61 protein-coding genes, 1 tRNA gene, 2 pseudogenes and 1 riboswitch (1 of these 65 cut by a window edge) are annotated in these 57671 nt (G+C 36.6%); of the genes and pseudogenes, 40 read left to right on the top strand and 24 right to left on the bottom strand.

What is annotated here, in order from left to right:
• Positions 1-28 (bottom strand): annotated as a pseudogene (locus RCG17_RS19530) (transposase); its annotated part reaches 415 nt to the left of the window's first position; the annotation flags it as partial.
• 445 nt (positions 29-473) lie between these two features.
• Between RCG17_RS19530 and RCG17_RS19535 the strand changes: the two are divergent.
• From RCG17_RS19535 to RCG17_RS19565, 7 genes are all read left to right on the top strand, one after another.
• Entirely contained in the window at positions 474-719 is a 246-nt protein-coding gene (locus RCG17_RS19535) for a hypothetical protein (RefSeq protein ID WP_308171752.1), read from the top strand.
• A gap of 82 nt (positions 720-801) precedes the next feature.
• Positions 802-1587, top strand: a complete 786-nt coding sequence (locus RCG17_RS19540) for a hypothetical protein (RefSeq protein WP_308171753.1) — start codon at positions 802-804, stop codon at positions 1585-1587.
• The gene (locus RCG17_RS19545; protein ID WP_308171754.1) at positions 1584-1859 is read left to right on the top strand and encodes a PqqD family protein; all 276 of its coding nucleotides are present in this window, start codon (positions 1584-1586) and stop codon (positions 1857-1859) included. Before RCG17_RS19540 ends, RCG17_RS19545 begins: the two co-directional genes overlap by 4 nt.
• On the top strand, positions 1849-2304 hold the full coding sequence (locus tag RCG17_RS19550; protein ID WP_308171755.1) for a signal peptidase I: 456 nt from the start codon (positions 1849-1851) through the stop codon (positions 2302-2304). The genes RCG17_RS19545 and RCG17_RS19550 overlap by 11 nt, the downstream gene beginning before the upstream one ends.
• A gap of 18 nt (positions 2305-2322) precedes the next feature.
• Positions 2323-4125 (top strand): ABC transporter ATP-binding protein, encoded by a 1803-nt coding sequence (locus RCG17_RS19555; protein ID WP_308171756.1) that lies wholly within the window; start codon positions 2323-2325, stop codon positions 4123-4125.
• Between the two features lie 18 nt (positions 4126-4143).
• Positions 4144-5154 carry a nucleotidyltransferase family protein gene (locus RCG17_RS19560; RefSeq protein ID WP_308171757.1) on the top strand — a complete coding sequence of 337 codons (1011 nt, stop codon included), beginning with the start codon at positions 4144-4146 and terminating at the stop codon, positions 5152-5154.
• Between the two features lie 165 nt (positions 5155-5319).
• Entirely contained in the window at positions 5320-5676 is a 357-nt protein-coding gene (locus tag RCG17_RS19565; RefSeq protein ID WP_308171758.1) for a DUF5658 family protein, read from the top strand.
• A 94-nt stretch (positions 5677-5770) separates the two neighbouring features.
• Here the strand turns inward: RCG17_RS19565 and RCG17_RS19570 are convergent, their stop codons facing one another.
• Entirely contained in the window at positions 5771-6064 is a 294-nt protein-coding gene (locus RCG17_RS19570; RefSeq protein WP_308171759.1) for a hypothetical protein, read from the bottom strand.
• A gap of 467 nt (positions 6065-6531) precedes the next feature.
• On the opposite strand from RCG17_RS19570, the gene RCG17_RS19575 reads away from it, so the two are divergent.
• Positions 6532-7224, top strand: a complete 693-nt coding sequence (locus RCG17_RS19575; protein WP_308171760.1) for an ATP-binding protein — start codon at positions 6532-6534, stop codon at positions 7222-7224.
• 303 nt (positions 7225-7527) lie between these two features.
• On the opposite strand, the gene RCG17_RS19580 is transcribed toward RCG17_RS19575, so the two are convergent.
• Together RCG17_RS19580 and RCG17_RS19585 are read right to left on the bottom strand one after the other, a co-directional pair.
• Entirely contained in the window at positions 7528-7638 is a 111-nt protein-coding gene (locus tag RCG17_RS19580; RefSeq protein WP_308171761.1) for an anti-repressor SinI family protein, read from the bottom strand.
• A gap of 238 nt (positions 7639-7876) precedes the next feature.
• Positions 7877-8653, bottom strand: coding sequence for a metallophosphoesterase (locus RCG17_RS19585; RefSeq protein WP_308171762.1), 777 nt, complete (start codon positions 8651-8653; stop codon positions 7877-7879).
• 269 nt (positions 8654-8922) lie between these two features.
• Positions 8923-9005, top strand: a riboswitch (cyclic di-GMP riboswitch).
• 28 nt (positions 9006-9033) lie between these two features.
• Between RCG17_RS19585 and RCG17_RS19590 the strand changes: the two genes are divergently transcribed.
• Positions 9034-9162 carry an anti-repressor SinI family protein gene (locus RCG17_RS19590; protein ID WP_308171763.1) on the top strand — a complete coding sequence of 43 codons (129 nt, stop codon included), beginning with the start codon at positions 9034-9036 and terminating at the stop codon, positions 9160-9162.
• Positions 9163-9829: 667 nt separating this feature from the next.
• Here the strand turns inward: RCG17_RS19590 and RCG17_RS19595 are convergent.
• The 4 genes from RCG17_RS19595 to RCG17_RS19610 form a co-directional block, all read right to left on the bottom strand.
• A complete protein-coding gene (locus RCG17_RS19595) occupies positions 9830-10012 on the bottom strand; it encodes an anti-repressor SinI family protein (RefSeq protein ID WP_308171764.1) in 183 nt (60 codons plus the stop codon).
• 329 nt (positions 10013-10341) lie between these two features.
• On the bottom strand, positions 10342-10977 hold the full coding sequence (locus RCG17_RS19600) for a response regulator transcription factor (protein WP_308171765.1): 636 nt from the start codon (positions 10975-10977) through the stop codon (positions 10342-10344).
• Positions 10977-12665 carry a sensor histidine kinase gene (locus RCG17_RS19605; RefSeq protein ID WP_308171766.1) on the bottom strand — a complete coding sequence of 563 codons (1689 nt, stop codon included), beginning with the start codon at positions 12663-12665 and terminating at the stop codon, positions 10977-10979. Before RCG17_RS19605 ends, RCG17_RS19600 begins: the two co-directional genes overlap by 1 nt.
• A gap of 205 nt (positions 12666-12870) precedes the next feature.
• On the bottom strand, positions 12871-13104 hold the full coding sequence (locus RCG17_RS19610; protein ID WP_308171767.1) for a hypothetical protein: 234 nt from the start codon (positions 13102-13104) through the stop codon (positions 12871-12873).
• A 208-nt stretch (positions 13105-13312) separates the two neighbouring features.
• On the opposite strand from RCG17_RS19610, the gene RCG17_RS19615 reads away from it, so the two are divergent.
• The 4 genes from RCG17_RS19615 (at position 13313) to RCG17_RS19630 (ending at position 17354) form a co-directional block, all read left to right on the top strand.
• Positions 13313-14245 (top strand): beta-ketoacyl-ACP synthase III, encoded by a 933-nt coding sequence (locus RCG17_RS19615; RefSeq protein ID WP_308171768.1) that lies wholly within the window; start codon positions 13313-13315, stop codon positions 14243-14245.
• Between the two features lie 88 nt (positions 14246-14333).
• Positions 14334-15572: a beta-ketoacyl-ACP synthase II gene (gene fabF, locus RCG17_RS19620; RefSeq protein WP_308171769.1), complete on the top strand. Its 1239-nt coding sequence runs from the start codon at positions 14334-14336 to the stop codon at positions 15570-15572.
• A 112-nt stretch (positions 15573-15684) separates the two neighbouring features.
• The gene (locus tag RCG17_RS19625) at positions 15685-16476 is read left to right on the top strand and encodes a DUF2268 domain-containing putative Zn-dependent protease (RefSeq protein WP_308171771.1); all 792 of its coding nucleotides are present in this window, start codon (positions 15685-15687) and stop codon (positions 16474-16476) included.
• 131 nt (positions 16477-16607) lie between these two features.
• Entirely contained in the window at positions 16608-17354 is a 747-nt protein-coding gene (locus RCG17_RS19630) for a YjbA family protein (RefSeq protein ID WP_308171772.1), read from the top strand.
• A gap of 72 nt (positions 17355-17426) precedes the next feature.
• On the opposite strand, the gene trpS is transcribed toward RCG17_RS19630, so the two are convergent.
• Both trpS and RCG17_RS19640 read right to left on the bottom strand, forming a co-directional pair.
• On the bottom strand, positions 17427-18416 hold the full coding sequence (gene trpS / locus RCG17_RS19635) for a tryptophan--tRNA ligase (protein ID WP_308171773.1): 990 nt from the start codon (positions 18414-18416) through the stop codon (positions 17427-17429).
• A 168-nt stretch (positions 18417-18584) separates the two neighbouring features.
• Entirely contained in the window at positions 18585-18938 is a 354-nt protein-coding gene (locus RCG17_RS19640; protein WP_308171774.1) for a DUF3899 domain-containing protein, read from the bottom strand.
• 208 nt (positions 18939-19146) lie between these two features.
• Here RCG17_RS19640 and RCG17_RS19645 point away from each other — a divergent pair, with 208 nt between their 5' ends.
• The 5 genes from RCG17_RS19645 to RCG17_RS19665 all read left to right on the top strand — a co-directional run bounded on the left by RCG17_RS19645 (position 19147) and on the right by RCG17_RS19665 (position 24933).
• Positions 19147-20835, top strand: coding sequence for a peptide ABC transporter substrate-binding protein (locus RCG17_RS19645; protein ID WP_308171775.1), 1689 nt, complete (start codon positions 19147-19149; stop codon positions 20833-20835).
• A 140-nt stretch (positions 20836-20975) separates the two neighbouring features.
• Positions 20976-21998: an oligopeptide ABC transporter permease gene (gene opp3b, locus RCG17_RS19650; RefSeq protein ID WP_308171776.1), complete on the top strand. Its 1023-nt coding sequence runs from the start codon at positions 20976-20978 to the stop codon at positions 21996-21998.
• Positions 21905-22933, top strand: a complete 1029-nt coding sequence (gene opp3C / locus RCG17_RS19655; RefSeq protein ID WP_308171777.1) for an oligopeptide ABC transporter permease — start codon at positions 21905-21907, stop codon at positions 22931-22933. Before opp3b ends, opp3C begins: the two co-directional genes overlap by 94 nt.
• Positions 22934-22950: 17 nt before the next feature.
• Positions 22951-23994 (top strand): ABC transporter ATP-binding protein, encoded by a 1044-nt coding sequence (locus tag RCG17_RS19660; RefSeq protein WP_308175890.1) that lies wholly within the window; start codon positions 22951-22953, stop codon positions 23992-23994.
• Positions 23995-24933: an ABC transporter ATP-binding protein gene (locus RCG17_RS19665; RefSeq protein ID WP_308171778.1), complete on the top strand. Its 939-nt coding sequence runs from the start codon at positions 23995-23997 to the stop codon at positions 24931-24933.
• 86 nt (positions 24934-25019) lie between these two features.
• Here the strand turns inward: RCG17_RS19665 and RCG17_RS19670 are convergent, their stop codons facing one another.
• Positions 25020-25205, bottom strand: a complete 186-nt coding sequence (locus tag RCG17_RS19670; RefSeq protein WP_308171779.1) for a hypothetical protein — start codon at positions 25203-25205, stop codon at positions 25020-25022.
• Positions 25206-25769: 564 nt separating this feature from the next.
• Here RCG17_RS19670 and spxA point away from each other — a divergent pair.
• The 5 genes from spxA to pepF all read left to right on the top strand — a co-directional run bounded on the left by spxA (position 25770) and on the right by pepF (position 31993).
• Positions 25770-26165 carry a transcriptional regulator SpxA gene (spxA, locus tag RCG17_RS19675; protein WP_308171780.1) on the top strand — a complete coding sequence of 132 codons (396 nt, stop codon included), beginning with the start codon at positions 25770-25772 and terminating at the stop codon, positions 26163-26165.
• A gap of 302 nt (positions 26166-26467) precedes the next feature.
• Positions 26468-27133, top strand: a complete 666-nt coding sequence (gene mecA / locus RCG17_RS19680) for an adaptor protein MecA (protein WP_308171781.1) — start codon at positions 26468-26470, stop codon at positions 27131-27133.
• A gap of 120 nt (positions 27134-27253) precedes the next feature.
• Complete coding sequence (cls, locus tag RCG17_RS19685) at positions 27254-28726, top strand: cardiolipin synthase (RefSeq protein WP_374120973.1); 1473 nt, start codon at positions 27254-27256, stop codon at positions 28724-28726.
• Positions 28727-28826: 100 nt separating this feature from the next.
• Entirely contained in the window at positions 28827-30023 is a 1197-nt protein-coding gene (locus tag RCG17_RS19690) for a competence protein CoiA (protein ID WP_308171782.1), read from the top strand.
• Positions 30024-30172: 149 nt separating this feature from the next.
• The gene (pepF, locus tag RCG17_RS19695; protein WP_308171783.1) at positions 30173-31993 is read left to right on the top strand and encodes an oligoendopeptidase F; all 1821 of its coding nucleotides are present in this window, start codon (positions 30173-30175) and stop codon (positions 31991-31993) included.
• 35 nt (positions 31994-32028) lie between these two features.
• Here pepF and RCG17_RS19700 read toward each other — a convergent pair whose 3' ends face one another.
• Positions 32029-32202, bottom strand: a complete 174-nt coding sequence (locus RCG17_RS19700; protein ID WP_308171784.1) for a hypothetical protein — start codon at positions 32200-32202, stop codon at positions 32029-32031.
• Positions 32203-32387: 185 nt separating this feature from the next.
• Between RCG17_RS19700 and RCG17_RS19705 the strand changes: the two genes are divergently transcribed.
• The gene (locus RCG17_RS19705) at positions 32388-33821 is read left to right on the top strand and encodes an RNA-guided endonuclease InsQ/TnpB family protein (protein ID WP_308171785.1); all 1434 of its coding nucleotides are present in this window, start codon (positions 32388-32390) and stop codon (positions 33819-33821) included.
• 269 nt (positions 33822-34090) lie between these two features.
• On the opposite strand, the gene RCG17_RS19710 is transcribed toward RCG17_RS19705, so the two are convergent.
• The 4 genes from RCG17_RS19710 to RCG17_RS19725 form a co-directional block, all read right to left on the bottom strand.
• Positions 34091-34951, bottom strand: coding sequence for a ClpXP adapter SpxH family protein (locus tag RCG17_RS19710; RefSeq protein WP_308171786.1), 861 nt, complete (start codon positions 34949-34951; stop codon positions 34091-34093).
• On the bottom strand, positions 34948-35355 hold the full coding sequence (locus tag RCG17_RS19715; RefSeq protein WP_308171787.1) for a globin domain-containing protein: 408 nt from the start codon (positions 35353-35355) through the stop codon (positions 34948-34950). Before RCG17_RS19715 ends, RCG17_RS19710 begins: the two co-directional genes overlap by 4 nt.
• Before the next feature lie 155 nt (positions 35356-35510).
• Entirely contained in the window at positions 35511-36113 is a 603-nt protein-coding gene (locus RCG17_RS19720) for a lytic transglycosylase domain-containing protein (RefSeq protein ID WP_308171788.1), read from the bottom strand.
• Positions 36114-36128: 15 nt separating this feature from the next.
• Complete coding sequence (locus RCG17_RS19725) at positions 36129-36710, bottom strand: CYTH domain-containing protein (RefSeq protein WP_308171789.1); 582 nt, start codon at positions 36708-36710, stop codon at positions 36129-36131.
• Positions 36711-36824: 114 nt separating this feature from the next.
• On the opposite strand from RCG17_RS19725, the gene RCG17_RS19730 reads away from it, so the two are divergent.
• From RCG17_RS19730 to RCG17_RS19745, 4 genes are read left to right on the top strand one after another with little or no spacing between them, the layout of a single operon-like run.
• Positions 36825-37184 (top strand): UPF0738 family protein, encoded by a 360-nt coding sequence (locus RCG17_RS19730; protein WP_308171790.1) that lies wholly within the window; start codon positions 36825-36827, stop codon positions 37182-37184.
• A 23-nt stretch (positions 37185-37207) separates the two neighbouring features.
• Positions 37208-37846, top strand: coding sequence for a GTP diphosphokinase (locus tag RCG17_RS19735; protein WP_308171791.1), 639 nt, complete (start codon positions 37208-37210; stop codon positions 37844-37846).
• A gap of 38 nt (positions 37847-37884) precedes the next feature.
• Positions 37885-38685, top strand: coding sequence for an NAD kinase (locus tag RCG17_RS19740; protein WP_308171792.1), 801 nt, complete (start codon positions 37885-37887; stop codon positions 38683-38685).
• A 20-nt stretch (positions 38686-38705) separates the two neighbouring features.
• Entirely contained in the window at positions 38706-39599 is an 894-nt protein-coding gene (locus RCG17_RS19745) for an RluA family pseudouridine synthase (RefSeq protein WP_308171793.1), read from the top strand.
• A gap of 225 nt (positions 39600-39824) precedes the next feature.
• Here RCG17_RS19745 and prpE read toward each other — a convergent pair.
• Positions 39825-40564 (bottom strand): annotated as a pseudogene (gene prpE, locus RCG17_RS19750) (bis(5'-nucleosyl)-tetraphosphatase PrpE).
• Between the two features lie 110 nt (positions 40565-40674).
• On the opposite strand from prpE, the gene RCG17_RS19755 reads away from it, so the two are divergent.
• The 8 genes from RCG17_RS19755 (at position 40675) to RCG17_RS19790 (ending at position 46487) form a co-directional block, all read left to right on the top strand.
• Positions 40675-42510: a monovalent cation:proton antiporter family protein gene (locus RCG17_RS19755; RefSeq protein WP_308175892.1), complete on the top strand. Its 1836-nt coding sequence runs from the start codon at positions 40675-40677 to the stop codon at positions 42508-42510.
• Between the two features lie 114 nt (positions 42511-42624).
• Positions 42625-43392: an enoyl-ACP reductase FabI gene (gene fabI / locus RCG17_RS19760; protein ID WP_308171794.1), complete on the top strand. Its 768-nt coding sequence runs from the start codon at positions 42625-42627 to the stop codon at positions 43390-43392.
• Between the two features lie 135 nt (positions 43393-43527).
• Positions 43528-43995 (top strand): sporulation protein, encoded by a 468-nt coding sequence (locus RCG17_RS19765; protein ID WP_374120974.1) that lies wholly within the window; start codon positions 43528-43530, stop codon positions 43993-43995.
• Between the two features lie 14 nt (positions 43996-44009).
• Positions 44010-44486, top strand: a complete 477-nt coding sequence (spoVAC, locus tag RCG17_RS19770) for a stage V sporulation protein AC (protein ID WP_308171796.1) — start codon at positions 44010-44012, stop codon at positions 44484-44486.
• A complete protein-coding gene (gene spoVAD / locus RCG17_RS19775; protein WP_308171797.1) occupies positions 44487-45512 on the top strand; it encodes a stage V sporulation protein AD in 1026 nt (341 codons plus the stop codon).
• Between the two features lie 4 nt (positions 45513-45516).
• Positions 45517-45873, top strand: a complete 357-nt coding sequence (gene spoVAE, locus RCG17_RS19780) for a stage V sporulation protein AE (protein ID WP_308171798.1) — start codon at positions 45517-45519, stop codon at positions 45871-45873.
• A gap of 105 nt (positions 45874-45978) precedes the next feature.
• Positions 45979-46107 (top strand): YjcZ family sporulation protein, encoded by a 129-nt coding sequence (locus tag RCG17_RS19785; RefSeq protein ID WP_308171799.1) that lies wholly within the window; start codon positions 45979-45981, stop codon positions 46105-46107.
• Between the two features lie 122 nt (positions 46108-46229).
• On the top strand, positions 46230-46487 hold the full coding sequence (locus RCG17_RS19790; RefSeq protein WP_308171800.1) for a sporulation-specific transcription regulator SpoVIF: 258 nt from the start codon (positions 46230-46232) through the stop codon (positions 46485-46487).
• A 109-nt stretch (positions 46488-46596) separates the two neighbouring features.
• On the opposite strand, the gene RCG17_RS19795 is transcribed toward RCG17_RS19790, so the two are convergent.
• Entirely contained in the window at positions 46597-48888 is a 2292-nt protein-coding gene (locus RCG17_RS19795) for a UvrD-helicase domain-containing protein (RefSeq protein ID WP_308171801.1), read from the bottom strand.
• A gap of 117 nt (positions 48889-49005) precedes the next feature.
• Between RCG17_RS19795 and RCG17_RS19800 the strand changes: the two genes are divergently transcribed.
• Positions 49006-49248, top strand: a complete 243-nt coding sequence (locus tag RCG17_RS19800) for a hypothetical protein (RefSeq protein WP_308171802.1) — start codon at positions 49006-49008, stop codon at positions 49246-49248.
• Positions 49249-49288: 40 nt separating this feature from the next.
• Here the strand turns inward: RCG17_RS19800 and RCG17_RS19805 are convergent, their stop codons facing one another.
• The 4 genes from RCG17_RS19805 to RCG17_RS19820 form a co-directional block, all read right to left on the bottom strand.
• Positions 49289-49747, bottom strand: coding sequence for a GNAT family N-acetyltransferase (locus RCG17_RS19805; RefSeq protein ID WP_308171803.1), 459 nt, complete (start codon positions 49745-49747; stop codon positions 49289-49291).
• Between the two features lie 4 nt (positions 49748-49751).
• Positions 49752-50267, bottom strand: coding sequence for a YjcG family protein (locus RCG17_RS19810; protein ID WP_308171804.1), 516 nt, complete (start codon positions 50265-50267; stop codon positions 49752-49754).
• Positions 50268-50398: 131 nt separating this feature from the next.
• Complete coding sequence (locus RCG17_RS19815; RefSeq protein ID WP_308171805.1) at positions 50399-51127, bottom strand: alpha/beta hydrolase; 729 nt, start codon at positions 51125-51127, stop codon at positions 50399-50401.
• A gap of 105 nt (positions 51128-51232) precedes the next feature.
• Positions 51233-51454: a WYL domain-containing protein gene (locus RCG17_RS19820; RefSeq protein WP_308171806.1), complete on the bottom strand. Its 222-nt coding sequence runs from the start codon at positions 51452-51454 to the stop codon at positions 51233-51235.
• 213 nt (positions 51455-51667) lie between these two features.
• Between RCG17_RS19820 and RCG17_RS19825 the strand changes: the two genes are divergently transcribed.
• Positions 51668-51740 (top strand) — tRNA-Val (locus tag RCG17_RS19825).
• A gap of 114 nt (positions 51741-51854) precedes the next feature.
• On the opposite strand, the gene RCG17_RS19830 is transcribed toward RCG17_RS19825, so the two are convergent.
• Complete coding sequence (locus RCG17_RS19830; protein WP_308171807.1) at positions 51855-52970, bottom strand: site-specific integrase; 1116 nt, start codon at positions 52968-52970, stop codon at positions 51855-51857.
• Between the two features lie 546 nt (positions 52971-53516).
• On the opposite strand from RCG17_RS19830, the gene RCG17_RS19835 reads away from it, so the two are divergent.
• Positions 53517-55223 carry a hypothetical protein gene (locus RCG17_RS19835; RefSeq protein WP_308171808.1) on the top strand — a complete coding sequence of 569 codons (1707 nt, stop codon included), beginning with the start codon at positions 53517-53519 and terminating at the stop codon, positions 55221-55223.
• 291 nt (positions 55224-55514) lie between these two features.
• Here the strand turns inward: RCG17_RS19835 and RCG17_RS19840 are convergent, their stop codons facing one another.
• Positions 55515-55982 carry a hypothetical protein gene (locus RCG17_RS19840; protein ID WP_308171809.1) on the bottom strand — a complete coding sequence of 156 codons (468 nt, stop codon included), beginning with the start codon at positions 55980-55982 and terminating at the stop codon, positions 55515-55517.
• A 305-nt stretch (positions 55983-56287) separates the two neighbouring features.
• Between RCG17_RS19840 and RCG17_RS19845 the strand changes: the two genes are divergently transcribed.
• Entirely contained in the window at positions 56288-56542 is a 255-nt protein-coding gene (locus RCG17_RS19845) for a hypothetical protein (protein WP_308171810.1), read from the top strand.
• Positions 56543-57671: the final 1129 nt, after the last annotated feature.

Consider the following 57671-nt stretch of genomic DNA (forward strand, 5'->3'; position numbering starts at 1 on the left):
AATAAGCCTTCTGTGAGGCTCGGTATTTCATCGATTCAAATTCATTGTCATTCGGCGATATTCGTAAATACCATCTACTTTCTCATTTAGGTTCTTTATCTCCACAAAGCATTTCCTCATTCCACTTTTCATTTTCGGAGGGAGTGCGATGAAGCCACTTATAATTGGAAGAACGTGCGATTCTAGCAAAGGAAAAGAGTTGGGAAATGACAAACCCCTACTTCCTTTAACACAGTCAGAATATCTAGTTCGATATAGTATATGTAATTGCCTGAAGAGCCTTGGAGATTCGTGTATTACCTTATGAAAAAGAGAATTTTGTCGAAGGATAGTTCTTTAAAAAGAACTATTTTTAAATTATAATTCTTAATAAAGAATAGGATGATAGGTATAAATTGGCTAAAATAAAAGTCATTTTTTTCACAAAATTTGTTCTTTATAGTGAACGTTTATTTTGAAAAGGAGGTGATAAGGTGATTACGGAAAAAGTGTACAGAAGACCAGTTGTCTTAAGCCATCAGCCGATCCGGTTTGAAACAGCTCATTGTTGGAATCCTGGATGTGGTACAGATGGAAAACAGAATGGGAATGATGGGAAGAATTTTCCGAATGGTAAGAATCCAAATCCAACCCCGGATGGAGCTGGAGCACCTGGAATAGGACAATGCCAAGACCATACAGGAAATGGAAAAGGAAAAGGAAAAGGAATAACTTTTTAAACAGGAATGGGAAGACCAATGAAACAAAATCATTGACTTCCCTCCAATCAATCAATCAATCAATTCATTTTAGGAGTCCATTATGATAGAAATAATCACTAAAATAGGCGACCATTTGATTCAAATAGATTGTAAGTCAAACGATCTAATAAACTTTTTTCAAAAAAACTTTCTTCCCTATACAGGTAAAGCAGAACAGAAACTTAATCTAATCATTAATATTGAAGATGGTTATGGTATTCCTTTCAAGGATTATGAAGTAGAAATCACAAAACAATCAGACAAGATTTGCTATCGCAGAGCAGACTATCTAATTGAAGTCGACCGAGAATTTAAATCAGCAACGGTGTCCGTTCATGATGCACTCGCCTTAAAGCACGCCTTAACCAATTTATACAGTTCCTTCATTGTCTATCACAATTGGGGATTGCTGATTCATTCATCTTGTGTCATTGAAAAAGGCAAAGCCCATATTTTTTCCGGACACTCTGGTGCGGGTAAATCAACAGCGGCCAAGATTTCGTATCCAAGAGAACTCCTTTCTGATGAGGCGACATTGGTAAAAATTACTCCAGAAGGGGTCACAATCTATAATTCTCCTTTCCGCAGTGAATTGGAAGCAGGACCATTCGATAAGGAAATCGAATTATCGAGCATTCAAATACTTTATCATGCATTACAAAACAAAAGAATCAAAATTACAAAATCCGATGCACTTGTTCATTTAATGGATAAAGTGTTTTTCTGGCCCCATAGTCAAGAAGAAACGAAAGAGATTTTAAGGCTAATAACCATGATGGTGAAACAGGTACCTGTTTATGAGCTCCATTTTCAAAAAAATAATACATTTTGGGAGTTAATATCATGATGAAACAATATATTCGAAAAGAAAATGTTGAGGCGACGGAACTGGATGGCGAATGGGTAATCTTTAATACGGAACAATATACGATTACGAAGGTAAACGATGTTGGTGGGCATTGCTGGTCATTACTTAACGAACCGCAAACAGCCGATACGCTTACCCAATTTTTGGTGGAGAAGTTTTCATCACCTGAAAGTAAGGAACTAATCGAAAAAGACATCGAAGAGTTTTTAGATAGTCTGGTCAATTGCGAGCTGATTCAATATGTTGATTGATGATTCAACGTTTACTCTGCTCAAGCAATCTATTAAGAATAATAAATGGCTTGAGCTGCCGGCATTTGGAAACAGCATGTTTCCGTTCATCAAACAGGGTGATCATTGTCGGTTTGTACCATTAGATTGTTCCTCATTAGCAAAAGGTGATATCCTTTTATACCTTCGAGAAGAAGGTCAGCTAATCGCCCATCGATTTATTGAGAACCAATGGAAAAATGGACAGAAGATGTTTCTTTTAAAAGGGGATACCAACCTTGGTTTCGATCAGCCAATTGCAGAAGAACGTATTCTTGGGAAATTAATCGTAGTGCAAAAAAAACGAGTAACGATTACCCCGGATCATTTTTTCGCAGCAGCCTGGGGGAAAATGATCCTTTCCTTCCCTATTATTTCAGAAATTCTAAGGAAATATTTAAATAGTAGATTCAACCTACAATATTAATATTTTGGAGAGTCAATTATGGAGCAGATTAAATCCCTATTAAAACAATATTTTTCGATGAACGATATACGCAGAACATTTTCAGTCGTTTTGCCATTTATACTGAGGCACTGGAAATCTTATGTGTTTATTCTCGTTTTATTAGGGGTGGATATCTATTTAACCATTGCTTTTGCTAAGTTCTACGGAGAGATTACCGATGCGGCTATACATGGCGGCTATCAGAGAATATTATCATTCGTTCCATATTGTGCATTTCTAATTGGAATGAGTATCCTTTCCAATGTTATGTATACTTTCTTTAATATCATTGCCACCAATGGCGTAAAAATGGATCTCAAAAACCACTTCTTTCACCATGTCCTTCGACTGCCGGCAAAATATACCTCCAATTATCGTTCTGGGGAATTAATGTCCCATTTTTCCAATGATATACATGGCATTGATGGAGTGATTGGCAGTAGCCTTATAAGTCTCGTTCGATTGCCAATTATCTACATTGTCGTCTTTATTTATTTGGTTCATGTCAATTTGACTCTTTGTCTGATAAGTTTGTTGATTGCACCGATTGCTGCCTTATCTGGGGTCCTATTCGGATTGCTCCTAAGAAAAAATGGCCGAAGGATTCATCATTTAATAGGCCAGATTAATAGTCTATTAAATGAGACTTTCCACGGTTTTACCGTGATTCGGTCTTTTACCCTTGAAAAACAGCAATATCGTAAATATGTCAAACAAAATAAGGAATTACTCGACTTGGAGCTGCAAAATGCCAAACTGCAAAGCTGGTATGGGGCGGGAGAATCGATTGTCGGTACGATTACTTTTATTCTGAACTTGACCATTGGTGCTCTATTTGTTTCAAAAGGGAATTTATCCGTCGGTGCTTTGTTAACATTTCTCAACCTGGTGAATCATTTGTTTTATCCGATCACTGGTATGGCAAATGTCTGGGCCGGATTTCAACGTTCCGTTGCTGCCCTTGAAAGAGTGATGGATGTTTTGGAAAAACAGGCTGATCACGAAGAGTTGCCAACTTTTACACCTCCATTACATAACACAGGGGAAATCGTGCTCCAAGATATTCATTTTAGCTATATAGAAGATCAGCCAGTGCTCGAAAACTTTAATTTACAAATTCCTGCCGGAAAGGTAACAGCCTTAGTTGGTCCAAGCGGAGCGGGAAAGAGCACCTTGTTTAATTTATTACAAGGCTTCTATCGGCCGCAATCAGGACAATTATGGATTGGCGGTAAGCCAATTCAGGAATATTCGGCTTCAGAATTGCGCAGCTCGATTGCCCATGTTCCACAGGAGACATTTCTATTCTCGGGAACGGTCCGCGAAAATCTATTGATTGCCCGTCCCAATATAACGGAAAAAGAAATGGTCGAAGCGGCCATCAGTGCAGAAATTCATGACTTCATCTTGTCACTTCCGAAAGGGTATGATACCGAAATCGGCGAAAACGGGATCAAGTTATCTGGCGGACAAAAACAACGTGTGGCGATTGCCCGAGCAATCTTAAAAGATGCCCCGATTCTTTTGCTGGACGAAGCGACCTCTGCTCTGGATGGGGAAACAGAATATTACGTAAAAGAAGCATTAGATGAATTGATGAGAGGGCGAACGACCATTGTCATTGCTCATCGATTATCGACCATCCAAAACGCTGACTTGATTATGGTGATGGATCACGGAAGAATTGTTCAACAGGGTACACATAAGGAATTAATCAAACAAAGAGGATTATATCAGAATCTTAATGCAACCTCTTTTACATCGAAAAAAAATAAGCATATGGCGGCAGTTTTAAAATAAAGAAGGAGAAGTGGAAAAATGAGTATTGATTTCGTACGTGCTATTTATAATTCAACGAAACCTTTGCCAAAGGATAAAGATTTCTATCACAAAGCCTTAAATGATATTTACCTTGATGGAATCGAATCACAAATATATTTTTTACTAAAGCAACAGGGAAGGCTGGAACAAACCCCATCCTTCTTTCAGGCTTGGCTAAAAGAAAGATACGAAAAAGGGCTCTATCAAAACTTATTTATTAAAAATCAAACGGATCAAATTTTAAGGGCTTTTGAGGATTTGGGGATAGATGTCATTCCATTGAAAGGAGTTTATTTTGCAAAGGAATTCTTTGGTGATATCGGGGCAAGAGTTACTTCGGATATTGATTTGCTGATTAGAAGTAGAGACCTTGAAAAAGTGATTCAACTGATTCATACGCTAGGCTTTACTGTCGAGGAAGAGCAAATTCCAGGACACTTCCATTGCAGTTTTAGTAAGCCAATACCCTATTCTCAGTTCCCATTAGTGGTGGAAATCCATTGGAGTATAGTGAGAGATAACACTTCCAAATTTAAAATTGATGACCTTTGGGCGCAAGCAAAATCCGTTGCTGGCTCTTCACATGTATTGGAGTTATCACCCAATCATACTTTTTATATGATCGTTCTGCATGGTTGGCGGCATAATTTAGATTCAATGAAGTATTTTATCGATATTATTCAAGTTCTACAAAAGTATAATCTTGAGATTGATTATCAAGAAATATTTACACTTGCTGTTTCTCATCAGACACGGAAAAGAATGGCTAGGACCTTATCAATTGTTTATCAAGAATTCCCGTTTTTAAATGATTTGAATAAACTTCCAATTAGAAAGAAAAAAAATTTATGGAAGTACCGCCCAGTAAAAGGATTAAAACTATATGCCGATTTTTTTGATTATCAATTTTTAAGCTTCGATTCAGTCCGTCATAGTTTAATAGAGATCACTCAATGGGGACATGAAATAACGACAAAGTTTACCTCTAAAAGAAGACTGCTAAAGTAAATTAGTTTTTAATTATTGCTTAATTTTTTTAGGTATCCACTAATCTTCTTTTACATTAATTTTGGCATGTAATAGAGAATAGAAGTTGCGATTTTTATTGTTCTTTATACGTATATCATTTACTTTAAAAAGAATCGTAAACAATATTAGTAAATAAAGGTTTGAATGAAGATTCGTGGCTCGAAATTCTTAAAGAAGGAAAATGAAGATAATATGAGAGGTTATTTCATTGTAATTGCGCTTCTAAATGTAATAGATGCACTAGCAACAGCAGGGGGAATTAAATTAAAAGCTATTGGAGAAGCAAATCCGATCATGAATTTTCTTTGGCAAGTAAATCCGCTTCTATTTATTGGAGTAAAGCTGCTTTTTAGTTTCTTACTTCTAATCATTGTAGTGTTTCTTAAGATACAACCCAAAAACATATTAAAATGGAGACTTTTCTTGGGATCTACTATTCTTATATATATGTGGTTAATGATTTTACATACGAGATGGATTGTTTCCTTAGTCAACGAGTAAAACACACTTACTAAGGAATTATTCAATTTTATATAAAAAAACAAAAAAAGGCGGCCAGTTGGCTTGCCTTAAAATTCGCTTTTATAGCAATCGTTTAATACCGACTTTTCATTTTTAAGTTAAAAAGTAATTTCTCAAACATCTGGACTCTTTCATTTAATGTTTTAATTTGGTCCTGCTGCTCTTTAATCATATCTTTTTGATCTTTAATTAATTGAATGTAAAAATTAGAAAGTATGTTTTTCTCTTTCAATAATCCTTTAGGATTATTTTCTGCTTCAATGGTTATCGGCCTTCCGTAATATTTTAAGGAACTGTACACCATATCAATTTTTTCTTCTGAATCATCATATTTTTTTATCTTAAACTTTATATTCTCTCCTCCCAAAAAATCACTTCCCACTTAATTGATACATAATTATTTCTATAAAAGAACAAAAAATCCTTTATAACGAACAATTATTTTTTTTAAGTGACATTTTTTTCTTAATAAACAAGATAAAAGAATTTTGTCGAATTATTGTTCTTTAAAAAGAATGTTATTTTGATTATAATTTTCCGTAAGGAAGTAAAATATACATTCATACCCGTTTAGTATATTGAACAGACAACTATTTTTGTTCTTTATAGTGAAGATATTTGACGAGAGGATGGGACGAAATACGTAAATAGTAGGATAATTATACTATTTTATATCGCTTTATTTTCAAATAGTTAAGTAATAGTTAAGAAAGCATAATCTTTTTAAAATTTTTCTGTTCTAGAAATTCAATATAGAAACGGCAGAAAATTCAATAAATTAGTCGAATATTGTTATAAGAAAAGTAAAAAATGCTTCCTTGGTGGTGAAAAAAGTTGAAAACAATCAATCAAAGAGTTTTGAATTTAGAAAAAATAGAAAGCATGCCATATATCAGCTCAGCCCTGGCACATGAAATTCGTAATCCAATGACGGCTGTAAAAGGTTTTTTGCAACTGATTACTTCCAGTGATTTTAACGAAGAAAAAAAGAAAGAGTATGCTTTAATCGCCATTTCTGAGATTGATCGTGCAGAAAGCATTCTTAGAGATTTCTTAACATGTTCCAAACCACATTTTAATAATTTAAAAAATATTGATTTATGTGAAGAAATAACAAAAGTGTTAAGTACTCTTCAACCACTCGCGAATCTTAGCATGGTTCAAATGTTTTTCAGTAGTTATACTGATCAATTTATACAAGGTGAAGGTTCCTTAGTTCAGCGATTTTTAATAAATTTATGCAAAAATGCGATTGAGGCTATGGAAAAAGGCGGAATTTTATCCATTCGTACCTGGGATGACAATGAGTATTTATATATGGAAATTAAAGATACAGGGGCCGGGATGAGTGAAGAAGAATTATTACAACTTGGGAAACCATTTTTCACGACCAAAGGGGAGAAAGGCACAGGGCTAGGTTTAATGTTAACCTTCAGTATTGTGAAAAATATGGAGGGTGTTATTGAAGTAACCAGTGAATTAGGGATTGGAACAACTTTCTTACTTACTTTCCCAGTTCAAAAATAAAATGATCGTTTTAAATCCATTTGAATTTTATTATCAAATAAAATAACAGGTCAGGAAAGGCATAAAAGCAAATAGACCTTACTTAGTTCAAGTTCTCATAGGTGGAATAATTTTTTTAGAGGATGGGCGGAGTCATTTGCCATACTATACATGAGCGGAGTTAATCTTCCATCCATATCTAACCGCTATTTACTTTGATAAAGCGAACGATCCTGACCTAAAAAGAATAATGTGAATGTATTCACAATATAGTTTATACTGATATAAAAAATATACAGGCTCAAGCCTAATAAAAAAGATAAACTATTGAGATTGTTTTAGAAAATTCCTAATCTCATCCACTGATAATCCTAAATTTAATGCTTCCAAAATTAGATCTACCCATTCCTGGTCTAATAATTCCTCATTATCCACGTCCTTGCCCTCCGCTTGTGTATGGTCTTAGCAGATTACCTATAGTAGTTTAGTTTTACTCATCCCAAACATTCTAAACTTTCAAATAATATTCTGCTAGGTTTATAGTACTATAAAGATTCCAAAAACTAAATAAATACAATTAGACAAATTTTTGCAAAAATAGATAAAAATTGTATTTATATTCTAGGTTTCCGCCAATCTACTTAAAATCTGCAATATGCTGAATATTTGAAAGTTAATTTGTTAAATGAAACACAGTTATTTCAGGTCGACAATAAAAGCGAAGAGGAAATTTTGTAGTGCCAATTCCCCTGTTTACATACAAAGGCATTCTTCTTTCACCAACATAATAGATACCGCTCACGTAGTTTTTTGCCCAATCTTGACGGATTACTGGACCAAAAAGAGGTATTCTTATCTGACCACCATGTGAGTGTCCAGAAAACTGTGCACTGATGGGAAATTTACTGCTTTCATCTGCGATGTCAGGTTCGTGGGCGAGTAATAAAACACAATCTTCCTCCAAAAGGCCCTCGACCGACTTTTTTAAACTTGGATTACCATACATAACATCATCAATTCCTGCTATATAAAGTCGCTGGTGGTTGGATTCAATAAAATCGTGATTATTAAGTAGGACAGTAAAATCTGCTGAATCTAAGACATTTATGATTTGATTCTTTGTATAGAAATCATGATTTCCAATTACTGCCCATTTTCCGCCACGGTGTCCTTTCAATTCCTGAAGCAATGGAATAGAGACCTCCGGATTGCTATTCCCAATTTGAATAAGGTCTCCAGTAAAGAAAATGATATCAGGATTTAAATTATTAATGATTTTTATAACAGATTTTAAATCCTCAATACCATAGTGAAAGCCTAAGTGAGTATCACTAAATTGAACTATTTTCCATCCATTAAAAACACTAGGCAGGTTATTAATTTTTAACTGAACTTCGTTTATTTGATACCAGAACCTTTCGATCCTATATGAATAGGTTCCGGTGAGCATGCAGGCTGCAGCAAAGCCTAAATACGTCTTGGCGGTATTCTTTAGAAAAGTGCGACGATTAATCTGTTTCTTATCAGTTTGGATAGTAATTACCTCTCTTTCGAATATTTTGATTATATACTATGTAATGTCTTAATATACACTAAAATACTTTCATCGAAGTACGACAAAATCTCTAATCTCGGTACATATTGTCGAAATTTTTGGAATTTATACACTTCAATTAATTAAAGGATTATAGTACTATTAAACTAGTATTTTTTACATTATTTAGAAAAGGGCAAACCATTTGAAAGATTGGGACGCAAAGCTACAGGTCTAAGGTTTTAACTATGATGGCTGAGTTGCCTAAAATAGTATCTATTTTAGGAGGCAGTACTGTGACTACAGATGTTAATGAAAAAGAACTAGACAAAGAATGGTTGGACCTCATGATAGAGGCTCGAAAATTAGGAATCTCAATTGATGAAATTAAAGAATTTTTAAATAAAAATTGTCAAAAGGCCTAGTTTTTATTTAATTAATATTTTGAAAGTTCATCTATTAATTGAGTATCTTTAGGACTTTTGTATTTGAACAAGATTATTCACATTAAATACTAAAAAGTATGAAAAAGACTTCAAAATGAAAATGTAAAAATAAGAAGGTATATTTATGGAACAGATCCCTTGCAATAGATGCAAAATGGTATTCGAGGATACAGATTATGTGGTGCTGGATTGGACGAACGCCTTGTTTCACTTAAGATGTTTTGAGCCTAGTTCAAACATAATGAAAGCAACTAACACTTATAAATTTATTAAACAAAAGTACTGGTTTTTTAATAAACAATTGACCACTTATAACCACCTTTAGAGATTCAACTTCTTAATATAGTCTGCAGCAATAATTACACCACGACAAAAGTAAGTCTCAATAATTCCATCTAAAAAACAAAAAAATCCTGCAAGTAATGTTAGGATTTTTAAAAATTATTATAATTTTTCTCCTCAAAAATTGCTTATTTAACAAAATGATGCTTTTATGGTATGTTCATAGGAACCAAGAGGCCTTTATATACCAAAAATTTGCTTTATATAAAGGCATATCTATTCTTCAAAGAATCTAAACTTTCAAAAAGTGATATTTATTTACCAAAACTACATTTACGAAAAGTCAAGTCTAAACTTGTCAGACCTATTTGTTTTTCCTTTTCTCTTTTTCATTTTCTAAAAAAATCTTAAAGTCTTCTTTAGTAATATTCGATTCCATTGCTTGCTTTACTAACTCTACCCATTCTTTAGGAAGATCTGTCTCTTTTTTTTCATACTTCCTCCCCATTAAAAACGATTTATCGTGAATACAGAATTCAAAATTCATGTAAGATTGAAACTACCCTAAACAATATTTTCGAAACATAATTGATGCCATTTAATTTAAAGGTAATTTAAAAATAAATGAAAATCAAGTGAAAAATAAAATAAATGAATAAAGGTTAATTTAATGTATCCATTTTTCAGATCCTACATAAGGGTTTTTTTAAAATAATGAATGACTCTTTCTTGATGGAATAAAAAGGTTAGAAAATGCATGATCGAAAGAAGTAATATTTAATGAATACATATTTAAATTCTATTGAACTGCAAAAAAAAAGTATAAAGGTGACCGCCTGCAAAGTAGAGAGCAGTCACATTTATACTTTTTTGTTTTCAAACCTTGAATGCAGCCAACCCCTTAACATTAGCAAACAAAGCCGCCTGCGTGCGATCCGATAGTTGAAGTTTATCGAGAACCTGACTAACATGCTTTTTAACCGTATTTTCCGAAATAAACAGCTTCGAAGCAATCTCTCGGTTCGATAGACCTGAACCCAGTTCCTTTAAAACCTCCATCTCTTTCGGAGTCAGACTACTGATAAAATCATCTTCGTCACTATCACCCAACACTAGCTCCATAATTCCAGGATCATAATATTTCCTTCCGCTGGATACGAGACGTATAGCAAATAACAACTCTTCAGGTAAAGCTTCTTTTAATATATATCCATGTGCCCCAACATCCTTTGCCTTTTGAAAATCTGCCAAATGGGCTGAGGATGTTAAGACAATGAATTTGCATTCGGCTACATTTTTAGAGGATACTTTTTTCACTAAATCAAACCCCGACTCATTCCCAAGTCTTAAATCAACGAGGACTATATCTGGTTTTTTTTCAATTATTTCTTTCAAAGCTTCCTCATTTGACGCTGCTTCACCTATAAAGCAAAGATCCTCTTCGAATGAAAACAAAGAAATCAAGCCCGTTCTAACAAGCGGGTGGTCATCAACAATGAATATCGACGTCATTAAGATACCTCCATAACATTTTCTTCTGATTGGTGGGACCAGTGGATGGTAATTTTTGTACCTTTACCCACTGCACTTTCCAACTGAATATGGCCATTCACATTGTTCACTAAATGCTTAATATTGCTTAAACCTAATCCAGGGTTTGTCTCTTCATCTGTTAAATCGAATCCAGTCCCATTGTCATGGACAATTAAATAAAATTGATTCTTTACGGTTTTAATTTTCACTTCAATTGTACTGGCATTTCCATGCCGCAAGGCGTTTCCAACGGATTCGGAAATAATTCTTAAAACCATTTGCTTTTTGCCAATTGATAGATTTTCTACTTCTTCCTCTGCATGAAGGCGAATATCTGCATTATTTAATTTTGAAATTTGCTCTAAGTACGTTTGTAGACTCATTGTGAACTGATTGGCTTTATTTTTCTTAGAGCTTAAGCGATAAATAACTTTTCTTAATTCTTGAGAAGCAGTTCTGGAACATTGTTCAATGAGATTAAGTTGCTCATTGAAATTTTCTGAGTCAGTATTTCGTTTCATCGCATGGATAGCATAGACGATACTAAAGAGTCTTTGCGAAACACTGTCATGGATTTCATTGGCAATCCGATTCTGCTCTTCAAAAAGCAGAAGTTTATCATTCAATTCTTCATAAAAAAATCGGTCTAAAAAAATAGAAAATAGATTTGACAAGAACTTCAATTGCGTTTTTAAGTCAAATCCAGTTGGGTTTTTTGCATTTTCCAGTTCAAAACCCATGACTCCATAATTGACGGTTGAAGAGGAAACTTGCACTACTAAATATTCTTTATCTACAATATTTATTTCATTTGGAGCGTCATTAAAATTAGAATTAAGCCAATGGAAATAGATTTGATTTTTTAGTAATTCTGGACAGTCTGTTTCATTTGCCTCTGACACTATAACGAGTGATTGCTTTTCACCCTTAAGCGGGGGCAACCAATAAAAAGCTGAGTTGCACTGGAATAACTGCCATAAAATTTCAGAAAAAGTTTTTATGACATTTTCGGGTTTTTCCTGGGATGTGATTGATTCAGTAACTTTGTATAACGAAACAAAATGATCAAGAAACTCTTCGTTTTTTTTGTTTGCCTCCACTAATTTACTGTTCATTACTTCAAGTTCAGCACTTTGTTTTTTTAGCAGCGTATTATTCTCTTTCAATTGCTTTGACACATAGGTTAACAGTTGAACAGCTAAAGTGATGAGAATAAAAAGCAAAAATATATGAGCATTATCCTCAAATGTTTCTGTTCCAATCGAAATTCCAGTAATCTGACTGAAAGCAATAATCGAAGTAAATGAATAGATGAGTAAAATAATCCAACCATAGTAAATGGGTAAAAAACTAGCTGCAATAATGACAGGATTAATTGCGTACCAAATAAATGGGCTGTTAAGAGTACCTGTGGGGATTAAGAGAAAGCATATCCCAACTGTTTCAAAGATTAGTAATAAAATGGTCATTAATTTGTGTGAATGGGCCAGCTTGTATAGCCAGATGATGATGATACCAGAAATAAGCAGCGCTATAATGACGGTTAAATGTAAATATTGTTTACAGAACGGGTCACCTAACAAATAAAAGAGAGAGGTAAAAAACCAGGAAAGAATTCTGTATATTGGTAAAATGTTCTCATATGTAATCATTTTTTTATTGAACAAAGGGTCACACCTCATAGTTCTTTATAACGGGTATATTTAAAGTGTATTATATTATAAATACTATATTCAAGGGGGTAACCTTATATAAATATCCACAATTAAGAACAAAAACCGCCTGAATTCTACCATTTTTGCAAAAAACTTCTCCGTTTTTTATTTAGAGGATAAAGGAATATTTAAAAGAGGATGATAAAAAACATCCTCTTCATTTCTTTTTCCATAATTGTTCGATCATAGGGTAAAATTTTTGGAAGTATGGTTTTAAACCTTTTGCAGATTCGACAAGTTGATCAATGCTGTTCATTAATTCTTCGTAATCATTAGATGAATTTTGATCGGGCTGATTCTCCTTGTTTGTATCCATAGCTTTTGATCCAAACATCATCCTCGTAAATGGATCTTCTGAAAAATGGTTCCCTCGTTTTTCATCTTCCTCCATTTGAAAGCTTTCCTCCTTTATTAATGTCTTCTTGTAGATAGAATATGTACAATTTTAGTAATCGTATAGTTAAATGCGGATATTAAAGAGGAATAATGGTTGCTTAAAAATAAAATCATTGATAAAATTAGTACCAAGTCATAATAATTGATAATAAACTAAATGAAATAGACCATTACTATTTTTTATATTTAAAGGAGATGGGTGTATGAACGCCGGTATCGTAGGAATTGGCAGATATGTACCAGAAAATGTTGTTACTAATGCTGATCTTGAAAAAAGAGTGGATACATCAGATGAATGGATTCGAACTCGTACTGGTATAGAGGAACGGCGAATTGCAGGAGACGATATAAATACCTCCGATATGGCTTTTGAAGCAGCTAAAAAAGCGATTAAAGATGCCAATATTGCACCAGAAGATATTGATTTAATCCTTGTTGCAACGGTAACACCTGACCGTCCATTTCCATCTGTTTCTTGTATGCTTCAAGAAAAACTTGGGGCGAAAAAAGCGGCTGCAATGGATATTAGTGCTGCGTGTGCCGGATTTATGTATGGAATTATTACTGCGAAACAGTTTATCGAAACAAATGCTTATAAATATGTGTTGGTAGTGGGTGTTGAAAAGCTTTCAAAGATTACGGATTGGAATGACCGTAATACTGCCGTTCTATTTGGTGATGGGGCAGGTGCTGCTATTATTGGACCGGTGTCTGGAAATAGAGGTATTCTTGCTTTTGATCTTGGAGCAGATGGAACAGGAGGAAAACACCTCTATCAGGATGAATATATTATTATGAATGGACGAGAAGTCTTTAAGTTCGCTGTCAGGCAAATGGGTGAAAGCTGTATCAATGTGCTGGAAAAATCAGGACTTTCTAAGGATGAAGTTGATTTCTTTATTCCACATCAAGCTAACATTCGTATTATGGAGGCATCAAGACAAAGACTTGAGGTACCAGAGGAAAAAATGTCCAAAACTGTTAATAAATATGGAAATACTTCCTCGGCATCGATTCCCATTTCCATTGTCGAAGAAATAGAGGCTGGAAAAATCAAAGATGATGATGTCATCGTCATGGTTGGATTTGGCGGCGGACTAACCTGGGGAGCTATTGCGATTCGCTGGGGAAAATAATAGAGCTTAACACGAAGGAAAAAGAATCAAAGTGCAAATCGAAGGTTATGAAAAAAACATAAATTTTGCAAATAAGGAGATGCACAAAATGGAAAAGCGCAGAGTAGTGGTGACGGGAGTAGGTGCTGTCACTCCGCTTGGAAATGATATTGAGACTACATGGAAGAATATTCTTGCTGGGAAATCTGGTATCGGACCATTAACAAGGGTAAATGCAGATGAATATCCCGCTAAAGTTTCAGCAGAAGCAACAGATTTTAATCCAGAAGACTACATGGAGCGAAAAGAAGCCAGAAAAATGGATCGCTTTACACAATTTGCTGTTGCAGCAGCACAAATGGCGGTAAAGGACGCCAACCTAACTATTAATGAAGAGAACTCCCATCGCGTAGGGGTTTGGATTGGTTCTGGAATTGGCGGAATGGAAACCTTTGAACAACAGTTTGAAATATTTCAAAACAGAGGATATAAAAGAGTAAGTCCGTTTTTCGTACCTATGTTAATTCCTGATATGGCAACTGGTCAGGTGTCGATCATGCTGGGTGCCAGAGGATTTAATTCATGTACGGTTACAGCTTGTGCAACTGGTACTAATTCGATTGGGGATGCATTTAAAGTGATCCAGCGCGGGGATGCAGATGCAATGATCACCGGCGGGGCAGAAGCGCCAATCACAAAAATGTCTGTTGCTGGATTCTGTGCAAATACTGCTCTTTCCAATAATCCTGACCCAGCTACAGCATGCCGTCCTTTCGATAAAAATCGTAATGGTTTTATTATTGGTGAAGGCTCGGGAATTGTCGTGCTTGAAGAGCTTGAGCATGCGTTAGCACGCGGTGCAAAAATCTATGGAGAAATCGTTGGCTACGGTGCAACGGGTGATGCTTATCATATTACCGCACCTGCTCCAGGTGGTGAAGGTGGAGCTAGGGCGATGAAGATGGCATTAAACGATGCTGGAATCGCTCCAGAAGGAATTGACTATATCAATGCCCATGGAACAAGTACAGAATACAATGATAAATTTGAAACGGCTGCTGTGAAAGAAGTTTTCGGAGATCATGCTTATAAATTAGCTATGAGCTCTACAAAATCAATGACCGGCCATCTGCTGGGAGCAGCTGGCGGAATCGAAGCTATTTTTTCAGTGCTTGCAATCCGTGACAGCATTCTTCCTCCAACAATTAATTATGAAACTCCAGATCCGGAATGTGATTTGGATTATGTACCAAATACTGCCCGACCACAAGCCATCAACACAGTGATGAGCAACTCGCTTGGTTTTGGCGGACATAACGCAACAATCGTATTGAAAAAATATCAATAATGTTTTCAAACTAAGCCTGGCTTGATAAGAGTCAGGTTTTTTTATCGTGTTAACCGAATCAATTTCCCATTCATAAACTATCCATAGAATATGGCACAAATGGAGTGGGAATATGGGGATCATTGCAACTGATCAGTGGATGCAGAAGGAGTTTGACCAGCCAAGAAAATTATGTGAACGGTTGACTCCCTATTTTAAGAAGCAAAACGGAAATGAGGTATATCGTGAGTTAATGCTATTTGGAATGTACAAACCTTCAATGGCCAGCTGGGTTGCCTTTAATCAAATGCTTGATGACCAAACATGGTCAAAGATGGATAAAATTTATCATTCATATAAAGCCAAATGGGAAGGCCCCGAAATCCCCGTCTTTTTATTTCCAATTGATCAGAGTGGGGGTTTGTTTAGAAAAGCGGATCGGTCTAAATCAGGGGTATCTTTTACTAATAAGATGTTTTTATTTTTATCATCTGAAGTGGACGAAAAGGAACTAGAAGCCCTTTTCGTTCATGAGTACCACCATGTATGCCGATTAAACCAATTAAAAGGAAATGTACAAGAATATTCACTATTAGATTCCATAATAATAGAAGGTCTGGCTGAATATGCAGTGTTAAAGAATTGCGGAAAAGACTATTTAGCAGATTGGTGTACGATGTACACAGGGAAACAAATAGACCAGATATGGGGAAGATTTTTAAAAGACCATCTTTCTATTAAGAAAAAGGAAAAACTTCATGATGATCTTTTATACGGGAATGGCCGTTTCCCCCATTTGGCAGGATATGCGGCTGGATTTTCAATCGTTCAAGATTATTATCAAAAACATTCCTATTCAACAAAAAAATCATTTTCACTTTCCGCAAGAAAACTGATTAACGAAACAAACTATAAAATGGAATAATATTAGAAAAAGAGCCGTTGGTATCCGCTAATACTAAATGGTTTTAACTATCTGTAAAGGAATAATTTAACTCAACTCTGCCCATACTGATTGACAAATACAAATAGTTTCTTGAAGTGAGGGATTGAGTAATGTTGTATCTTCATGATGTTTGGGTCAATTGGTTTGAAGGGGAAGAAAATGGTTACAATGTTTGCCACTTTCACGAATGGCGGAAAGATGACGGGGTTGAGCTGTTAGACCAAGTACCTCTTTTAAAAATTAGTCCGATTTTATTTCATTATATTGAAAATGATTTGTCAGAATTACCTCAGCAGCTTTTAAATGATGTTTTTCAAAAAGCGTACTTAAGGAAAAATCATGAGCGTGTTCAATTGGAATACTGTTTTGTTGTAACAGATGGAGTTGGAATTTTGGCAATTGATACGATCGGATATTCCATTCCAATTAGGAAAAGCAGGCTCATTCCAAGGCAGGAACAATTAGTCTATGAAATGATTGAAAACCATGAAATATCGGAATACAAATTTAATGAGAAGCAAATGCAAAAAGACTTTCATATCTTATCTCCTGAACCTAGTTTAATGAATGGTTTGACCAGAAAAGAGCGCCAGCTTAAGCAGTTATTGTTTATGGCACTTGATCAATTGCATACGACCAAAAATGAGGCAGAGGTTCGTTATTGGTACACGGAGTGGTGCCCTGAGCGTTATTCAGCAATTCAGGAATTACAATTTGAGGATGCGTGGGATTGTTTATTTAATGAAATTAAGTTTGGCTGGTCTTCTAAGCATGAAAACTTTTGTGAAGACATTATAAAAGGACAGCCGTTTTTCGAAAAATTATGGGAAATGGAACACGGTTCAAAAGTAAATTAACAAAAGCCTGACCGAAAATTAGCGGTCAGGCTTTGACTTTTAACTTTGTCTGTTGATTGGAACGAAAGGCGCTTATCTTCTTTTTCTTCCTAATCCCATTGCATTTTCCATCTTTTTAAGCATTTTGCCAGCTACTCTGTTTGCTTTTGCCGCACCTTCATCGAGAATGTCATCAAGTTCGCTAGAATCTATTAACAGAAAATATTTTTCTTGAATGGGAGCTAAAGCATTTACAACAACGCCAGCTAAATCTGCTTTAAATTCACCATAGCCTTTACCGTGATACATCTCTTCAAGTTCCGGAATGGATTTACCCTCCAAAATGGAGTAGATCGATAATAAATTTGATACGCCTGGTTTTTTATCTCTGTCAAATTTTACAATGCCATCAGAATCGGTAACAGCGCTTTTAATTTTCTTTTCAATTTGTTTCGCATCATCAAGCAGAGAGATATAACCTTTATTGTTTGTATCAGATTTACTCATCTTTTTGGTTGGTTCCTGCAGAGACATCACTCTTGCCCCAACCTTAGGAATCCTTGCTTCAGGGATTGTGAGGATATCATTATATTTTTTGTTAAACCTTTCAGCCAAGTCACGTGTTAATTCCATATGCTGCTTCTGGTCTTCGCCCACAGGCACAACGTTCGCACTGTATAATAAAATATCCGCTGCCATTAATGGCGGGTAGGTCAATAAACTTGCAAGAACAGACTCTTTACCGGCCGATTTATCTTTATATTGGGTCATTCGTTCAAGCTCCCCCATGTAAGCAACACATTGCATCATCCATCCCGCTTGGGCATGTGCAGGAACTTCGGATTGAATAAATAACGTTGCCTTTTCAGGGTCAATACCTACTGCCAGATATAAAGCTGCCAGGCTTTTAATATTTTTTCGAAGCTGTTTTGGGTCTTGCGGGACCGTGATGGCATGCTCATCGACGATGCAGAAAAAGCAGTTGTATTCATCCTGAAGTTCAACGAACTGTTTTAATGCACCGATATAATTTCCAAGCGTCAGCATTCCACTTGGCTGGATTCCAGAAAAAATCGTTTCCATTATATAACCTCCTAAGTCAAATAAAAAACCATCCATCCTTGTTATAGGGACGAATGGTCGTTGCGGTACCACCCTAAATTACTCGCCTTCGAGTCACTCTGTTCCATTATGTAGTAATGATTTAACTAGTTACTATTATAATGAAATGAATATTTGTAATCAAGCATGCTAAACATAATATAAAATCAGGGCAACAACCATACATATAAATAGGAGAAGCCCATGTATGAATAATGCTTTTTGACTGATAGCTACTAGTTTGGATAAAGGGGTGATTTCAGCTAATTTTATGTCCTCGTTGTTCCTTGAGAAAGCCTTTGTGAATCCTTTTGTAACAATATCAAAAAAACCAGCATGAATCACATAGATCAGCAAGGCACTTAAAAGGAATGCAGAAGCAAAGTAAAACGTTATATTGATATAATTCATCAAAGTTACTTTACTATTGTGAAGTAGTGATGTGATAAAGATCGAAAGTTGTATAATAAAAAAAATCCCAATTTTTTTCAAAGGCACTTTCATGGTGAAAACCTCCAATTCCGAGTGTATAAAACGGGATTTGAACAATGAAAATGGTATTTAAAATTATACCATAAAGGTTAAGAATGAAAATGTAAATATTGTTTCTAACATGTAAACTTTTTTTAAAAAACTAATGTACAAAGTTTTTCTAAAAATGTATAATTAGCATTGTAGAATTTTTCAGAAAAATAAAAGGAGGTCTACATAGTTGAAAAAGTCAAAATATTCACTACTTCTAGCATCGGGACTAGCTGCTAGCATGTTCTTAAGCGCTTGTTCGGGTGGATCAAGTACCAATAAAGACACAAGCAAGGACACTAGTAAGAGCACTACTGGGCAACTGGCAGACAAACAAGCTGTCAATGTTTTGGAAACTGCCGAAATTCCAACCATGGACAGTGTTATGAACCAAGACGTTCTTGGAAGCGAAATTCTTTCTCAGGTAACCTCAGGTTTATACCGCTTGGATCAGACAGGTACTAAGGCAATTCCAGATGATGCTGTAGGACAACCTAAATTTAATGCTGATAAGACAGTATTAACTATTAGTTTAAAGAAGAATGTCAAATGGTCTAACGGAGACCCTGTAACTGCAAAGGATTACGTCTATTCATGGCAGCGGGCAATTGATCCTAAAACTGCATCACCATATGGTCCATATATGATGACAGATAAAATCAAAAACGCAACTGCAATCAGTGAAGGTAAAGCACCGGTTTCCACTCTAGGCGTTAAAGCAATTGACGACTATACATTGGAAATCACGTTAGAAAGAGCCCTTCCATATATTGATTCATTATTAACATTTACAGCATTCTATCCGCAAAATCAAAAATATGTAGAATCACAAGGCGCAGACTATGCAAAAGATGCTGCCCACCTGCTTTACAGTGGTCCATTTAAATTGACTAAATGGGACGGCACATCTGCTGACCAATGGACATTAGAAAAGAATGCAGATTACTGGAATGCAAAAAATGTTACATTGCAAACAGCTAATTTTAACGTTGTAAAAGATCCACAAGCAGCTGTGAACGCATATGAAGCAAAACAAGCTGATATCACTGGAAGACTTGCTTCATCCGCGATCATTTCACAATATCAGGGTACAAAAGACTTAGTACAATATCTAGAGCCATCAATGTGGTGGTTAAAGATGAACGAGAATAATCCTGTATTGAAAAATGTCAATATTCGTAAAGCGATTGCTTTAGCAGTAGATAAGAAAGCATATACAAATAACGTTTTATCCAATGGTTCTATCCCTGCTAACTTCATTGTACCGAAGCAATTTGCGTTTAATAACGGCAAAGACTTCCGTGGCGCCGGCGCTAGTGATTATCTGAAAACAGATAAAACAAAAGCGAAAAAGCTTTGGGATCAAGGTTTGAAAGAATTAGGAAAAACATCTGTAACGTTCACTATGGTTGGGCAGGATACTGAAACAGCTAAGAAAGAGGATGCTTTCATTAAAGACCAATTGGAGAAGACTCTTCCTGGCTTAACGGTTAATATTCAAAGTGTACCGTTCAAAATCCGTATTGACCGTGAAGACAAACAAGATTATGATTTATTGCATGCCGGCTGGGGACCAGACTACGCTGACCCAATGACATTCATGGATCTATTCTTAACAGGTGGCGGTCAAAACCACATGAGCTACAGTGATCCAAAATATGATAAGCTGGTTAAAGATGCCCAAACTACTTTGGCAGCTAAATCGGATGAGCGTTGGAAAGCACTTCAACAGGCTGAGAAAATCTTGTTAGAAGATGATGCTGCATTAGCACCACTTTATCAACGTTCTGTGAACCTATTAGTAAATCCAAAAGTAAAAGGTCTGCAACATAATCCTTATTCTGATTATAGTTTCGAATATATCAAGGTCTACAAATAATAGACAATTTTTGTTAAAGTTTACACAAAAAAGTTATTTATAACAAAATAAAGAGAGAGTATATTAAGTTATACTCTCTTTTTACCTGTATCAGAATTGTCGAAAAGTGTCTAACATTTTGTGAATTAGGAGGTGTCGTCATGGTAAAATATATTCTACAACGGTTTGTCTATATGATTATTACATTATTCATAGTTGTATCTGTAACCTTTTTCCTCATGAAGTTAATTCCAGGAACCCCTTTTAACAGCTGGGAAAAACTTTCAGAGACCCAGCGCCACATATTGTTAGTTAAGTATGGATTCGATCAACCTGTTCCTGTTCAATATGCTCACTACATAATGAACATGTTTAAAGGCGATTTGGGTGTCTCCTTCCAGTTTAATAATACCCCGGTAACAGAACTTATTGCGCAACGGCTTGGTCCTTCGGCGATACTTGGCGCTCAGGCGATGATTATCGGTGCTGTGCTTGGGATTCTATTAGGTGTTGTTGCTGCATTAAAACAAAATACTTGGGTTGATTATTTCGCAACATTTATTGCAGTTATTGGAAAATCGGTTCCAAGCTTTGTATTTGCTGGTCTTTTACAATTTTATATTGCTGTTAAATTAGGTTGGCTCCCAGTTATGTTTTGGAATGGACCATCCTATACCATTCTGCCAACCATTGCATTAGCCATGTTCCCGATTTCGATTGCAGCTCGGTTTATGCGGACAGAAATGGTGGAAGTATTGGGGTCAGATTATATTACCCTTGCGAAAGCTAAAGGTGCAAGTTACTGGCAAATTAGTGTCAAACATGCTCTTAGAAATGCTTTAATTCCAGTTATTACTGTTATGGGACCGTTAGCAGTAAGTTTAATGACCGGATCGCTTGTTATTGAAAATATTTTTGGAATACCAGGTATTGGGAATCAATTCGTCCAATCCATCATGGTAAATGACTATCCCGTTATTATGGGAACTTCCATTTTATTTGCGGCATTATTTGTTTTCATAATTTTAGTTGTTGATATCCTTTATGGTATTATCGATCCACGTATTCGTATTCAGGGGGGAAAGGGTAAATGCTTAACAAAGAACAAGTCATCTCGAAGGATATGTTTGCACCCGCCCATATTGATCCATCCAAAAGTGAGGTCATTGCCAAGCCAAGTCTAAACTTTTGGCAGGATTCCTGGCTGCGCGTCCGTAAAAATAAAGGGGCAGTCATCAGCTTAGTTGCTATTGTCCTTTTGCTTATTCTAGCGTTTGTAGGACCATTAATGACACCGTACAAATTTGATTACCAGAATACTGATAATCATGATTTGCCGCCTCGAGTACAAGGCTTGGAGAACATTCATTGGCTTCCGTTTGACGGTACTTTAACGAATAAAGCGGGGATATCATATAACGCCTACGAGATTCGCCATGTAAAACAATATTATTGGTTCGGAACAGATGAATTGGGCCGAGATATTTTTGCCCGTACATGGAAAGGTACCCAAGTTTCACTGTTTATTGCCTTCATGGCTGCATTAGTCGATATGGTAATTGGTGTCGCTTATGGTGCCATATCCGGTTATGTCGGGGGCAAGGTAGACAGTATTATGCAGCGGATTATGGAAATTATTATTGGTATTCCTAACTTAATCGTAGTAGTCTTAATGATTCTCGTATTAAAACCAGGGATTATCCCAATTATTATTGCGATTACGTTAACCAGCTGGACAAGTATGGCCAGGGTAGTTCGGGCTCAAGTTTTAAAATATAAAAATCAAGAATTTGTTTTAGCGGCTAAAACATTGGGAGCAAGTAATGGCTCTATCATTTTTAAACATATGATTCCAAATATGTTTGGGATTATCATTATTAATACGATGTTTTCTATTCCAAACGCTATTTTCTTTGAAGCGTTTTTAAGTTTTATTGGACTTGGGCTGCAAGAACCAAATGCATCATTAGGAACTTTAGTGAATGAAGGATATAAATCAATGCGCGCTTATCCATATCAAATGATTACTCCATCAATTATGATTGCATTGATCATGATATGCTTCAATTTAGTGGCAGATGGATTACGGGACGCCCTTGATCCAAAAATGCGCGATTAGAAGGCAGGTGAATGGCAGTGGAGAAAATTTTACAAGTAAAAGATTTAAATATATCGTTTCATACCTTTGCGGGGGAAGTAAAAGCGATTCGAGGTATCAGCTTTGATTTATTTAAAGGTGAAACATTAGCAATCGTGGGAGAGTCTGGATCAGGTAAATCTGTTACAACCAAGTCGATTATGCGTTTACTTCCTGAACACAATTCAAAAATTAAAAGCGGAGAAATCTTATTTAATAATACAGATCTTACGAAGCTTTCTGATAAACAAATGCAAAAAATTCGTGGACATGATATTTCAATGATTTTCCAAGATCCAATGACATCGTTGAACCCAACGATGAAAATCGGGAATCAAATTATGGAGCCTTTGATCAAACATCAAAAAATGAGCAAGTCTGCGGCTAAAGAGAGAGCAGTAGAGTTACTAAAGCTTGTAGGAATTCCGAAGGCGGAATTACGTGTTGACCAATATCCGCATCAATTCTCCGGAGGAATGAGACAAAGGGTTGTTATTGCTATCGCTTTGGCATGTAATCCCCAGATTTTAATCGCAGATGAACCGACAACTGCATTGGATGTAACAATCCAGGCTCAGATCCTTGAATTAATGAAGGATTTACAAAAGAAAATTGATACATCGATCATTTTTATTACCCATGACCTTGGTGTTGTGGCTAATGTTGCTGATCGGGTTGCGGTTATGTATGGCGGGAAAATTGTTGAAATTGGCACAGCTGACGAAATTTTCTATAATCCAAAGCATCCATATACATGGGGGTTAATCAGCTCCATGCCTGATTTGGAAACAAATGACGAAGAATTATATTCTATTCCAGGTACACCGCCAGACCTTTTAGCACCGCCAAAAGGTGATGCCTTTGCCCCACGGAATCCATATGCAATGAAGATCGACCTGGAGCAGGAGCCTCCATTTTTTAAAGTATCTGAAACGCATTATGCTGCAACATGGCTGTTGCATCCGGATGCACCGAAGGTAGAACCACCTGAAGCGGTTAAGAGAAGACAAAGTCAATTCCCTGGTGGTAAGGAGGGAAAATAGATGGCAGAGAGAAAAAAACTGCTCGAAATTAAAAACTTAAAACAATATTTTAATGAAGGTAAAGCAAATGAAGTAAGAGCGGTTGATAATGTTTCATTTGATATTTACCAGGGCGAAGTAATGGGCCTCGTTGGTGAATCGGGCTGTGGTAAATCCACTACTGGACGAACCATTATTCGATTGTACGATGCGACTGGCGGAGAGGTATTATACGACGGAATAAATGTACATGGCAAGAAATCCAAAAACGAATTAAAAGCATTTAACCGTAAAATGCAAATGATTTTCCAGGACCCATATGCTTCCCTAAATCCAAGACTTAAAATTGCTGATGTCATTGCAGAGGGTATCGATATTCATGGATTAGCCAATTCCAAACAGGAGCGTATGGAAAGGGTGTACAGTCTATTAGAAACGGTTGGTTTGAATAAGGAGCATGCAAATCGCTACCCGCATGAATTTTCCGGAGGTCAGCGGCAGCGGATTGGCATTGCACGTGCCCTTGCTGTTGAACCTGAATTTATCATTGCGGATGAACCGATTTCTGCTCTTGACGTTTCTATTCAGGCACAGGTTGTCAATCTTATGAAACAGCTTCAAAAAGAAAAAGGTTTAACCTATCTTTTTATTGCCCATGATCTTTCGATGGTTAAATATATAAGTGATCGAATTGGAGTTATGTATTTTGGAAAAATGGTTGAGCTTGCTCCTGCGGACGAATTATATAGAAATCCGCTGCATCCTTATACACAATCCCTCTTATCTGCGATTCCATTACCCGATCCAATCTCGGAACGAAGCAGAGTTCGGAAAACATATGATCCAAGTATGCATCAATATGGTGAAAATGAAACAGTATCATTCCGAGAAGTTTCCCAAGGACATTTTGCCCTCTGTTCTGAAAAGGAATTTGATCAATATAAGGCACAGGTTAAATAATAAAAAACGATCTCGCAAGTGTGAGATCGTTTTTTTTAGATATATTCTTTTAATGAATCGAACTTTATTATAAATTAACCTGATGCTTATTTTTGCTTGCCGCCAACACTTTTCCAGCCAGCGATCACTCTATCAGCTTGATCGACAAATTCTGACTTATTCCGACCGCCGAAAATACTTTCTCCTACACCATTTAAAATTGAGCCCATTACTGCAGTAAGTCCAACTGTAAGGACTGTTACAATGGCTAAATCGATTATATACCCAGCCATAATAAAACCTCCCGTTTCTCAATAACAAAGATCGTTAAGCTATATGAGTATTTCTCTTCCTAACTTTATTTTAAAAGAACTTTAAACTGAAAGGAAGAGGTAAATCAAAAATATGCGAAATATATCAATAAATGATGAATGCGTTTTCACCGCAATGATTTTAATTGAGAATATGTTAAGGTAAAATTAAGATAGAATGTTTATTATTCAAATACGGGATCAGAATAGCTTATATTTATCTACCGATATGTTCCTTGTACCGACAAAAATAAAGTTGAATTCTCGTACTATTTTATAAGATATTTTTCTTTCAAGATATTTATGTAAAGTTAATTTGTATATTTTTAGGCGAAATTTCGACTAATTTCGCAAATGTGTATTTTTTTCTTTACAAATAAGTTTGTTTGAATAATATTTTTAAAAGGGATACCTTTTTTCAAAGTAGTGTTGTATAATTATAATATAAATTACTTAATTAAATTTATTTTAATCTAGTGAAAACTTTTAACTTAAACGATGTTCATATATAATTGGAACCCTTAAAATAAAGGAGTGTGGAGACCGATGGTAACATTATACACTTCACCTAGTTGTACATCATGTAGAAAAGCAAAATCCTGGCTCGAAGAACATGAAATTTCATATAAAGAAAGAAATATCTTTTCTGAACCATTATCAATTGCTGAGATTAAGGAAATCTTAAGAATGACTGAAGATGGAACAGATGAAATTATCTCAACTCGTTCAAAAACATTTCAAAAGTTAAACGTGAACTTGGAAAACTTGCCACTTCAGGATCTATATGAATTGATTAAAGCAAATCCTGGTTTGCTCCGCCGCCCAATTATTATTGATGAAAAAAGATTGCAGGTAGGATACAATGAGGATGAGATCCGCCGCTTTTTGCCAAGAAAAGTTCGTACATTCCAGCTTCGCGAAGCACAGCGAATGGTTAATTAAACAGTAAAGGCCTTCTTTTGGAGGCCTTTTTTATATAGGTTTATTTTTTAGTGCTTTCAATTTGTGATATATATCTATTTTTGTTATTATAAAAGGAATCCATTAGTGTCGAGAACTTAATAAATTTTCTTGATATTTTATTTCCCTTATTTCAGGTTTTGTCATAAAATATAAGTACAAGAATACATTCACTTTGCAATTAAAACTTGTTTAAACCTTTCATAAAAGGTAAATGATATCCAGTAACGTCTGCATGGGGGTATTTAGTCCCTTCAATCTGGGAACGGAAGGGAGAATGGTGGATGGATATAGAACGTATTAATGAAAACACTGTTAAGTTTTATATTTCATACATTGATATAGAGGAAAGAGGCTTCGATCGCGAGGAAATATGGTATAATCGCGAAAGAAGTGAAGAGCTTTTTTGGGAAATGATGGAGGAAGTTCATCAAGAGGAAGAGTTTCAAGTAGAGGGTCCACTTTGGATTCAAGTGCAAGCATTAGAAAAAGGCTTAGAAATTTTAGTAACAAGAGCCCAAATTTCTAAGGATGGACAAAAGTTTGAATTGCCTATTCCGACGGACAAGGACTTACCAGTAGATGAAAGAATTGAAGAACTTTTGGACCAGCACCTTAATCCTCGCAATTCTCTCGATGATGATCTGATTGATGAGGAAGAAGTCTTGGAGTTTTTACTTTCCTTCCAGGATTTTGAGGATGTTATCATGTTGTCAAAACGGTCTGACCTTGATGATTTACAAACGAAACTTTTTAGCTTCGAAGGGAAATATTACTTATATGTTGAATTTCCAGAGGATTTCATCGATGAAGACGAAATTGATGATATTTTAAGTATCCTTCTTGAATATGGTAATGAAACACCTATAACCATTCATCGGATTCAGGAATATGGAAAAGAACTGATTTCTGAGAATGTTTTTTCAGAGTTAAGAAAGCACTTTAACTAGTCTTAAAACCGATTTCTTTATTGAAATCGGTTTTTTTTACCATTATCTTAAAGATATAGAATGACAGGCAGGTGAGTAATTCTGAAAAACACAGTCAGGGTAGTATTATTTTTAGTGTTAGTGAGTTTCCTCATATTTGCATTTAAAGATGATTTGCAGGGAGGAATCTTTAGTTTCTTAAGTTTATTGATTACTTTATCAGTTATTTTTATCGGTTTCGTTATTTTCCTTGAAAATCGCCATCCAACTCAGACATTAACATGGCTAGTTGTTTTAGGAAGTTTTCCTTTGGTTGGCTTTATTTTTTATCTTTTGTTTGGACGTAGTTATCGGAAGGAACGGATGTTTAGAAAGAAATATTTCCTGGACAAACAGGCATTTTTAACGGTTGAGGGTGAGAATGATCCAAGAAGTGAGGAAAAAGCGGTACAGTTTGCCGTTCATCAACGGAGATTATTTCAGCTGGCGCAAAAGCTTGGGAATAGCCCCGTCTCATTTGATACCGCAACAACAACTTTAACAAATGGCGAAGAAACATTTACACATATTATCGAAGAATTGAAAAAGGCAAAGCATCATATACATCTCGAATATTACATAATCCGCCATGATCAGATTGGCAGGAAAATAAAGGATATCTTAATTGATAAAGCCAAACAGGGGGTTAAGATTCGCTTCTTGTTTGATGCAGTAGGCTCGTGGAAGCTTTCTAAAAAGTATATTGCTGAGCTGCGAAATGCAGGGATTGAGACGGTACCATTTGGTCCGGTAAGATTGCCATTTTTAAATAGTAAGTTTAATTTCCGTAACCATCGAAAGATCATTGTCATTGATGGAAATGTGGGATTTGTTGGCGGCTTAAACATTGGGGATGAGTATTTAGGAAGAGACAAGCATTACGGATTTTGGCGCGATACTCATTTAATGTTAAAAGGAGAAGCGGTTCGAACACTCCAGCTGATATTTTTGCAGGATTGGTATTATATGACTAATTATAGCTTTTTAACTGCTGAATATTTATCACCTCAGCCAAGTGATAATAGCCATGGCGGTGTTCAGCTAATAGCTGGAGGGCCAGATAATGAGTGGAGTGTGATCAAAAATATTTTCTTTTCGATGGTTACTTCAGCAAAAAAGTCTGTTTGGATTGCTTCCCCTTATTTTATTCCTGATGAGGATATTTTTTCAGCGATTAAAATAGCTGCACTTAGTGGTATCGATGTCCGCATATTAGTTCCCAATCGTCCTGATAAACGAATCGTCTTTCATGCTTCACGTTCATATTTTCCTGAACTTCTTGAAGCAGGTGTGAAGGTTTACGAGTATCAAAGAGGCTTTATGCATAGCAAAATTGTGATTGTTGATGATGAACTGGCATCGATTGGCACTTCCAATATGGATATGCGCAGCTTTCACTTGAATTTTGAAGTGAATGCTTTCCTTTACCGAACAAAAAGCACGCAAAAATTAGTTGCCGAGTACCTAAATGATATTGAGTTCTCAAAACCATTAAATCTGGAGGAGTTCAAAAAACGGAATTTTGGTATTCGTCTGCTTGAATCAACTGCCAGATTGTTATCACCGCTTCTATAGTTTAAAAGAGCTGGTTCGAAAATTTAGAACCGCTCTTTTTTATTTTTAAAAGGATAATCACTGACGTGAAACGAATTTATAGGAATAGGTGGTGATGTGAATGTTAGTGGCAAAAACAAAAAATGGAACAATGTTTTGCCTTGGTGAGTCGTTCCAAAAAGAAACACTGATCATGCTTCGGAAACGTGAGGAATTTTTTTGCCCAGTGTGTGGTGAGAAAGTCATTCTTAAATTGGGAGATCGGAAAATATTTCACTTTTCCCATTTGAAGGCTGGTAACTGTCGTGACTTTTATGAAAATGAAACAGAGTATCACTTAGAAGGCAAGCTTAAGCTCTACCAATGGCTAAGGAAGCAGGAAATTCCAGCTATCCTCGAGTTTTATGACCGCGAAATTCAACAGCGGCCAGATATACTTTTTCAATATAATCATCAAAAATATGCCTTGGAATTTCAATGTTCAACTATTTCCGAAGAAATTTTTAAACAAAGAACAGAAAATTACCTTACCCATGGTTATAAGCCTCTTTGGGTCCTTGGGGGTAAACAGCTAAAAGAGAAATATTCGGGTTTGTCAGGTATAACAGGTTTTCAATATTTATTTTTAAGGCAGGCGGGCGATGGCAAGCTTTATATCCCCAGCTATTCTCCTGATCGGAATACCCTTCGAATCCTCTATTCCATTTTCCCGTACTCAACAAAAAATGCCCTGCTTCGAAAAGGTACATTCTCGTTAGATAAAACTAAACTGCCAGCGCTGATTGATCCCCAAATGGGGACAATGGTGAATATGGGACACTGGAAAAAATCCATTGAAAACTATAAATTGAGCTGGTCTATATACCCTAGTGATCAACAAAAGAAATTTTTTCTTGAAATTTATAACCATCATCTTAACCTCTTTTTACTTCCTGCTGAAATTGGTCTCCCGATTCCCCATGGATTATTCATTCAAACGCCTCCGTTTATTTGGCAGACTTATTATTATATCGATTTGCTGCAAAATAAGCGTCCGGGCGATATATTTAGTATTCAGCAAATGGAAATGAGTTTTAATAAGAGATTAGCGAGAAAACAAATTGTACTCAGATCCTTTCCCCAAATCGAAAACATGAAACCCCTATTAGCTTTTTTTGAATATAGCTGCCTCTTGGTGAGACTTGGCGTGTTGGGAAGAAAAACCCCCCATATGTTTCAAGTACAGAAGCCCATAATTATTCCGCAAACCAATCGTGAAAAAGAGGAACGAATGCGAGCGTTTTTTAGACAAAATCCTCAAATCCTAAAAAAAGAATAAATGAAAAAAAGCGAATGGGAATAATAGAAGGGATATATTATCCCTTTTAAAGGGGAACAATGAACAAATGGAGAATATATAGGAATATGTTTTTTTCCTTTTTGAATATTTGAAAAGGAGCAGATTTTTTCTATGAATGGAGGATGTATATGGCTAATGAGGCAGCAGTAAAGTCACTTCCAGTCAGAAGTGAAATACCCGTAGAGGAAACGTGGAGATTAGAGGATATTTTTCCAAGTGACCAAGAATGGGAAAAGGAATTTCAAGATGTCAAAAACATGATCCCAGAAGTAAAGAAATTCGAAGGGAAACTTGGTGAGAGCGCTGATACTCTCTATCAAGCTCTTGATGAGCAAAATCAACTGCTTGAGAGAATTGGGAAACTTTATGCTTATTCACATATGAGATACGATCAAGACACAACGAATTCATTTTATCAAGGGCTCGATGACAGGATGAAGAGCCTGTATTCACAAGCTGCCAGTCAGTTAGCCTATATTGTACCTGAAATCCTTTCCATTGATGAAGGGAAAATAAATGAATTTTTAAAGCAAAAATCAGAGCTACAATTATATAAACATGCCCTTGAAGAACTTAATTTACAACGGCCGCATGTTCTTTCCGCTGAAATGGAAGCCTTATTAGCAGAAGCAGGGGAAATAATGAATGCTTCTAGCAATACTTTTGGCATGTTAAATAACGCTGATTTGCAGTTCCCGACGATTAAAGATGAAAATGGGAATGACGTCGAGGTTACCCATGGAAGATATAGTCGTTTCCTTGAAAGTGCAGACCAGAGCATTCGTCATGATGCGTTTAAAGCTGTATATGATACTTATGGGAAATTCCGCAATACATTTGCAAGTACGATAAGCGGGAATGTAAAGAAAGACAACTTTAATGCAAGAGTGAGAAAGTATAGCTCAGCAAGACAAGCAGCACTTGCCGGAAACAATATTCCTGAAAGTGTTTATGATAACCTTGTTAAAACCGTCAATGAAAATCTTCCATTATTGCAACGCTATATTAAGCTGCGCAAAAAAGTTTTGGGCCTGAAAGAGCTTCATATGTATGATTTATATACACCGCTTGTTAAAGATGTAAAAATGGAGATTAAATACGACGAAGCAAAAGAAATCGTGTTAAAAGGACTTGCCCCATTAGGTGAACAATACCAGCAGATTTTAAAAGAAGGGTTTGAAAACCGCTGGGTTGATATTCATGAAAATAAAGGAAAGCGCAGTGGTGCCTATTCATCTGGAGCATATGGAACAAATCCATATATTCTTTTAAACTGGCAGGACAATGTGAATAATCTGTTTACATTAGCCCATGAATTAGGACATTCCGTTCATAGCTATTTCACTCGGAAAACGCAGCCATACCCATATGGAGATTATTCGATCTTCGTTGCGGAGGTTGCTTCCACCTGTAATGAAGCATTATTAAATGATTATTTGTTAAAAACGATTGATGATGAGCAAAAGCGGATTTATTTGTTAAATCATTATTTAGAAGGTTTTAGGGGGACTGTGTTCCGCCAAACGATGTTTGCGGAGTATGAGCATTTGATTCATCAAAAAGCTCAAAATAATGAAGCCCTAACGGCAGATCTTTTAACAAATGAATATTATGCTCTGAACAAAAAGTATTTTGGTGAAGAAGATATTGTGATTGATGAAGAAATCGGCTTAGAATGGGCAAGAATTCCTCACTTTTATTACAATTATTATGTGTATCAGTATGCGACTGGTTTTAGTGCAGCAACAGCATTAAGCAAACAAATTTTAGAAGAAGGCGAGCCAGCCGTAAATCGCTATATTAAGGAATTCTTAAGTGCTGGAAGTTCTGACTACCCGATCGAAGTACTGAAAAAAGCTGGAGTTGATATGAACAGCTCCGAACCAATCAGCAACGCCTGCAAAGTATTTGAAGAAAAACTAAACGAAATGGAACAACTGTTATCATAAAAAGAGAGGCAGACTGCTCGATTGCAGTCTGCCTTTTAAAAACCTTTAAACTTGTTTCGGTAATTGATCATCATAAAAAACAGAAAGAATGAACCAAACAAAAGCGGGATGCTTAGAATCAATGGGAAAGTATCCATTAAGGCAAGCAAATGAAGAAAGAAAGAACATACAATAAGAAGTAACATAGCTAATATTTTAAATTTACTCATGAGTACCTTTCACCTTCTTCAATATTGGTTTCTTCTTCTATCATATAGTTAGTAAAGATTTTTTATGAATTTTGAAAGAACACCCGTGATTTCAATCATGGGATTAATTTCGAATGTATGTTCCTGTTTTGGTAGATTTCACACCTTTGGTTAAGGTATAATTATTACTAAAGGAGGTGAAAAGAATGTATAGGACGTATCAAATTAGGATAAAAAATGGGCATCGGCTATACGCATATTGTGATGAGATTTGTTTCAAAGCCAAGAATTTGTATAACACAACAAATTTCTTTATTAGACAAATTTTGACAGCATTTAATTCAGAAAATATTCATCCATTGCAAAAAGAAATTGTAGATTTAATCGATTTACATTTGCCTAGAATGAACCAAATAAAAATGGAATATATAGCGAAAAGAAGGGAAAAAGAACTCAAAAAACCCCTAGAAAGACAAAAAGAAATAAAAGATGCAACTTTGTTTGCTAAGCCAAGCAAAAAGAAAAATCTAATTACCTACGGATTTTTGGACGCCCTTTTTAAAACAAGCAAACAAAACGACTATATGGAATTACCAGGACAAGTAAACCAACAAGTCATGAGAGTTGTCTTCCAGAATTGGAAATCTTTTTTCAGTAGTTTAAAAGATTACAAAAAGAATTCTATCAAATACAAAGGAAAACCTAATCTGCCAAAATATGTACCTAAAAACGGACGAAAAGAATGCACATTTTCTAATCAAGTATGTGTGATAAAAGATGATAAATACTTAAAATTCCCTTTAACTAAAGAACGTCTAAATATCGGGAAATTAGGAGTAACGGGAAAACTGCAACAGGTCCGCATCATTCCAAATTACGGCGAATACACGGTTGAATTGGTAATGGATGTTAAGCAATCTGAAGAGAATCACCATTTAAATTCTGATTATGTAATGGGTATTGACTTAGGTGTCAACTGTCTTGCAACCATGGTAGATAATACGGGTCTTCGACCTGTCATTATTAAGGGCAAAACAGTAAAAAGCATTAATCAATATTACAATAAAAGACGCTCCTTTTTGGTGAGTGCTCTACGGAGCGGGAAATCCTCTAAAGAAGGAACACATACTAGTAAACGATTAAACTGCTTGGATAGAATTCGCTTTTCAAAAGTAAAGGATTACTTTCATAAGACTAGCTTTCATATTGTGAAAACGGCCTTTGAACGTAAGGTAAGCAAAATCATCATTGGAAAAAATAAAGACTGGAAAGAAAACGTAGAGATGAGGAAAAGCGATAAGCAAAATTTTAAATTTCTTCCGTATTCTCTATTGATAAAAATGGTTACGTATAAAGCCGAAAGGTTAGGAATTGAAGTAATTGAACAAGAGGAAAGTTACACTTCCCAAGCAAGTCTAATCGATATGGATCTTTTACCAACTTTCAATCAGGGAGAAAAGATTAAAAAGAATTTTAGCGGCAAACGAATTACAAGAGGACAATATCTAACAAAAGAAAAAACGATACTCCACGCAGACGTTAACGCTGGAGGAAATATCGTTCGAAAAGTAGTTCCTGATGCATTTGCAAAAGGGATAGAGGGCATCGTGTCCTGCCCACTAATGTTAAGCATCAAATAGATGATACATTAGAAACCCGTCACTTCAGTGATGGGAAGTTCATGAATTTGACAATATTGTGAAATAAAACACATGCTTATTGAAACGGTATTGATCCCATGGTATATTTAGTACGTGAAGTTGATCACAACAAACATATACCCCTTTGTTTGACCGTGAAAAATTTCTCCCATCCCCTTTGTTCGTATTTTATAGACGAAAAAGACCCCAAGCACCGTTTGCTGGGGTCTTTTTTACGTATAGGAAACTAACGGCCGATAGCCGTTCTCTTATTCCTCAATATATCTCCAAAATTTACCGTTCCTTGCTGGTATTTGTTCGACTTTCTGCTTTAACAAGAGCTTTTTCATCTCCCGATCAACCTGTGCGATCGTCATATTATAGACAATCGCAATATCATTGGAAGCTACCATCCTAAAAAATTTCATGAAAGCTTCCAATGGCGGTGGAGATGATTGGTGCGGCTTCTCTGAAAGCATTTCCTCGAGAATTTGGACATAAATCTCATAAGGGTATACACCAGCAATTTTTATTCCTTCTTCTTCAGCATTTTCATTAAAGAATACAAGAGTCGGAATTTCCTGTACTTCCATTTCAGAAGTTATTTTTAGATCACATTGGAAAGCCTTCGCCGCACTTTTGGAATGAATGTCTGAAATAAATTCCTCAACATCAAGCCCAGCCTTTTTAGCACATTCCTTTAACACTTCAAAATTAGTAATGTCCTGCCTTTCTAAAAGAAGTACTTCATGAAAAAGACGGATAAAACGATTACCTGCTTTCCGTCCTTGTAATTCTGCCGCCTTGATCGCAATCGATGCAATAAAGGGAGAGTGTGCAGGATTTCCGATCCTTAGGTTCCGATCACAGAACAATCCTGATTGGGAAATCGTTTTCTCGAAAGGCTCAGCACATTTTCTTTTTTTCCTAATATTTAAATCTGTTAATTTTCCGCTAAGTACATATTTAAGAGAAAAATATTGTCCATATTCAATTTGCAGTTTTTTTAAGATTGGCTCAAGCTCCCAGCACTCTGCACATACAGGGTCAATAAAAAGGTAGATTTCGATCGGCTTTTTATCGCTGCCAAAGCAATGATGGACAGAAAACAAATGATCTTGATTTTTCACAGATTTTCACCTTGTAAGCCTTCGTCGTCTGGAGTATTAATCATATGCTGTGCGGTTAGAAATAACCGTGAATAAAATTCATCTCTGATGGGGCCTTTAAGGCCAACCTTGTCCATTGCCTGCCGCATACAGGATAGCCATGCATTTGCCCGTTTTGGTGTAACCGGAAATGGCAGATGGCGCGCTCGAAGCATTGGGTGACCATGTTCTTCAGAATAAAGGGCAGGACCGCCTAAATATTGTGTGAGAAATTGCTTTTGTTTTCTTGCAGTTTCAGTTAAATCGTTTGGAAATATAGGAGAAAGATCAGGATGTTGTCCAACCAAGCCGTAAAATGTTTCAATAAGACGGTGTAATGTTTTCTCACCGATGGCATCAAATGGTGTGGTATTTTTCTCGATCATGTTGATTACTCCTTTTTCATGAGTCTGTATGTTTATTTTAACAACGCCCTTTTTATATCTCAAATAAATAGCCCTGTAAATTGGCATTTTGTAATATATTGTCCTAATGGATGCAAAAAACCCCTTGTATTTTACACAAGGGGAATGGTTGATTTTCATGTATAATATAAATCGCTGACTTTTCGAACATAATTTGCGGTCTCATCAAAAGGAGGAATTCCACCGTACTTATCAACGTTAGCGGGGCCGGCATTGTAGGCGGCGAGTGCCAAATCTATTTTTCCATCGTATTTATCAAGCAACTGTTTTATGTACTTACTGCCAGCAAGGATATTTTGTTCAGGGTCGAAGACATCACTAACCCCGAGAGATTTAGCGGTTCCAGGCATTAACTGCATTAAACCGGCAGCACCAGTTTTGCTTACAGCATTGGTATTAAAGCTTGATTCTTGCTGAATAACAGCTTTTATTAATTTTGCGGGTACACTATACTGTTGTGCAGCTTGATTAATGATTTGATCGATATTATTTGATGCTTTTAATAATGAAAGTGGCGGCATTGATGTTAATGGTATCGAATTTACTTCTGTTGATGAAGTACTAGTTAATGGCTCAGATAATGCTGAAGTCTCGTCGTCTGTCAGGATCTCATTAAGGATATCTTGAAACGTGGAACTTTCACTTGCTGTAGAGTTACTAGTGCTAAAATTTTGGACAGCTTTTAATTCCATCGTCGCTTTTAGTTTATCGATGTTCATACCAGGATTCCCCTATCATTTTTCTTTTAATTTTTGGAGATAAAATCGTTTTATTTTATTATCTGTTTTTCGCTGTGGAATGTTATGCTGCTCAAGAAACTCGATGAAAATTTGCTCGCCTTGATGATAATTTTCTACTTCGTATTCTAACTCAAAATCTTCTTTATTTAAATAGTAGCTATGATCAAAGACCAACAAACCATCTCTATACTTTATTTCAGCTCTTTTAGTTACCAGGGACCCGAAATATTCTATTTCAGAAAAAAAAATCTTCATTTTTGAGACCAATTCTTTTATCGTTCCATCTGGAAGTTTGCCAGTATGAATCGCAAGTGTAGCTTCCTCTTGTGATAAGTTTTGATTGGTTTCAAGAAGTCCGTCTTGATAGGGTTGCTTTAGCGTCATTTCAAATTTGCCTCCTTTTTGGCGGATTCGTAACGCAGAACTGTTTTCTTTTAAATGAAAGGAGGGGGTATCAAAATAATGATTTTCCTGAGAAATGATTTGTTCATCACCAATATGGAAATAGTCGATCAGCATTTGATATTCATCTTTTGTTAACATATTTTTAAATTCAATTTCGAGGTTTTGTGACAAATAACTTCATTCCTTTAGGTTAATTTCGATTAGTATCCCCTTAATTATAATGAATTCTTGGGAGAATTGAGTGAATTATGTTAAAATAAAAAAGGAAATTTTGGAGGAGAACACATGAATAAATTAATGAAAATACAACAAGCAATCATAGAAACGAATCGAGTAAATTTACTTACCAATGAACCTATTACTGGTCTAATTCCAAGAGAACATATTCTTGTGGATTCAGACAATTTTTCCTTTATTTATTTAATGGAAGAAAATGACCAATATGTTTATATTGTTTTAGATGAATCTATCTGGTCAACTTTAAAAGAATCTATTGAAAAGAAGTTACCTGCCTATTTAATTTCAGATAAAGACCAAATCGAATTAACTTCATTCCAAGACGAAATTGAATATATCATTAACAATATTAAGGGGAATGGAAATTACGGAGAAGAAATGGTGGAAAAAGTCGAAAAGACATTTTAACTAGCTTAAGGATTGTGGTGTAAATGATCTATTGGGAAAAGTTCTTAGCTCCCTATAAACAAGCGGTGGGAGAACTAAAAGTAAAATTAAAAGGTATGCGGGGCCAATTTGAATTGGATTCATCCCATTCACCAATTGAATTTGTGACTGGAAGAGTAAAGCCTATTGCCAGTATTCTCGATAAAGCGAACCAAAAAGGGATTCCTTTGGATCGATTAGAATCGGAAATGCAAGATATTGCTGGGCTTAGGATGATGTGTCAGTTTGTGGACGATATACGTTCCGTTGTAAATTTACTAAGAAATCGAAATGATTTCGAGATCGTGGAAGAAAGAGACTATATTTCACATGAAAAAATAAGTGGTTATCGATCTTATCATGTTGTGATCCGTTATCCTGTACAAACGATCCATGGTGAGAAAAAGATTTTAGTAGAAATTCAAATACGAACATTAGCAATGAATTTTTGGGCCACAATTGAACATTCATTGAACTATAAATATAGAGGGGCATTTCCAGAGGACATCAAAATGAGATTGCAGCGTGCAGCAGAGGCTGCATTCAGATTAGATGAGGAAATGTCGCTAATCCGTGGGGAAATCCAAGAGGCACAAGCCTTTTTCACACAAAAAAAAGAATTGAAAACAGATGATAAAAGTTAGTGATGAAAAAGTAAATTGTAAAGAGGGAGTAGACTAGGATGAAGTTTGCGATTACTTCAAAAGGGGACCAAAAATCGAATACCTTAATGCATAGAATGAGAACCTATTTATTGGACTTTGAGCTCATTTATGATGAAGACCAACCGGATATTGTGATTTCAGTTGGCGGAGATGGAACACTTTTATATGCTTTTCACCGCTATTCAAGCAGATTAGATAAAACTTCTTTTGTTGGAATCCATACGGGGCATCTAGGGTTTTATGCGGATTGGACACCAGAGGAAATGGAGAAGCTGGTCATTGCGATTGCCAAGACTCCATATCAGGTTGTTGAATATCCTCTAGTCGAGGTAATTGTTCGCTATCAAAATGGAGGCAAGGAAGCACGATATCTTGCCTTAAACGAATCGACTGTAAAAAGTGTCGAGGGAACCTTGGTAATAGATGTAGAAATTCGTGGTGATCATTTTGAGCGATTCCGCGGGGATGGGCTGTGTGTTTCGACCCCTTCAGGAAGTACAGCCTATAGTAAGGCGTTAGGCGGGGCGATTATCCACCCATCAATAGCTGCTCTCCAAATAGCAGAAATGGCTTCCATAAACAATCGGGTCTTCCGTACAGTCGGGTCACCGCTTATATTACCAGCACATCATACATGTTTACTTAAGCCAGTTAACCGTGACGATTTTCAAGTCGGAATCGACCACTTGACCATGTTGCATAAAGATGTTAAATCAATCCAGTTTCGTGTTGCTGAGGAAAGAGTCAGGTTTGCACGTTTTCGACCTTTCCCATTCTGGAAACGGGTTCACGATTCGTTTATTTCAGATTCAAATTAACTAATGATGGAGCAATCATAATGTCATCACGTTTTCAGCTTAGTTGGTCAATTAATGAAAAAGATGAAGGAAAGCTGATTAAGGACTTCCTTAAAGAAAAAGCGATTTCTCGGACAGCCTTAACGGATATTAAATTTAAGGGCGGCAGTATCCTGGTTAATGAAAAGGAAGTAAACGTCCGTTATAAGCTCAAGCTGGAAGATGAGTTAGTTTTATATTTTCCCCCAGAGGTCCCGAGTGAAGGAGTTAGTGGGGAGAGCATTCCTCTGGATATTATTTATGAGGATGATTATTTGCTTGTAGTCAATAAACCTCCTGCGATGAATACCATTCCATCTCGTGAACATCCTGCTGGAAGTCTTGCCAATGCCCTTGTTGGTTATTATGACACGATCGGTATAACTGCCACATCGCATATCGTGACACGACTGGATCGAAATACCTCAGGTCTCGTTTTAATTGCTAAGCATCGGCATGTCCATCATTTGTTTAGTGAAGCACAAAAACGTGGACAGGTAAAACGGACCTATGAAGCTTTTGCGAGTGGGGTAGTCTCTGATATTCAAGGAAAGATTGAGGAACCGATTGGCAGAAAAGATGACAGTATCATTGAAAGGGAGGTACGGGCTGACGGGCAATATGCTTGTACAAACTTTCGGGTGCTTGATAGGTACGATGAGTTTACCCATCTGGAATTACAGTTGGAAACTGGGAGGACCCATCAAATTCGGGTGCATATGGCTTTTGTGGGCCACCCTTTATTAGGTGATGATTTATATGGCGGTGACACAAAGCTCATTCAGCGCCAGGCCTTGCATTGCAGGAGGCTGCGGTTTTTTCATCCTTTTCTACTGGACGAAATGGAGTTTAGTTGCGAGCCTCCTGAAGATATGGAAAGATTAAAAATGAGCTGACCTGTGATGGTCAGCTTTATTATTAAATGCGGCAAGAAAAACGTAGAATCCTTTGGAAGATAGCGGGCCAAGAACAAATGAGGCTGACTAGTGCCTGTGTTAAAGGAATAAGAGCGAGGAGGGGAAGTAAAGGGGCTGACTAGTGCCCGTGCTCAAGGAAAAAGTGAGAGTGCGGGCACTAAAGCGCCGCCCCCGCCGCCTCCCTACACCCTTGGGCTACCCCAATTAATCAAACTCCCTAAATTTTTCAGCAACATATGGCATACTAGCAGGAACAGAAGCAATCTCCATCTCAGGATAACGTAATGCCGAAAGCTTGCCCCCAAATACCGCTCCTGTATCAATATTATAGGTATTGTTGACCTTTCTAACTTCTTTTACAGGAGTATGGCCATAAACAATGCAGGGCTTTCCCTTGTATTCTTTTGCCCAATCCCTCCTGATAGGGGTTCCATCAGGATTTTTTTCACCTGTTATATCCCCATAAAGCACAAAGGTTTTAACTTTAGCCCCAGTTTGACCGATGTATTTTTCTTTATTCCGGCATGAGCAATAATCAGCTGCCCGTCATCGAGAGTAAGGTAAAGCGGTGCATTTTCATAAAGCTCTATAAATTGATGGCGAACTTTTTGCTGGTCTTTTTTGCCTATTGCCAAATATTCCGCAACTGTTGTCTCAAGTCCGTGGGTCGTTTGTACCTTATTTCCAAGAAAATAACGATATAATTTATTACAATGATTTCCTGGGGTATAATAAGCCTGTTTCCGCTCGATAACTAAATTCCAAACAATATCGATTATTTTCAAGGATTCAGGGCCGCGGTCGGTAAGATCACCGACAAATCCAAGTTGACGTCCCTCAGGATGGATGGGAATTCCTGTCTCCCACCCATACCCCAACAATTTTGTTAACTCTTGAAATTCCTTGTAACACCCATGGATATCACCGATAATATCAATTTTCAACTTTCTGGCCTCCTTCGAACGAATCATTATTAATTTTGGTTTGTTTCATTTTTTATATGTTAATGAATAGTTTTTTAAGTAAGTAAAAAAAGAAGGGAGAGTTGGACACTCTGGGACAGCATGCATCCGTTATATCTCTATTAATTGTGGTCACGGCCGCATTTATCACGCCAATTATTCTACACCGCTTCAAATTATCTTTTATCCCCGTTGTTGTAGCTGAAATTCTAATGGGGCTCGTCATCGGAAAAACTGGGTTGAACGTCGTCCATGCGGATACGTGGCTTGGGACACTCTCCACGTTAGGATTTATCTTTTTAATGTTTTTAAGTGGTCTGGAAATTGATTTTTCTGCTTTTACCAAAAGTAAAAAGTCCCCTGGAGTTAAAAGAGAACCTAATTCATTCCTAGCTTCCGGACTTATTTTTGGAGGTATTTTCATTATTTCACTAGGCCTGTCGTTTTTATTTGTATGGGCTGGATTTATTGATAATGCCTTTTTAATGACGATGATTATTTCTACTATTTCTCTTGGAGTCGTTGTACCAACTTTAAAAGAAGCACATCTTATGAAAACAACTATTGGCCAAATTATTTTGTTAACAGCGGTTATTGCCGATTTGGTTACGATGATTTTACTTGCCGTTTTCGTATCGCTCCACGAAGGTGGAAAAGGAAACACATGGCTGTTGCTTGTTCTTTTTGGTGCAGGAATTTGCCTTTATTTTATTGGGAGAGGATTTAAAAATCGAAACATTTTTGAAGCTTTATCAACAAGTACCGTTCAAATTAGTACAAGAGCCGTTTTCACTCTTATTATCGTTTTAGTGGGTTTGTCTGAATCAATAGGGGCAGAAAATATATTGGGTGCATTTCTAGCTGGAGTTCTTGTTTCCTTGTTATCACCAAATCAGGAACTGCTTCATAAGCTTGATTCCTTTGGTTATGGTTTTTTAATCCCCATCTTTTTTGTTATGGTAGGAGTGAATCTTAACCTATGGGCGCTTTTAAGTGATCCTAAGCTATTAATGCTGATCCCGCTATTACTTTTAGGACTGTTTATCTCGAAATTAGTTCCTGTTTATTTGTTAAAAATTTGGTATGACACCAAAACCGTTATTTCTTCAGGGTTCTTGTTAACCTCCACGTTATCACTGGTCATTGCAGCAGCAACAATTGGGGAAAAGATGAAAATTATTAGTTCAAAAATGGGTGGAACCCTTATTCTGGTCGCAGTTATTACATCCATTATAGCGCCCATTGTCTTTAAAAAGTTATTTCCAAGAGAACGGGCTGCAAATAAAAAATTAAAGGTTGTTTTTATTGGTGCAACACAATTAACACTGCCGATCTCTCTGGAGTTAAAATCGGGATTGTATGAAACAGTTATTTACCATAAGGAGTCAGATACAAAAATATCAAATTCCTTATTTGATGTGAACGAGATTTCCGATTATTCATTAGAAACGATTGAAAAAACAGAGGCTGTGCATGCGGATATTGTTGTCGTTTCTACTGGGGATGAGGAGGTCAATGCTGTCCTGGCAGTTGGGGTGAAAGAAAAGGGAATCCAAAGGGTCATCACTCGTATCGAGAGTCTAGATTTAGAAGAAAGCCTGCTTGAGCACAATGTTGAAGTGTTTTCTTCGTTTATTTCTACTAAAGTATTGCTAAGGGCATTAATTGAATCACCAAGTGTGATCGATATTTTAACTAATCAAGAAAATGCATTATATGAAATTAGGATGCGAAATGAGGAATTTGACGGGATGCTTTTAAGGCGTTTTCCGTTTATTGGGGATATTATTTTTGTCAGGATTTTTCGTGGAAATGATTCTATTGTCCCGCATGGAGATACTGAATTAGAGTTGAATGACAGGCTGATTGTAACAGGTTCAAAAGAGTATGTTGACGAATTAAAAAAAGATCTTGAGTTTTGTGATTAATCGAACGTAGGGGGAAACGAAGTTAGTAAAATCCTGCTTCTTTTCATTTTTTGTTTAATGGTGTAAAATTAGTACCAAGTACTATAACTTGTTGATATAATAGGAGGTCTATTCATGCTATCACTAGCTGGAAAAACATTTGTCGTAATGGGCGTAGCCAATAAACGTAGTATTGCTTGGGGAATTGCACGTTCCCTTCATCAAGCAGGTGCACGACTGATCTTTACATATGCAGGCGAAAGAATGGAAAGCAGTGTTCGCGAGCTTGCAGTTTCTTTGGAGGCTGACAATACACTAGTATTACCATGTGATGTAACAAATGATGAAGAAATCACAAAATGCTTCGCTCAAATTAAAGACGAAGCAGGTGTCATTCATGGAATTGCCCATTGTATTGCTTTTGCCAATAAAGAAGAGCTCTCGGGTGAATATTTGAACACAACAAGAGACGGATTCCTGATGGCACAAAATATCAGTTCTTATTCACTAACTGCTATTGCCAAAGAAGCAAGAGGGTTAATGACAGAAGGCGGAAGCATCGTTACTCTAACTTATTTAGGGGGAGAGCGGGCAATTCCTAATTATAATGTCATGGGTGTCGCAAAAGCTTCGCTTGACGCTAGTGTCCGTTACCTTGCTTCAGACCTTGGAAAAGACGGAATTCGGGTAAACTCTATTTCAGCTGGTCCAATTCGAACATTATCGGCCAAAGGAATCAGTGATTTTAATTCAATTCTAAAAGAAATCGAAGAGAAAGCTCCACTTCGCCGCGCTACCACACCAGAGGAAGTAGGAGATACTGCTGTCTTCTTATTTAGTGATTTATCACGTGGCATTACCGGTGAAAATATTCACGTTGATTCTGGGTACCATATTTTATAAAAGCATTAAAAAGTCTGCACTATGCAGGCTTTTTTTTATTCCCGTGAAAGGTGATGTTAATAACTGTACATATTATAGGAGTGATTGTTGAAATATAAAAATAAAGGATTAAAAGAATGTATGGAAGGTGGAAAAATGACCTCACGTTTTTGGAAGCTGGGAATGGTTTTGATAGCTTTTGTTTTGTTGCCCGCCTGCGGGCAAGATAACGGAAATGAAAGTCGTGGAGCACTTCTTAAAACAACCAATCCGTCCCCGCTCAGTATTGCAAATGGCAGGACAAGCCATGTTGAAAAAATTCGCAAAGATATTAGTTCATTTCCAGAAGTGTACGATGTCGCCGTCATTAAAGGAAAAAAAGAAACGCTTGTCGTTTATAAAGTGAAACATTTGAACCGATTTAAGATGAAGGGGATTGAAGCCAAGCTCAACAAATTCCTTGAAAAAAGGTATCCAAAGGAAAACTTCAAGGTTTCCAGTGACTATAAAATATTTTTAGAAGCAGTCAGATTGAGAGAGGATGAGGAAAAGCATAATCTTTCAGAAAAAGAAGCGGAAAAACAGTTCCAAAAAATCATTAAACTAAAGGATGAAACAACGTAAGGAAGGGATTAGCGATGGCAAGTAAACAAAAAAATTTGACCCCGCAGCAGCAAAATTATCAGCAGCTGCAACAAAAGTATGAATTAAAACGCCCAGTGCTTAAAAATTGTATAAAGGCGTTCTTTGTAGGCGGGCTGATTTGCACAATAGGTCAGGCAATCAGTTATTTTTACATATACTTTTTTAACTTTACTGAACAGACTGCGGGAAACCCAACAGTGGCAACGATGGTCTTTTTTGCGATGCTGCTGACAGGTTTTGGAGTATATGACCGTATCGGCCAATTTGGAGGAGCGGGTAGTGCTGTTCCGGTAACGGGCTTTGGAAACGCCGTTATTTCTGCTGCGATTGAACATCGGACAGAAGGTTTTGTTCTTGGCGTTGGCGGGAATATGTTCAAGCTTGCAGGGTCGGTCATTTTATTTGGTGTATTTGCCGCATTTGCAGTTGCACTCATTAAAACATTATTGGGGATGTGGGGGGTTTTGTAATTGCTAAAGGGACATCAATCCTGGGTCTTCAATAACAGGCCAATGATTGCGGCAACAGGTGTATCAGGCGGTCCATTTGAAGCGAACGGTAACCTGGCTAATGATTTTGATATTTTACATGAAGACTTATGGATGGGGATGGATTCTTACGAGAAAGCTCACAGGGTTTTAATTGAAGAAGCCATAAAAACAGCCTTAGATAAAGCCAATGTTCAAAAAGAACAAGTACAATTTTTATTTGCAGGGGATTTGATTAATCAAATTACACCTTCAAGTTTTGCAGCAAAAACAATGCAAATACCATATTTTGGACTATTTGGGGCATGTTCTACCTCAATGGAGGGTTTGGCGTTAGCATCCTTTGTTGTAAATAATCAAGGGGCAAAATATGTGCTGACAGGGGCCGCAAGCCATAATGCTGCAGTGGAAAAACAATTCCGATATCCAACTGAATATGGCGGTCAAAAGCCGCCGACAGCACAATGGACGGTTACAGGTGCCGGTATCGGGCTCATCATACCCAATGATTCATCAAAATCCATGCCTGTTGTTACATCTGCGACAATTGGAAAAGTAATTGATATGGGATTATCTGACCCCTTTAATATGGGTGGAGCAATGGCACCTGCAGCAGCAGATACGATTATGGCTCATTTTCGTGATCTTCAGATTGATCCCTCCTACTATGATTTAATTATCACTGGTGATCTTGGGAAAATCGGAAACGAAGTGGCTTATAAGCTTGTTCAACAAAGCGGTCTAAATATCGAGAGAACTCATTTTAAAGATTGCGGCTTATTAATCTACAAAGAAGACCAGCCCGTTCAAGCGGGAGCTAGCGGTGCAGGCTGTTCAGCAACCGTTTTATATGGCCATTTGTTAAATCAATTGAAAAAAGGGGTTTATCGACGAATCCTTGTCGTTGCTACAGGAGCCTTGCTATCCCCATTAACCTTTCAACAAAAGGAAAGTATTCCATGTATAGCTCATGCTGTTTCCATTGAATTTAATGGAGAAGAGGGGTGAATCGATGTTAGCGATGTTTTTTTGGGCCTTTGTCATTGGAGGAATCATCTGTGTGATTGGTCAGTTGCTATTTGATGTTGCCAAGCTTACGCCTGGACATACGTTGAGCTTGCTCGTTGCAATTGGGGCTGTTTTAGGAGGATTAGGTCTTTATGAGCCATTAATCGATTTTGCCGGTGCAGGGGCTACGATCCCGATTACAAGCTTTGGTAACTCCCTTGTGAATGGGGCTATGCAAGAAGCAGATTTGCATGGTGTTGTTGGAGTGTTAACAGGAATGTTCGAAGTGACGAGTTCCGGTATTTCAGCAGCGATTATTTTTGGATTTATTGGTGCACTTCTTTTTAAACCAAAAGGTTAAAAAGTTTAGTCCCCAATTTTCATCAAGCCCTGTTGGTTGCCTATACACTTTTTCAAGTTTTCTCATATGTTATTTATGAGAATGGATAAGTGAGGTGACTTATATATGTGGGGATTCGGATATGGTGGTGGCTGCGGCTACGGCTACGGCGGAGGCTTCTACGGCGGTTCAACATTCGTTTTAATCGTTGTATTGTTCATCCTTTTAATCATCGTTGGAGCAAGCTTCTATTAATAGATGCTTCTATCAACAAGAGGGGTTGGTCAACTTTGGCCAGCCCTTTCTTTATGAATCAAATCACCAAACTTCACTTCCTTCATACAATAAAGTAGCTAAAAAAGGGAGTGAATCTCAAAATGGATAATGGTTTCTTTAAAAATATAGAAAAGAAAACAGGCGTAAACATGAAGGAAATTTTCGATTTAGCTAATTCCTTGCAAAACGCCAATTTTAAAGATGAAAAAACAGTTAGAAATGTAATTCGGAGAGTTTCAAAAATGGCTAATAAACCAGTGAGCAAAGATGTAGAAGATCAACTTGTAAAAACGATCATTAATAATGGCAAACAACTTGATCTTAATACGATTGCAAATATGATGAATAACAAAAAATAAGACTTGTTTCCGACTTGGAAACAGGTCTTTTTTTTCAGCCAGGAAAGTATAAAGGTGCAACTACGCCTCTGTCTTCGCCCTTAGGGGCTCGCCAATCGGCGAGTTTTCTTTATGACTTAACTTCTTTTTTCAATGGTGCCAAAAAGCGTGAAGACTTCGCTTTTTTGCCTCTTCTTTTTTCAGGAAGGGACAAATATAGTTGTTCTTTTGCTCTTGTAACCGCCACATATAGAAGTCTTCTTTCTTCCTCAATGGCTGCGTAATCAGCATTGTTTAGAGCATAATCATGCGGAATGCTGCCGTCCACTGTACCAATGATATAAACGGTATTGTATTCAAGACCTTTTGCCCGATGTATGGTACTCAAAGTAATGGCATCCGAAAAATGCTTCCGCATGTTTTTGATTTCTTTATTCATCGAGGACATATGGGAGGCATGGTCTAATAAAGCATTGATGCTGTCAAAATTCTTGGCGGCTACCTTTAAATCCTTAATGTCATCAGAGCCTTTTTCCAGTTTGCTGGCCTCGTCCCCTCGTTTTTTCAAAAAGTCTTGAAAACCGATTTCTTTTTCGATTGTTTCAATCGCTGCTGAAGGGGATGAATATTTTAATCTTCGGGTCAAATCAACGACTTTCTTTACTTTCTTTTCTTGAAACTTATGAGTTAATTTTAAGTGGCCCATTGCCTCAAGTATACTGCAGTCATTTAAAATGCTGTTTGCCTTGCAATCATTTATTGCGGATTGCTTTAAAAATAAAGATGGGAGGATGTCGCTAAAGGCATGTGTGTCATCTTCATTTAGGCTTAATTTTAAAAAGGCTAGAATGCTTTTAACAATGCGTCTGTCATAAAAGGATTCAGCATCCGAATCAATGATAAACGGCAGATTCGAATTCGCAAGCCGTTCAAAAATCGCTCTCGATCCGGCATGGGTCCGAAATAAAATCGCAAAGTCGGAGGGTAATGCCCCCATTGAAATTTTTTCTTGGATATCGGTTACGATCATCGTTGCTTCTTCCTCTTCATCATGAGGATAGAACAAAACAGGAGCAACTCCATTTGAAAATTGAGCTTTCATTTTTTTGATTTTACGTGTTTTATTTAACCTGATAATTTGGTTCGCTGTCGTGACAATTTCATGTGATGAGCGGTAGTTTTGGTCAAGCGTGATTACTTTTGCATCTGGAAAATCCTCTTCAAATGAAAGTAAATAGCCTGGATCACTTCCGCGGAACGAATAGATCGACTGATCATCGTCCCCAACGGCACAGACATTTTGATGTTTACCTGATAAAAGTTTGATCAACTCATACTGTACCTTATTAACATCCTGAAATTCATCAATTAAAAAATAGCAAAACCGTTCTTGATACTGTTCAAGTAATTGTGGGGAAGCAAGAAACAGTTGATAGCAGCCAATTAACATATCATCAAAATCAAACATGTCGGCATTGGCTTTATATTCTTCGTATTTTCGGTATAAAAAAGCTGCCTTTTCATCCCAATCAGAAGCAGGCTGTACTTCGTGAGGCAAGATCAATGAGTTTTTCCAAAATCCGATTTGCTGTAAGGCCAAATCATAGGCAAATTCTTTTTCACTCAAGTCAATCTCTTTACCGGCTTCTTTTAGAATCTTGTCGCGCTGCCATTCTTTCTTCAATAATCTGTCAGTATTCCATTTATCACGAGCGTGGAATAAAAGAATCCGATAAAAAATGCTATGGAAGGTTCCGGTGACAAGCTGACTGACCTTTGCTTTATTCATTTGAGGGTAGGTGAGTAAGCGGCTTTTCATTTCATTCGCTGCTTTTGAAGTAAACGTGACAAGCATAATGGATCGCGGGTCAATATTATTATTTTCAAGCATATAAGCCGTCCTAGCGGTTAATACTCTCGTTTTTCCACTGCCAGCTCCCGCAAGAACTAAAAGGGCTCCCTCTGTTCGCATGACGGCGGCAGATTGGCTTTCGTCCAACTGCACACCAAATTCTTCTAAATTTTTAAGGTATATTGGTTGATTAATTTTTAGGGCTGGCATATTTTTAAGGGAGAAGGGTATTTCCGAAGTAATCATTTTCTTCTTAATAAAAACTGTGTTTGGTTTTGGCTCCTCGACGATCGTTCTTCCTTTTGGCATTCGAAAACCATTCTGCTCAATAAAGTGCTCTTTTACTTCCTCAGAGCGGAGTATCGGCATGACATCCTGGCATTCTTTTTCAACAGAATTGATATGGAAAAAGTGGGGGGAATTGTTAATCCCTAGATACAAACGAACCTTTTCCTGGCAAGCAGGACAGGAAAGTTCACCGTTTTTCCCCGCGTTGTATATTTTTTGAAAATCTTCTCGGTCCAATTGTTCAATTGAAATCAACTGGTTTTGATAATGTGCTGTTTTCATATTTTCCCTCATCTATGATTGTGAAATCCGATAGATTCTATCTTACCATATTTGAAAGAGTAGTAGGTTTGCTTTTTAGGAATTAAAAATATTGGCAGATGGGAAGGAGTGTTTAGAATGGGATATTTGCTACCGATTCAATACACCCAATATCAAGAATATCAAAATCGAATTAAACGGGTGAAAACCAATGAGTTTCGAACCAAAAGTGTTGATCAAGTGAAGAGAATTTATTTAGCACAAAAAAATAAATTTGCGGTACATCTTCCAAAAAATAAGGTTACAAGGAACATGGCGGTAGCGGAAAAGGTATATGCTGATTTGACAGGGATAGGCAGGAATTTTGACGAGAGTATTTAAAAAAACACTTGACCTTAATGGGACAAGTGTTTTTTTCGTTCTAGGCTTCTGCCTTTATACTTTGAAGTTCGTCAATAAGTGTATGTTTAACCATTGTTTTATGAGGAATGCCGGCATCCAAAAATTCTTCTGAAACGACTTCATAGCCAAGTCCAGCGTAAAAGGGAATCGCATGAGTTTGCGCATTTAACTTTAATTTTCTCAAGCCCTTTTCAGTCGCAAATTTTTCAATTCCAGTCATAATCATTTTACCTGCACCCGTTTTTCGGTACTGTTTTAAAACACAAATTCTTTCTACTTTTCCGTAACCATCAACAATTCTAAATCGGCCTGCACCCACAGGTGTACTTTCATCATATAAAACGAAATGGGTTGCCTCTTTTTCGTACTGATCAATTTCTTCTTCCATTGGAACATTTTGCTCATCCACGAATACGGTTGTTCGAACCGAGTATGCTTCTTTTAATTCTTTTTCATTTTCGACAATCTTTAAGTTCACTTTTCTATGCTTCCTTTCCAAGTCTGAATGTTTCATATACTGTCCATGATCCATTTTCTAACTGGTAAAGAAGATGGAAGCGGTCGACTGTTTCTTCATGTTCTGCTTTCAACATGCGCAATGAACCGTAGACATCAGAATGCTCATCATCTGATAGCTTCTGACCAATTGTGATATGGGGGACAAATGAATATTCTAAATTTTGCTCGCTAAATGATTGGTTGATTTCATTATAAAGCCCATCCAGCTCGGGAGTGGAGCTTACCTTAAAATAAATTACATTATTGACTGGCTTAAATGAACTAATTTTTGTTGTTTGCAATGTAAAGGGTTCGTAGTTTTTTGCCAGTGCATGCAGTTTTTCAGTAAATGGTTTAATCTCGCTTTCTGTCGCTTCAAACGGATTTTTTAAAGTCATATGCGGGGGAATCAATGAATAATGCGGGTCATAACGTTTACGATACGAATTTGCTAGATCTTGAAGTGATTTAGACGGAAAAACTACAACACCATATTTCATATATATACCTCCAGTTGTTAAATAATTGAGTGAAAGCTCTAAGTCTGACCAAATGAAAAATTGCAGTTTCTTCTGAATGTTTTTAATTATACCAAGTTTTCTTTGTTTAAGAAATACCACAGATTCAAGTGTCAGCTGCGAAACATCAAAGATAGGGCTCGCATTAAATCTGGTTGCCAATAGGTCCATGAATGATCCCCATAAAATTCTTCATAAAAGTATGTAAATGATCTTTCCAAACACAGTTTAGACATCTCCCGATTTGGGATGAGAAAATTTTGAATTCGTCCGTCAGTTGTATTCACTTCTGTTTCATTATTTCCAACAACATGATAAATATCTAGCAGTTCGGGCTTTGAAAAACTTTTTATTTTTTCAAGCACAACGTCATTAACAAAAGGGGATTGCAGCAGCACTTTGCCAAACGTATATGGATATTGGAGTGCGGTTAATAAGGAAATCGATGCTCCAAGTGAATCACCAATTAAGGCCCGTGTTGACCCCATTTGGTATGTTGGAAATTCATGATCTAAAAAACCTACTAATTCATGGGCTAAAAAGCGAGTATAGGCCTGATGCTGCTCACCATCTGGATGATATTTTTTTCTTCTATCTTCTACATTTTTATAAGGAATTCCCACAACTAGGATATTCTCGATTTCTCGTTTGTGCAAAAGCTCATCGACAAAGCGTCCGATACGTCCGAGCTGAAAATAATCCTGCCCATCTTGGGCAATTAACAGGGAGTATTTATATAGAGGAGAATAGTTAGCGGGCAGGTAAATAAGAATTTCAAGTTCTTCCCCTAGTTCTTTGCTTTTAAAGAGAAGTTCTTTGACTGTTCCTTTCGGATAATTCATTCGTCCCACGCACCTTTCGTTTATTTGGATTTTATCACAAAAGTTGACGGAAGGCTTTGTATGGAGGATTTAGTGGCAGAACGATGAGGATGGATGTGTCCGTCATTAGTGCAAAAGATGATTGGAGCATGAATCCGGCATGATGGAAAGGATGTTATCTACCCGAAAAGTCCGCATTTGTTTTCGAAGCAGACAATAAGCCCGAATATACTCATCATTAATTTCTTTTACAATCAGCTTCCGCTGTGAAAACTGGTGATCCTCAGAAAGATAGATAATTTCCAAAGGAAGATTTTCATTTTTTGACCTCATAAAAAGGTTGTTCATGATTCTTCACTCCTTTCTTTATATCCCTATTATATACGAATGTACGTTCTTTATTCAAGTTAAAAGGAAACAAATGTTCTGTTTTGGCGAATTTATTTTTTGAAAAAGGTGTGGTTTAATATCTGATATTGACATTACATGAAAATCATATTATATTAATAAATGTCCTCACTATTTTGAGTTAAGTGAGACAAACATAAATCTTTATAAAACGATCTGTTAGCTCAGTTGGGAGAGCATCACCTTGACAGGGTGGGGGTCACAGGTTCAAGCCCTGTACAGGTCATTGGGTGCCAAACCCGTAGAACCCTTCGGAACAAAGGGTTCTTAGAAAAAAGACTGCTTCTTCGGAAGTGGTCTTTTTTACTGGATTTTTCTCGTGGCATCCATTTGGCAACATTTATTGCGATTCCCCAAAAATTGTTTGATCAAGACGATTAGATGCATCATGCTGCATGTTTGGAAGTAAATGTCCGTAAGTATCCATTGTCGTACTAATCTTGTTATGTCCAAGCCTTTCTGCAATTAATTTCATTGGTTCATTTTGTGCAATCATTAGTGAAGCATGTGTATGCCGCAAATCATGAAAGCGTATATGCGGAAGTTCAGCTTTTTTTGTTAATGATTCAAAGACTCTGGTGAGGTTGCGGTGGTGGTATGGTGCACCATTCCGAGCTCGAAAGACCAAATCGAGATCCTTATATACTGGTTCATAGCCTTCTTTTTCAATGTCTTGTTGTTCTTGGTAGGCAAGTAATACCTGTTTTGTGGATTTCGAGAACGTAACTGAGCGTACACTGCTTCGCGTTTTTGCTCCTTTTTTGATTGTTTTTCCATCCTGCTCTAGTGTTTGTGTAACGTAGAGCACTTGCTTTTCGAGGTCAATATCCTTCCAACGCAATCCAAGAAGCTCTCCTTTTCGTAAACCAGTCATGATAGCCAGGTGGAAGATAAAATATAACCTGTGATTCTTGGAACAATTCAAGAAATGTTGAATTTGATTGACGGTCCATATTTTCATCTCTTTTGGTGATACTTTAGGCTTTTCAATTTTGCTTGCTGGGTTGCTTGGTATATCACCAATTTTGACAGCATCATTGAGACAAACATTAACAATGTTAAATGTTCTTTTAATGGTAGCTTCAGCTAATCCTTTATCATGCATTTTTAAAATGAATTTTTGGATATGCATTGGCTTTAAATAGGATAATTCAATGTTACCTAAAACTGGCAGGATGTTATTCTTGATGCTTCCGGTATATAGTGAGATTGTATTGTTACTCAAGGATAATTTCTTTATTGAAAACCAATCTTTGATATATTGTTTGAATGGTATCTTTTTTGATTCAACATATGTGCCATCACTAAATTGGACTTCTAGTTTTCTTAATGCATCGGTTGCATCTTTTTTTGTTTTAAAGCCACGCTTCCTTTTTTGTTTCCTCTTACCATAATCATCGTAATAATTAAAAACGTAAAACCATGTTTTCTGTTCGTCATCTCTGTAAACCGGCATTCTATTTTCCTCCTGAAATTCGTCACCCCTTTTAGATTTGTTACCGATAATTTCATAGTACAATGAAACAATCTATTTGTAATCTAGGGTGCCTAAAAATAATTGTAGATAGTTAAATGGTTAGTTTGTTAGCTTCTAGTTATCTTTTATTCTTTTATTTTACATATCAGATATATTGAAATCGAACTAGTATAAGAATATAAAACAACGAGCTTGGATTGGTCCATGGATAAAAAATAGTTAATAATGATTTTTCCATAGAATTGCTCCTAATATCTTTGAATTACTTCTTTTTTGGAATTTTCAGTACCCTTATAGGAAAAAAAGTCTAAAAAAAATTCTGGGAGGTAGTTGGTTACCATTACCCTTCGGTTGTCGAAGTTCGATGCCCTACCCCCTATATTAGTAGTGTTCTAAAAAACATGTATGCAATTTTAGTTGTTGATGGCTTACAAAATGGAATAGTTGGTTAGTGGGTACGTATAAAATTGGAAGAATCTGTCCAAGTTACATTCATGTAAAGAATCTTGGAAGGAAGGCGCCAACATGAAACGAATGAATCATACCACACCTATTGGCATTGTTTTTAAACAACATAACATTAAGTACCAAGTAGTGGAGGCGTCCGTGAATCTTGATGAGGTTTACCGGATGGACGCTGATTCAATAGGGAAACCTTATTATCAATTACGAGGCACCTTTACGTGTGAATCCTGCGGTGAGGACACGGAACGCCAGGTGTTGCATATTTATTATAAGGTGCAAAAAGAAAAAATGCCTTACGTTCTTTGTGACTCCTGCATACATCAAAGCTTTGTACATACGAGCAGGCTGGCGGCGAATAAAAGGTGGAAAGAAACGGGCTTTATGCGTCTAGTGGATAGACTGGATGATCTGGGGGAGTACTGGGATTATGAAAAGAATACCCTGAATCTAGACGAAATTATGTTAAAGGACGTGACCGGAAAGGAAGGCCGTTATCAGTATACATCAGTCCACCTCTACTGTTATCTATGTGAAGGGGAATGTGAAAGATCGTTACGAACTATAATGAACAATAAGTCTAATACCGGCCATTCGTGGGTGCTATGCGATGAGTGTAAAAGCCGGTCTCGAACTTCTAAAGGGGAGATTTTGGGGCTGCTGATATCGGAGTATTGCTCCGTGAAGTTTGGGCTCGCTTATGAGTTCCAATATGGAAGAGAGGGCCTTGTAAGTAGGGAAGGCAATCCGCTCGCGTTTGATTTTGCATTTTTTACTTTTGTAGAAGCTTTATCCTTTATAGTTGAAATCCAGGGAGGTCTGCACACGGAGAAGCATTTTGCGGAATCAGAAGAGGATTTCCAAAAACGCATAGAACGGGATATAATCAAACGTGATTATTGCCGGGAACATCACCTGGAACTAGTGGAGATGGACTACCGTTTTCCTAGCAAAAAGGAGCTGCGGCGGCTCCAGTCTGTATTTACGCAATTGCTGATAGACCACGGATTGATTCCGGATACCCCCAACATCCAGGATTTTTCGGAATATGCCTTTTATATCACACTCGAGTATCAAAAGCTGAACGCGAACTCGATAACCATCAAGAAGCTGGTGTCATATGTAATGGAAGGTAAACGGATCGGTGATTTAACCGATATCGAGTTGATCCGTAAACTTTTCTTGTCCGACAAACAGACGAAGACTGCATATAACCGTGCTATTTTACCTGAAGTCACTTATCTTCTGAAGGATACGAAGCATTCTATAAAGGAAATATCCCAGATTACCAAGATGTCAAATTCCGTGATACGTCGTATTAACATTGGAGAAATTTACTCCGAGCATACACATGCATCCAAAGAAGAACCATTAAAGAAAATGAAAAGATCCCGGATTGACGAAAGTACCGTTTTGGGCATTGTAAAGGACTTAAAGGAAACTGAGCTCTCATTCCGAGAAATCGGGAAAAAGAGGGGAGTGTCGGAGTCAGTGCCAAAAGCTATTAATGACGGCAGAAGATACACGCAGTACTCTGGAGCATCAATTGAACTTCCAATTCGCCCGCCCCAACGGAAAGGGAAACAGCTGGTGCTTGCCATTGTGGAATTACTGCGGAGTACAACTTGGACCCAGGATCAAATTGCTGATTATGCAGGTGTTAGCAAAGCCGTCGTCCAAAAGATCAACACCGGATATAATCACAGCGAGATCACTGGTGCATCCAGCCAGGAGCCGATAAGGAAAAAGCAAAAGCTTAGAAACCAGTGATAAGCTATATTAGTTTCAATTTCTTCAAAGCTTTTACACATAGAGCTATATCGAAGGTATACCTGATGAAAGCCATCTTAATTAATACACGACAGGGTTAATACTAGGACGGCATTGTTCTGATGAATATATATTTTTAACGAGAGGATAGATAAATCAAAAACCTTTAGCAATTATACAAAAAGACTATAGACAAACTCGATTTTTTTCGAATTGTCGACAGTCTGAAAGCACCCAAATGGGTGCTTTGATTATTTCTACAGCATTTAACTCTTTTTTGTCGAATCTATCCTAAACAAAGGATAATTCGTGGTTAGCCGGATATTCAAGATTCATGCCAAATAAAATACTTTTCATATCATTTGAATTTTTGACAGAGTTGGCCCAAATTCTAAAAAATACATTTGGCATTTGGAATGTTGGAATTATGTTAATAGCAAATAAATCATTGTCTTTTTCAATAGTATAATTGGCTTTATCTCTACTAATATTTGTTGACAGATGAATATAATACGAGTTTTCTTCGGTATATGCTGTATTAAGATCAAGAACTGCAATGTATTTTAAATTATTAATATCATAATTGCGTTGAAAGTAATTTATAAATTCATCAAGTTCCTCTTGCACATTGTTTCCAGATGTTAATTTTAGTGTTATAAGTGTATTAAATTCTTGTGAACCAAAATTGTAAAGATACACTGTTTGTGTATAAAGTATTCTATTTATAGCATCATGAATAAGATTGGTTAGTTTTTTCATTTAAATTTCTCCTCTTATATTAATAAGCTTGGTTTGGTTTCATGTCTTTTGGTAACTATTATTGTTTTCATGTGAATTCAGCTGATTTCGTATATATCTTATCATTTGGTGTCACCTTTTCACCAATACGATAATAATAGCTGGACAATCGCTAACAAGAAATTCATTGAAAGAATACTACTTAAAATCGAATTATTGTACTATTTCTACGTTTTCCTCAATTAATCATGAAATTCCTTAATTTTTGTAATTATGGAATACAAATTACCACGAAAATTATGTGAAATCTGTGGAAGGTGCTAGCCGTGTTTCCTTTTATCAGCAATATTTCAAAGTCAAGTCGCCATTTATCAGATGAAGCTGAACATTATAAATTTGTTAATATAAGAGTTGGCAAAGTATATGGATTATTAAAGAACGATGATGAGGCCTATGAAGGAAAAGAAATGATACAAGCTGAAGATGGAAATTTTATTTGTAGTTTTTCATTATTTTTGAATGTTAAATGGATGAAGATTCATTCGGAAAACGAAGTTTTAAGATCCACAAATATGGAGTAGTTTGTTTCTTGATGACGTGCTAACAAGGTCTGAAAGATTATATTTCGTCTCCAAAGACAGACAATTAAAATTTTCTTAGCTCCTGGAATAATTATCATGAAAAAAGATTCCTAGGATTTTTAGACATTGATATTATTCCTTTTGTCAGAAATTAAAAATCATTAATAGAATAATAAAATGCCTCTTTCCAGCAATATAAGCCTCATCGCGGGAAGAAGTGAAATCTAGTAGGCAAAGAGTTTAATATTCAATTAAAGCATTACTTTAAAACATCGGATACTGCAGTTAACAAAAAGGGGAACTATATCTATGTTGCCCTTTTAATTTGGAACCTATTTTATGTTTTTCACCACATTAATCTTCTAGCCAATTCTCAGTAATTGTCAATACGATGTTATTACTTAAAATTTCATAACACTAATTTTTGAATTCAAAAGTATTCGTAATCTAACAATGGTTTAGTCATCATTCAATACTTCTTCCTTATTTCTGGCATTTAAATGATGTAGGTTTTGGCAGTATGTTTTGTATTCATTTCGAATGAATACTAGAACTAAAACTGTATAAACACTTATATTTATGCACGGTTTTTTAAGCAGTGCTTATTGTATTAACGGAGCATTTAGTTGAAGAATCGTCTTTAGCTCTTATTCAACAATCGGGCCATTTAATTGTGCGAAACGTTTCTAACCTAACTTGGGAATGGTCACATTACCAGATAAAAGTTAGACAGTTCCTTACGGAACTGAAGGATTATATCGAAGAGTCAAATGATGGGGTAACGCCCTGAAGGGCTCTCTCTAAGTCGAATAGCACTGGATTAAGTAAGAATGATAGTGTTATAAGCTCGGCAAAAAGGCGTGAGAATTTACCGTAACGGGTTAAGCTGACGAAATCCTACCCGCGGGGGTGGCGTAAATCATGATGCTTGAGTTGAATGAATATGGTGAGAATGCAAATGAACCTAAAATAAAAAGGTTACGCTGACGAACTTCTGAATGTACGGGTCTATAATGGCGATACATAGAAATGTGTATATCACTTAATGTGAGGTTAGCAATGGATGAGTAAGACTGATTAATATGAAAATCCATGATATGTTACAGGCATATGAATGGCTAACAGGCTT

Source organism: Neobacillus sp. PS3-12 (genome assembly GCF_030915385.1).
Lineage (GTDB): Bacteria > Bacillota > Bacilli > Bacillales > Cytobacillaceae > JAEVLT01.

Excerpts from the sequence above, each read along its gene's own strand:
- RCG17_RS19690 (WP_308171782.1), top strand. The coding sequence starts at position 28,827 with ATGTTAGTGGCAAAAACAAAAAATGGAACAATGTTTTGCCTTGGTGAG.
- RCG17_RS19820 (WP_308171806.1), bottom strand. The coding sequence starts at position 51,454 with ATGAACAACCTTTTTATGAGGTCAAAAAATGAAAATCTTCCTTTGGAA.
- trpS (WP_308171773.1), bottom strand. The coding sequence starts at position 18,416 with ATGGAAACGATTTTTTCTGGAATCCAGCCAAGTGGAATGCTGACGCTT.
- RCG17_RS19565 (WP_308171758.1), top strand. The coding sequence starts at position 5,320 with ATGAAGATTCGTGGCTCGAAATTCTTAAAGAAGGAAAATGAAGATAAT.
- fabI (WP_308171794.1), top strand. The coding sequence starts at position 42,625 with ATGCTATCACTAGCTGGAAAAACATTTGTCGTAATGGGCGTAGCCAAT.
- RCG17_RS19810 (WP_308171804.1), bottom strand. The coding sequence starts at position 50,267 with ATGAAATATGGTGTTGTAGTTTTTCCGTCTAAATCACTTCAAGATCTA.
- RCG17_RS19705 (WP_308171785.1), top strand. The coding sequence starts at position 32,388 with ATGTATAGGACGTATCAAATTAGGATAAAAAATGGGCATCGGCTATAC.
- RCG17_RS19830 (WP_308171807.1), bottom strand. The coding sequence starts at position 52,970 with ATGCCGGTTTACAGAGATGACGAACAGAAAACATGGTTTTACGTTTTT.
- opp3b (WP_308171776.1), top strand. The coding sequence starts at position 20,976 with ATGGTAAAATATATTCTACAACGGTTTGTCTATATGATTATTACATTA.
- RCG17_RS19560 (WP_308171757.1), top strand. The coding sequence starts at position 4,144 with ATGAGTATTGATTTCGTACGTGCTATTTATAATTCAACGAAACCTTTG.
- RCG17_RS19700 (WP_308171784.1), bottom strand. The coding sequence starts at position 32,202 with ATGAGTAAATTTAAAATATTAGCTATGTTACTTCTTATTGTATGTTCT.
- spxA (WP_308171780.1), top strand. The coding sequence starts at position 25,770 with ATGGTAACATTATACACTTCACCTAGTTGTACATCATGTAGAAAAGCA.
- RCG17_RS19665 (WP_308171778.1), top strand. The coding sequence starts at position 23,995 with ATGGCAGAGAGAAAAAAACTGCTCGAAATTAAAAACTTAAAACAATAT.
- RCG17_RS19790 (WP_308171800.1), top strand. The coding sequence starts at position 46,230 with ATGGATAATGGTTTCTTTAAAAATATAGAAAAGAAAACAGGCGTAAAC.
- RCG17_RS19600 (WP_308171765.1), bottom strand. The coding sequence starts at position 10,977 with ATGACGTCGATATTCATTGTTGATGACCACCCGCTTGTTAGAACGGGC.
- RCG17_RS19630 (WP_308171772.1), top strand. The coding sequence starts at position 16,608 with ATGTTGTATCTTCATGATGTTTGGGTCAATTGGTTTGAAGGGGAAGAA.
- RCG17_RS19640 (WP_308171774.1), bottom strand. The coding sequence starts at position 18,938 with ATGAAAGTGCCTTTGAAAAAAATTGGGATTTTTTTTATTATACAACTT.
- RCG17_RS19795 (WP_308171801.1), bottom strand. The coding sequence starts at position 48,888 with ATGAAAACAGCACATTATCAAAACCAGTTGATTTCAATTGAACAATTG.
- RCG17_RS19610 (WP_308171767.1), bottom strand. The coding sequence starts at position 13,104 with ATGGAGGAAGATGAAAAACGAGGGAACCATTTTTCAGAAGATCCATTT.
- RCG17_RS19785 (WP_308171799.1), top strand. The coding sequence starts at position 45,979 with ATGTGGGGATTCGGATATGGTGGTGGCTGCGGCTACGGCTACGGCGGA.
- RCG17_RS19740 (WP_308171792.1), top strand. The coding sequence starts at position 37,885 with ATGAAGTTTGCGATTACTTCAAAAGGGGACCAAAAATCGAATACCTTA.
- RCG17_RS19670 (WP_308171779.1), bottom strand. The coding sequence starts at position 25,205 with ATGGCTGGGTATATAATCGATTTAGCCATTGTAACAGTCCTTACAGTT.
- RCG17_RS19555 (WP_308171756.1), top strand. The coding sequence starts at position 2,323 with ATGGAGCAGATTAAATCCCTATTAAAACAATATTTTTCGATGAACGAT.
- RCG17_RS19720 (WP_308171788.1), bottom strand. The coding sequence starts at position 36,113 with ATGAACATCGATAAACTAAAAGCGACGATGGAATTAAAAGCTGTCCAA.
- RCG17_RS19765 (WP_374120974.1), top strand. The coding sequence starts at position 43,528 with ATGACCTCACGTTTTTGGAAGCTGGGAATGGTTTTGATAGCTTTTGTT.
- RCG17_RS19840 (WP_308171809.1), bottom strand. The coding sequence starts at position 55,982 with ATGAAAAAACTAACCAATCTTATTCATGATGCTATAAATAGAATACTT.
- spoVAE (WP_308171798.1), top strand. The coding sequence starts at position 45,517 with ATGTTAGCGATGTTTTTTTGGGCCTTTGTCATTGGAGGAATCATCTGT.
- RCG17_RS19625 (WP_308171771.1), top strand. The coding sequence starts at position 15,685 with ATGGGGATCATTGCAACTGATCAGTGGATGCAGAAGGAGTTTGACCAG.
- RCG17_RS19615 (WP_308171768.1), top strand. The coding sequence starts at position 13,313 with ATGAACGCCGGTATCGTAGGAATTGGCAGATATGTACCAGAAAATGTT.
- mecA (WP_308171781.1), top strand. The coding sequence starts at position 26,468 with ATGGATATAGAACGTATTAATGAAAACACTGTTAAGTTTTATATTTCA.
- RCG17_RS19735 (WP_308171791.1), top strand. The coding sequence starts at position 37,208 with ATGATCTATTGGGAAAAGTTCTTAGCTCCCTATAAACAAGCGGTGGGA.
- RCG17_RS19800 (WP_308171802.1), top strand. The coding sequence starts at position 49,006 with ATGGGATATTTGCTACCGATTCAATACACCCAATATCAAGAATATCAA.
- fabF (WP_308171769.1), top strand. The coding sequence starts at position 14,334 with ATGGAAAAGCGCAGAGTAGTGGTGACGGGAGTAGGTGCTGTCACTCCG.
- RCG17_RS19835 (WP_308171808.1), top strand. The coding sequence starts at position 53,517 with ATGAAACGAATGAATCATACCACACCTATTGGCATTGTTTTTAAACAA.
- RCG17_RS19715 (WP_308171787.1), bottom strand. The coding sequence starts at position 35,355 with ATGATCGAGAAAAATACCACACCATTTGATGCCATCGGTGAGAAAACA.
- RCG17_RS19730 (WP_308171790.1), top strand. The coding sequence starts at position 36,825 with ATGAATAAATTAATGAAAATACAACAAGCAATCATAGAAACGAATCGA.
- RCG17_RS19545 (WP_308171754.1), top strand. The coding sequence starts at position 1,584 with ATGATGAAACAATATATTCGAAAAGAAAATGTTGAGGCGACGGAACTG.
- RCG17_RS19585 (WP_308171762.1), bottom strand. The coding sequence starts at position 8,653 with ATGCTCACCGGAACCTATTCATATAGGATCGAAAGGTTCTGGTATCAA.
- pepF (WP_308171783.1), top strand. The coding sequence starts at position 30,173 with ATGGCTAATGAGGCAGCAGTAAAGTCACTTCCAGTCAGAAGTGAAATA.
- spoVAC (WP_308171796.1), top strand. The coding sequence starts at position 44,010 with ATGGCAAGTAAACAAAAAAATTTGACCCCGCAGCAGCAAAATTATCAG.
- RCG17_RS19595 (WP_308171764.1), bottom strand. The coding sequence starts at position 10,012 with ATGAATTTTGAATTCTGTATTCACGATAAATCGTTTTTAATGGGGAGG.
- RCG17_RS19550 (WP_308171755.1), top strand. The coding sequence starts at position 1,849 with ATGTTGATTGATGATTCAACGTTTACTCTGCTCAAGCAATCTATTAAG.
- opp3C (WP_308171777.1), top strand. The coding sequence starts at position 21,905 with ATGCTTAACAAAGAACAAGTCATCTCGAAGGATATGTTTGCACCCGCC.
- RCG17_RS19815 (WP_308171805.1), bottom strand. The coding sequence starts at position 51,127 with ATGAATTATCCGAAAGGAACAGTCAAAGAACTTCTCTTTAAAAGCAAA.
- RCG17_RS19745 (WP_308171793.1), top strand. The coding sequence starts at position 38,706 with ATGTCATCACGTTTTCAGCTTAGTTGGTCAATTAATGAAAAAGATGAA.
- RCG17_RS19540 (WP_308171753.1), top strand. The coding sequence starts at position 802 with ATGATAGAAATAATCACTAAAATAGGCGACCATTTGATTCAAATAGAT.